At 70.7% G+C, this 53,156-nt stretch carries 61 protein-coding genes, 1 tRNA gene and 1 pseudogene (1 of these 63 running past the window's edge); 21 read left to right on the top strand and 42 right to left on the bottom strand.

Annotated elements, in window-relative coordinates; genetic code table 11:
- From KTR66_RS25130 to KTR66_RS19460, 28 genes and pseudogenes are all read right to left on the bottom strand, one after another.
- Nucleotides 1–886: pseudogene (locus tag KTR66_RS25130) on the bottom strand (hypothetical protein); the annotation flags it as partial.
- Nucleotides 879–1,241, bottom strand: a complete 363-nt coding sequence (locus KTR66_RS19330) for a hypothetical protein (RefSeq protein ID WP_213615471.1) — start codon at nt 1,239–1,241, stop codon at nt 879–881. The pseudogene KTR66_RS25130 and the gene KTR66_RS19330, both read right to left, overlap by 8 nt.
- Nucleotides 1,238–1,642 carry a hypothetical protein gene (locus KTR66_RS19335; protein ID WP_213615473.1) on the bottom strand — a complete coding sequence of 135 codons (405 nt, stop codon included), beginning with the start codon at nt 1,640–1,642 and terminating at the stop codon, nt 1,238–1,240. Before KTR66_RS19335 ends, KTR66_RS19330 begins: the two co-directional genes overlap by 4 nt.
- Nucleotides 1,642–3,072, bottom strand: coding sequence for a hypothetical protein (locus tag KTR66_RS19340; protein ID WP_213615475.1), 1,431 nt, complete (start codon nt 3,070–3,072; stop codon nt 1,642–1,644). Before KTR66_RS19340 ends, KTR66_RS19335 begins: the two co-directional genes overlap by 1 nt.
- Nucleotides 3,069–3,932, bottom strand: coding sequence for a hypothetical protein (locus KTR66_RS19345; protein WP_213615477.1), 864 nt, complete (start codon nt 3,930–3,932; stop codon nt 3,069–3,071). Before KTR66_RS19345 ends, KTR66_RS19340 begins: the two co-directional genes overlap by 4 nt.
- Before the next feature lie 2 nt (nt 3,933–3,934).
- Nucleotides 3,935–5,497, bottom strand: a complete 1,563-nt coding sequence (locus KTR66_RS19350) for a hypothetical protein (RefSeq protein ID WP_213615479.1) — start codon at nt 5,495–5,497, stop codon at nt 3,935–3,937.
- The gene (locus KTR66_RS19355; RefSeq protein WP_213615482.1) at nt 5,494–9,783 is read right to left on the bottom strand and encodes a tape measure protein; all 4,290 of its coding nucleotides are present in this window, start codon (nt 9,781–9,783) and stop codon (nt 5,494–5,496) included. The genes KTR66_RS19350 and KTR66_RS19355 overlap by 4 nt, the downstream gene beginning before the upstream one ends.
- Nucleotide 9,784: 1 nt before the next feature.
- Nucleotides 9,785–10,432: a DUF6441 family protein gene (locus KTR66_RS19360; RefSeq protein ID WP_213615484.1), complete on the bottom strand. Its 648-nt coding sequence runs from the start codon at nt 10,430–10,432 to the stop codon at nt 9,785–9,787.
- Nucleotides 10,433–10,434: 2 nt separating this feature from the next.
- A complete protein-coding gene (locus KTR66_RS19365; RefSeq protein WP_213615486.1) occupies nt 10,435–10,641 on the bottom strand; it encodes a hypothetical protein in 207 nt (68 codons plus the stop codon).
- Nucleotides 10,642–10,652: 11 nt separating this feature from the next.
- On the bottom strand, nt 10,653–11,171 hold the full coding sequence (locus KTR66_RS19370) for a hypothetical protein (protein WP_213615489.1): 519 nt from the start codon (nt 11,169–11,171) through the stop codon (nt 10,653–10,655).
- 12 nt (nt 11,172–11,183) lie between these two features.
- Nucleotides 11,184–12,143: a phage tail tube protein gene (locus KTR66_RS19375; RefSeq protein WP_213615491.1), complete on the bottom strand. Its 960-nt coding sequence runs from the start codon at nt 12,141–12,143 to the stop codon at nt 11,184–11,186.
- Nucleotides 12,144–12,182: 39 nt separating this feature from the next.
- Nucleotides 12,183–12,617 carry a hypothetical protein gene (locus KTR66_RS19380; RefSeq protein ID WP_213615493.1) on the bottom strand — a complete coding sequence of 145 codons (435 nt, stop codon included), beginning with the start codon at nt 12,615–12,617 and terminating at the stop codon, nt 12,183–12,185.
- On the bottom strand, nt 12,614–12,946 hold the full coding sequence (locus tag KTR66_RS19385) for a hypothetical protein (protein WP_213615495.1): 333 nt from the start codon (nt 12,944–12,946) through the stop codon (nt 12,614–12,616). Before KTR66_RS19385 ends, KTR66_RS19380 begins: the two co-directional genes overlap by 4 nt.
- Nucleotides 12,946–13,260, bottom strand: coding sequence for a hypothetical protein (locus tag KTR66_RS19390; protein WP_213615497.1), 315 nt, complete (start codon nt 13,258–13,260; stop codon nt 12,946–12,948). The genes KTR66_RS19385 and KTR66_RS19390 overlap by 1 nt, the downstream gene beginning before the upstream one ends.
- Before the next feature lie 106 nt (nt 13,261–13,366).
- Nucleotides 13,367–15,298 (bottom strand): phage major capsid protein, encoded by a 1,932-nt coding sequence (locus tag KTR66_RS19395; RefSeq protein WP_213615499.1) that lies wholly within the window; start codon nt 15,296–15,298, stop codon nt 13,367–13,369.
- Nucleotides 15,299–15,300: 2 nt separating this feature from the next.
- On the bottom strand, nt 15,301–16,788 hold the full coding sequence (locus tag KTR66_RS19400) for a phage portal protein (RefSeq protein ID WP_213615501.1): 1,488 nt from the start codon (nt 16,786–16,788) through the stop codon (nt 15,301–15,303).
- Nucleotides 16,788–17,342: a hypothetical protein gene (locus KTR66_RS19405; protein WP_213615503.1), complete on the bottom strand. Its 555-nt coding sequence runs from the start codon at nt 17,340–17,342 to the stop codon at nt 16,788–16,790. The genes KTR66_RS19400 and KTR66_RS19405 overlap by 1 nt, the downstream gene beginning before the upstream one ends.
- Before the next feature lie 42 nt (nt 17,343–17,384).
- Nucleotides 17,385–19,457: a phage terminase large subunit family protein gene (locus tag KTR66_RS19410; protein ID WP_213615505.1), complete on the bottom strand. Its 2,073-nt coding sequence runs from the start codon at nt 19,455–19,457 to the stop codon at nt 17,385–17,387.
- Nucleotides 19,432–19,947, bottom strand: coding sequence for a hypothetical protein (locus tag KTR66_RS19415; protein WP_213615507.1), 516 nt, complete (start codon nt 19,945–19,947; stop codon nt 19,432–19,434). The genes KTR66_RS19410 and KTR66_RS19415 overlap by 26 nt, the downstream gene beginning before the upstream one ends.
- A gap of 193 nt (nt 19,948–20,140) precedes the next feature.
- Nucleotides 20,141–20,794, bottom strand: coding sequence for a hypothetical protein (locus tag KTR66_RS19420; protein ID WP_213615509.1), 654 nt, complete (start codon nt 20,792–20,794; stop codon nt 20,141–20,143).
- Entirely contained in the window at nt 20,794–21,633 is an 840-nt protein-coding gene (locus KTR66_RS19425; RefSeq protein ID WP_213615511.1) for a hypothetical protein, read from the bottom strand. The genes KTR66_RS19420 and KTR66_RS19425 overlap by 1 nt, the downstream gene beginning before the upstream one ends.
- A gap of 3 nt (nt 21,634–21,636) precedes the next feature.
- A complete protein-coding gene (locus tag KTR66_RS24890) occupies nt 21,637–21,897 on the bottom strand; it encodes a DUF2312 domain-containing protein (RefSeq protein WP_371819176.1) in 261 nt (86 codons plus the stop codon).
- A gap of 260 nt (nt 21,898–22,157) precedes the next feature.
- On the bottom strand, nt 22,158–23,666 hold the full coding sequence (locus KTR66_RS19435) for a DnaB-like helicase C-terminal domain-containing protein (protein WP_213615515.1): 1,509 nt from the start codon (nt 23,664–23,666) through the stop codon (nt 22,158–22,160).
- A complete protein-coding gene (locus tag KTR66_RS19440; protein WP_213615516.1) occupies nt 23,663–23,935 on the bottom strand; it encodes a hypothetical protein in 273 nt (90 codons plus the stop codon). The genes KTR66_RS19435 and KTR66_RS19440 overlap by 4 nt, the downstream gene beginning before the upstream one ends.
- Nucleotides 23,932–24,093 (bottom strand): hypothetical protein, encoded by a 162-nt coding sequence (locus KTR66_RS19445; RefSeq protein WP_213615518.1) that lies wholly within the window; start codon nt 24,091–24,093, stop codon nt 23,932–23,934. The genes KTR66_RS19440 and KTR66_RS19445 overlap by 4 nt, the downstream gene beginning before the upstream one ends.
- A complete protein-coding gene (locus KTR66_RS19450) occupies nt 24,090–24,254 on the bottom strand; it encodes a hypothetical protein (protein WP_213615521.1) in 165 nt (54 codons plus the stop codon). The genes KTR66_RS19445 and KTR66_RS19450 overlap by 4 nt, the downstream gene beginning before the upstream one ends.
- Entirely contained in the window at nt 24,251–24,511 is a 261-nt protein-coding gene (locus KTR66_RS19455; protein WP_213615523.1) for a hypothetical protein, read from the bottom strand. The genes KTR66_RS19450 and KTR66_RS19455 overlap by 4 nt, the downstream gene beginning before the upstream one ends.
- On the bottom strand, nt 24,508–24,807 hold the full coding sequence (locus tag KTR66_RS19460) for a hypothetical protein (protein ID WP_213615525.1): 300 nt from the start codon (nt 24,805–24,807) through the stop codon (nt 24,508–24,510). The genes KTR66_RS19455 and KTR66_RS19460 overlap by 4 nt, the downstream gene beginning before the upstream one ends.
- Before the next feature lie 55 nt (nt 24,808–24,862).
- Here KTR66_RS19460 and KTR66_RS19465 point away from each other — a divergent pair, with 55 nt between their 5' ends.
- Nucleotides 24,863–25,321 carry a hypothetical protein gene (locus KTR66_RS19465; RefSeq protein ID WP_213615527.1) on the top strand — a complete coding sequence of 153 codons (459 nt, stop codon included), beginning with the start codon at nt 24,863–24,865 and terminating at the stop codon, nt 25,319–25,321.
- An 8-nt stretch (nt 25,322–25,329) separates the two neighbouring features.
- Here the strand turns inward: KTR66_RS19465 and KTR66_RS19470 are convergent, their stop codons facing one another.
- Nucleotides 25,330–25,581, bottom strand: coding sequence for a helix-turn-helix transcriptional regulator (locus KTR66_RS19470; protein WP_213615529.1), 252 nt, complete (start codon nt 25,579–25,581; stop codon nt 25,330–25,332).
- Between KTR66_RS19470 and KTR66_RS19475 the strand changes: the two genes are divergently transcribed.
- Nucleotides 25,580–26,275 (top strand): XRE family transcriptional regulator, encoded by a 696-nt coding sequence (locus tag KTR66_RS19475; protein ID WP_213615531.1) that lies wholly within the window; start codon nt 25,580–25,582, stop codon nt 26,273–26,275. The genes KTR66_RS19470 and KTR66_RS19475 overlap by 2 nt on opposite strands.
- Before the next feature lie 147 nt (nt 26,276–26,422).
- On the opposite strand, the gene KTR66_RS19480 is transcribed toward KTR66_RS19475, so the two are convergent.
- On the bottom strand, nt 26,423–26,941 hold the full coding sequence (locus KTR66_RS19480) for a hypothetical protein (RefSeq protein WP_213615533.1): 519 nt from the start codon (nt 26,939–26,941) through the stop codon (nt 26,423–26,425).
- 162 nt (nt 26,942–27,103) lie between these two features.
- Here KTR66_RS19480 and KTR66_RS19485 point away from each other — a divergent pair, with 162 nt between their 5' ends.
- The 9 genes from KTR66_RS19485 (at nt 27,104) to KTR66_RS19525 (ending at nt 32,155) form a co-directional block, all read left to right on the top strand.
- Nucleotides 27,104–27,292 (top strand): hypothetical protein, encoded by a 189-nt coding sequence (locus KTR66_RS19485; protein WP_213615535.1) that lies wholly within the window; start codon nt 27,104–27,106, stop codon nt 27,290–27,292.
- Entirely contained in the window at nt 27,289–27,519 is a 231-nt protein-coding gene (locus KTR66_RS19490; protein WP_213615537.1) for a hypothetical protein, read from the top strand. Before KTR66_RS19485 ends, KTR66_RS19490 begins: the two co-directional genes overlap by 4 nt.
- Nucleotides 27,519–27,992, top strand: a complete 474-nt coding sequence (locus tag KTR66_RS19495; protein WP_213615539.1) for a hypothetical protein — start codon at nt 27,519–27,521, stop codon at nt 27,990–27,992. Before KTR66_RS19490 ends, KTR66_RS19495 begins: the two co-directional genes overlap by 1 nt.
- Nucleotides 27,989–28,591, top strand: a complete 603-nt coding sequence (locus KTR66_RS19500) for a hydrolase (RefSeq protein WP_213615541.1) — start codon at nt 27,989–27,991, stop codon at nt 28,589–28,591. The genes KTR66_RS19495 and KTR66_RS19500 overlap by 4 nt, the downstream gene beginning before the upstream one ends.
- 82 nt (nt 28,592–28,673) lie before the next feature.
- Nucleotides 28,674–29,771: a hypothetical protein gene (locus KTR66_RS19505; protein WP_213615542.1), complete on the top strand. Its 1,098-nt coding sequence runs from the start codon at nt 28,674–28,676 to the stop codon at nt 29,769–29,771.
- Nucleotides 29,771–29,971 carry a TraR/DksA C4-type zinc finger protein gene (locus KTR66_RS19510; protein ID WP_213615544.1) on the top strand — a complete coding sequence of 67 codons (201 nt, stop codon included), beginning with the start codon at nt 29,771–29,773 and terminating at the stop codon, nt 29,969–29,971. The genes KTR66_RS19505 and KTR66_RS19510 overlap by 1 nt, the downstream gene beginning before the upstream one ends.
- Nucleotides 29,968–30,591, top strand: a complete 624-nt coding sequence (locus KTR66_RS19515) for a hypothetical protein (protein ID WP_213615546.1) — start codon at nt 29,968–29,970, stop codon at nt 30,589–30,591. Before KTR66_RS19510 ends, KTR66_RS19515 begins: the two co-directional genes overlap by 4 nt.
- Entirely contained in the window at nt 30,584–30,943 is a 360-nt protein-coding gene (locus KTR66_RS19520; protein ID WP_213615547.1) for a DUF4326 domain-containing protein, read from the top strand. Before KTR66_RS19515 ends, KTR66_RS19520 begins: the two co-directional genes overlap by 8 nt.
- Nucleotides 30,944–31,129: 186 nt before the next feature.
- On the top strand, nt 31,130–32,155 hold the full coding sequence (locus KTR66_RS19525) for a site-specific integrase (RefSeq protein ID WP_213615548.1): 1,026 nt from the start codon (nt 31,130–31,132) through the stop codon (nt 32,153–32,155).
- A 132-nt stretch (nt 32,156–32,287) separates the two neighbouring features.
- Here KTR66_RS19525 and KTR66_RS19530 read toward each other — a convergent pair.
- The 5 genes from KTR66_RS19530 to rpmI all read right to left on the bottom strand — a co-directional run bounded on the left by KTR66_RS19530 (nt 32,288) and on the right by rpmI (nt 36,633).
- Nucleotides 32,288–32,364 (bottom strand) — tRNA-Met (locus KTR66_RS19530).
- 49 nt (nt 32,365–32,413) lie between these two features.
- Entirely contained in the window at nt 32,414–34,885 is a 2,472-nt protein-coding gene (gene pheT / locus KTR66_RS19535; RefSeq protein WP_213615549.1) for a phenylalanine--tRNA ligase subunit beta, read from the bottom strand.
- Entirely contained in the window at nt 34,885–35,961 is a 1,077-nt protein-coding gene (pheS, locus tag KTR66_RS19540) for a phenylalanine--tRNA ligase subunit alpha (protein WP_213615551.1), read from the bottom strand. Before pheS ends, pheT begins: the two co-directional genes overlap by 1 nt.
- Before the next feature lie 81 nt (nt 35,962–36,042).
- Nucleotides 36,043–36,405 (bottom strand): 50S ribosomal protein L20, encoded by a 363-nt coding sequence (gene rplT / locus KTR66_RS19545; RefSeq protein WP_213615553.1) that lies wholly within the window; start codon nt 36,403–36,405, stop codon nt 36,043–36,045.
- Between the two features lie 21 nt (nt 36,406–36,426).
- Nucleotides 36,427–36,633, bottom strand: a complete 207-nt coding sequence (rpmI, locus tag KTR66_RS19550) for a 50S ribosomal protein L35 (protein WP_213615555.1) — start codon at nt 36,631–36,633, stop codon at nt 36,427–36,429.
- Between the two features lie 182 nt (nt 36,634–36,815).
- Here rpmI and KTR66_RS19555 point away from each other — a divergent pair, with 182 nt between their 5' ends.
- The gene (locus KTR66_RS19555) at nt 36,816–37,157 is read left to right on the top strand and encodes a DUF1937 family protein (RefSeq protein ID WP_213615557.1); all 342 of its coding nucleotides are present in this window, start codon (nt 36,816–36,818) and stop codon (nt 37,155–37,157) included.
- On the opposite strand, the gene KTR66_RS19560 is transcribed toward KTR66_RS19555, so the two are convergent.
- On the bottom strand, nt 37,154–37,855 hold the full coding sequence (locus tag KTR66_RS19560) for a hypothetical protein (RefSeq protein ID WP_213615559.1): 702 nt from the start codon (nt 37,853–37,855) through the stop codon (nt 37,154–37,156). The genes KTR66_RS19555 and KTR66_RS19560 overlap by 4 nt on opposite strands.
- Nucleotides 37,856–37,919: 64 nt before the next feature.
- On the opposite strand from KTR66_RS19560, the gene dapF reads away from it, so the two are divergent.
- The 5 genes from dapF to KTR66_RS19585 all read left to right on the top strand — a co-directional run bounded on the left by dapF (nt 37,920) and on the right by KTR66_RS19585 (nt 42,393).
- Entirely contained in the window at nt 37,920–38,735 is an 816-nt protein-coding gene (dapF, locus tag KTR66_RS19565) for a diaminopimelate epimerase (protein WP_213615561.1), read from the top strand.
- A complete protein-coding gene (locus tag KTR66_RS19570; RefSeq protein WP_249732278.1) occupies nt 38,728–39,909 on the top strand; it encodes a MiaB/RimO family radical SAM methylthiotransferase in 1,182 nt (393 codons plus the stop codon). The genes dapF and KTR66_RS19570 overlap by 8 nt, the downstream gene beginning before the upstream one ends.
- The gene (gene ftsY / locus KTR66_RS19575; RefSeq protein WP_213615564.1) at nt 39,909–41,057 is read left to right on the top strand and encodes a signal recognition particle-docking protein FtsY; all 1,149 of its coding nucleotides are present in this window, start codon (nt 39,909–39,911) and stop codon (nt 41,055–41,057) included. The genes KTR66_RS19570 and ftsY overlap by 1 nt, the downstream gene beginning before the upstream one ends.
- Before the next feature lie 43 nt (nt 41,058–41,100).
- A complete protein-coding gene (locus KTR66_RS19580) occupies nt 41,101–41,556 on the top strand; it encodes a MaoC family dehydratase (RefSeq protein WP_213615566.1) in 456 nt (151 codons plus the stop codon).
- Between the two features lie 75 nt (nt 41,557–41,631).
- The gene (locus tag KTR66_RS19585; RefSeq protein ID WP_213615568.1) at nt 41,632–42,393 is read left to right on the top strand and encodes a hypothetical protein; all 762 of its coding nucleotides are present in this window, start codon (nt 41,632–41,634) and stop codon (nt 42,391–42,393) included.
- 17 nt (nt 42,394–42,410) lie between these two features.
- Here the strand turns inward: KTR66_RS19585 and KTR66_RS19590 are convergent, their stop codons facing one another.
- Nucleotides 42,411–42,959 (bottom strand): hypothetical protein, encoded by a 549-nt coding sequence (locus KTR66_RS19590; RefSeq protein WP_213615570.1) that lies wholly within the window; start codon nt 42,957–42,959, stop codon nt 42,411–42,413.
- A gap of 73 nt (nt 42,960–43,032) precedes the next feature.
- On the bottom strand, nt 43,033–43,968 hold the full coding sequence (locus KTR66_RS19595) for a hypothetical protein (RefSeq protein WP_213615572.1): 936 nt from the start codon (nt 43,966–43,968) through the stop codon (nt 43,033–43,035).
- Nucleotides 43,969–44,097: 129 nt separating this feature from the next.
- On the opposite strand from KTR66_RS19595, the gene KTR66_RS19600 reads away from it, so the two are divergent.
- The gene (locus KTR66_RS19600) at nt 44,098–45,063 is read left to right on the top strand and encodes a tripartite tricarboxylate transporter substrate binding protein (RefSeq protein WP_213615574.1); all 966 of its coding nucleotides are present in this window, start codon (nt 44,098–44,100) and stop codon (nt 45,061–45,063) included.
- Here the strand turns inward: KTR66_RS19600 and KTR66_RS19605 are convergent.
- Nucleotides 45,050–46,330: an alpha/beta fold hydrolase gene (locus tag KTR66_RS19605; RefSeq protein ID WP_213615576.1), complete on the bottom strand. Its 1,281-nt coding sequence runs from the start codon at nt 46,328–46,330 to the stop codon at nt 45,050–45,052. The genes KTR66_RS19600 and KTR66_RS19605 overlap by 14 nt on opposite strands.
- A gap of 97 nt (nt 46,331–46,427) precedes the next feature.
- On the opposite strand from KTR66_RS19605, the gene KTR66_RS19610 reads away from it, so the two are divergent.
- Both KTR66_RS19610 and KTR66_RS19615 read left to right on the top strand, forming a co-directional pair.
- Entirely contained in the window at nt 46,428–47,327 is a 900-nt protein-coding gene (locus tag KTR66_RS19610; RefSeq protein WP_213615578.1) for a polysaccharide deacetylase family protein, read from the top strand.
- Nucleotides 47,328–47,382: 55 nt separating this feature from the next.
- Complete coding sequence (locus KTR66_RS19615; protein WP_213615580.1) at nt 47,383–48,258, top strand: polysaccharide deacetylase family protein; 876 nt, start codon at nt 47,383–47,385, stop codon at nt 48,256–48,258.
- Here the strand turns inward: KTR66_RS19615 and KTR66_RS19620 are convergent, their stop codons facing one another.
- Nucleotides 48,259–48,885: a protocatechuate 3,4-dioxygenase gene (locus KTR66_RS19620; protein ID WP_213615582.1), complete on the bottom strand. Its 627-nt coding sequence runs from the start codon at nt 48,883–48,885 to the stop codon at nt 48,259–48,261. It lies immediately after the preceding gene.
- A gap of 102 nt (nt 48,886–48,987) precedes the next feature.
- Between KTR66_RS19620 and KTR66_RS19625 the strand changes: the two genes are divergently transcribed.
- Entirely contained in the window at nt 48,988–50,151 is a 1,164-nt protein-coding gene (locus tag KTR66_RS19625) for an alpha-hydroxy acid oxidase (protein WP_213615584.1), read from the top strand.
- Between the two features lie 114 nt (nt 50,152–50,265).
- On the opposite strand, the gene KTR66_RS19630 is transcribed toward KTR66_RS19625, so the two are convergent.
- On the bottom strand, nt 50,266–52,350 hold the full coding sequence (locus KTR66_RS19630) for a methyl-accepting chemotaxis protein (RefSeq protein WP_213615586.1): 2,085 nt from the start codon (nt 52,348–52,350) through the stop codon (nt 50,266–50,268).
- Nucleotides 52,351–52,463: 113 nt separating this feature from the next.
- Nucleotides 52,464–53,156, bottom strand: partial view of a tripartite tricarboxylate transporter substrate binding protein gene (locus KTR66_RS19635; protein WP_213615588.1) — the 3' portion only. The gene runs 261 nt beyond the window's last position; only the last 693 of its 954 coding nucleotides appear in the window; its start codon lies beyond the right edge, outside the window; its stop codon occupies nt 52,464–52,466.

The following is a 53,156-nucleotide window of genomic DNA, read 5'->3' on the forward strand; positions in this document are numbered from 1 at the left end:
CGCCGGCCGTATAGGTGCCGGCCGGCGCCGCGCCTCCCACCGCACCGCTTGCGCCCGAACCGCCGCCAGCCCCCGCACCCTCGGCCGAATTGCTGACATTGCCGGCCACCCCACCGATCGCGCCCGCCGCGCCATTCGTCGCGCCGGTTGCGGAGCCACCCGCGCCGAGGAAGCCGGCACCGCCACCGCCGCCGGCCGCGATCGCCAGGCCGCCGCCCGCACCACCGCCGCCGCCGAAGGCATAGAGCAGCGGCGCGCCATTGCTCGCCACCGAGCTAAAGGTGCCAGGCTGCCCCGCCGTGCCGGCCGTGCCGTCGATCGTCGCGCCGCTGCCGCCGGCACCGCCGACACCGACCACGAAATCGAGCACGGCGCCGATCTCGGCCGCCCAATAGATGCGCTCGAGGAAGGCCGGCGAGCCGCCGCCCGCGCCGCCGCTTGTCGACAGGCCGAGCACCTGGCGCGCGCCACCACCACCACCGCCACCACCGCCGACCAGGCGCACCAGCACGGCGCGCGCGCCCGGCGTGATCGTATGGCTCGCGCTCGCCAGGTAGCGCACGCGGTTGACCGATCGCGGAAACCAGCCGCGCGCGCCATCGGCGCCCGTGCCATAGAGGCGCAGCGCGCCAGGCTCCGCGACATCGCCGACCAGCTGCAGCATGCGATCGGCCGAGAGATTGCCGCCGCCCTCGAGGCTATGCCGCGTCTCGATCTTCCGGCCCGTGAGCGCGATGCCATCCACCGAGGCGAGCACCGCCTCGGCATCGGCCACCGCCTGCAGCGCGAGATCTCGCGCCGCCTCGGCCTGATCGCGCGCGCGCCGAGCAGCGGCCGCAACCGCACTGTCACCAAAGGGAGGCGGCTGGATCACATAGCTACTCATCGCTGTTCACCCACTGCGTTGCGGCGATCTCGCCGACCATGATCGGAAACTGCAGCCCGCCCTCGCGGTGCTCGATGCCGTATCGAGCCCGCAAGGCCGTGGGCAGCGCCCGCGATTGCTCGAGACTCAGCGTCACCGTGAATTGCCCGCGCGTGACCGGATCCGCCTGGTTTTCGATGACCAGGCCATTTCCGGCGCCGCTCTGCATGCTGATCTGCCCGCCCGGCCACTCGATGCGCAGCGCGAGCGTGATGCCCGTGAGATCCACCCGCGCGCCCAGCGCATCGGAGATCGTGAAGGTGTAGGGAAGGTTTGCCCCCACCCATACCGGCCAGAGCCACTCGGCCGCGCTCATGCGAGGATCTCGGCGCTGCGGCCCGCCTCGAGCAGGCCCGCCGCTTCCATCTGCTGCAGGCCGGCGGCCGTGCGCGGATCATCGAGATCGATCTCTTGCGCCGCCGCCAGGCGATCGAGCCAGACGCGCACCGCAGGCGAGCTCATGCCGGCCTGCGTAATCGCCAGCTCCTCCTCGGCCGTGAGCCGATCGCGGAACTGCAGCACCGTGAGCACGCGCAGCTGCGGCGGCGCCACAACCACCGCCGCAGGCTCCCATGCGGCACCTGTCCAGCGCCCGCCGATCTGAGTCTCGGCCTCGGCCTCGCGCTTGGTGAAACCGATTGGCGCCGGCCAATCCGCCTCAGCCACAACGATGTTTGCCACGCGGCCATCCGCATCGAGCAGCGCATATCGCCCCATCACAAGATCCCCCAAATATCCAAACGCCCAGCGCCGCCCGCGCCACTGACTGCGCCCGTGCGCGTGCCGCCGCCACCGCCGCCCGGCTGCGCGCCAGCCGTGCCGCTGGTGGTATCACCGCAAGCGCCGCCCGCGCCGCCAAAGACGGAGCCGCCAGCCGCTCGCAGCGTGCCGGCACTGTCACACGAGCCGCCGCCGCCGCCGCCGTAGAGCGATGCACCACCAGGGGCGCCGCCCGTAGCGGCGCCCGCGCCGCCATAGGCGCTAGGCGCGCCTGGCCCACTGCCACCGAACCCGCTGTTAGCCGGAACTCCGACCATGCTCGGCGCGCCGCCGCCAGAGTCGCCGAACGTGCCCGCACTGAGCGCGCCGCCGCCAGCGCCGCCGCCGCTTAGGTTGCCGCCGCCACCACCGAACGCAGTGACCAGCGAGCCGAGAGAGGTATTCCCGCCCGTGGCCCCATTGGTAAGCGCCGCAGAAACAGACGCACCGCCCGCGCCAATCGTCACGGATTGCGATGCCCCCAGCGCCGCCGCCGGCAGATGGAACGGCACGCAGGCCCCGCCACCGCCGCCAAAGGTTGCCGTGCCGCTATCCGACTTGCGGCCGCTGCCACCCGCCCCCCAGGCCAGGCCAGCGAATTGCGTGTATCCCGGCGGTGTCGTGAAGGTGCCCGAAGCGTCAAACCGCCGCCGGAACGCGCGAAGCACCAGAGACACAAAGCCCGCGCCCGTGCAGAGCACCAGCCGCGCCTCCCCCGGATACATCACAAAGCTCGCGAGCCCATCGATCAGCTCGGCACCATTCGGATCGAGCGTAATGTCGCCCGTGCCGTTGTTCACGATGTAGCAATGCCAGCCATTGCCCAGCGTGGCCGCTGCCGCAAACGTCTGCGTGAAACTGCCCGTCAGATCGAGATAGGTTCCCCGCGCCGCCGTTCCGAGAGCCGTGTTTGTTGAGCGTGCATCACGCAAGAGAGCGGGAAGCGCGGCAGGCTGCCCGGCGAGAAACACATTCCAGGCCGCGAATGTGCCGCTCCCCGTAATCTGCGAGACGCTCACCGTAAGCGCGCCGGTTGTCGCGTTGTAGGCCGTTACCGTCCCATCCATGAAGGCCGAGGCACTATTCGCCAGGCGAACCGGCATGCCGATCACGAAGTTTTTTCCGGCCTGCACCGTGAGCACCTGCGAACCCACGCCAATAGAAAGCGAGGTTGTTGAGCTCGCTTGCGTAGCGGCGCCGCCGATCGCATTGCCAGCCGCCAGGATGGCCGCCTGCGTAGCGGCATCGAGAACCGTGATGCCCTCGCCCAGCATCGGCAGAAGCCAGTTGCGAAAGCCTCCATCCCGCATATCCCGCGCGCCCGTCGCGTCGTCAGAATACGCGATGCCACTCCCGCCCCACGCGGGCGGAAAGATAACCTGCGTCATAAAACCTCCTCGAGCTCGAATGCCATGTCTTGCCGCTGGTAGACTGAGAAACTCAGCGGCCCCGGCGGCTTTAACCGCGCGAGCATGCACTCGCGCACCCAATGCAGCGGCTCACCCGGAAACGGCAGCCAGAGCATCGGCTCGGCCACATCCTGCCGGCGCTGCATCTCGAAGGCCCAAGCCATCGCCTCATCTCGCGGCAGATGCGGGATCTCAGCCGAGACGATGCGCGGCGCGGCGCGCCGGTCGAAATACTGCCCGCCACCGATCGCCTCGATCATCTCACTGCGCGAACGGATGCCCGACTTGTAGCCGTATCGCGGATTTCTGCTCGGCTGCCAGCCGCGCGCCGCTTCAAGCAACCCTAGCTCAACATAACCGCTCGGGTTGCTGGCATCTGCCAGCTCGAGCAGGAAGGCGCGGCAGAGGATCGGCGCCGCGAGCCAGATTGGCCGCGTCCAGGTGTAGCCCTCGAGATCCTCGGCTGCATACGCACCTGTCCACCAGCGATCATCCTCCCACTCGAGCGAAGGCCAAGGAAACAGAACCGGCCAAACATCATCCCAGCCGGTATCAGCCAGCGTCACAGACCGCGCCGCATCCGCATAGAGCCGCAACCGATAGCGCGCCGTGACCGAGAGATTATGCCGGACCAAGGCGAATAGCTGCACAATGCGATCGCGCGGGAAGGTGCCCACAATCTGCGTTGCCGCGAGGCCGAGCGATGCCGACCGCGCCACGCGAGCCAGCGGCAGCACCCCCGCATTACTTGCCGGCCAATCTGCTTGCCACTCGCCGCCGCTCCAGGCGATTTCCGGCGTCCAGCGCGGCCAGCCGAAAACCACGTTTTGCTGAGTCATGCCTACCCCCAGAGATCCAGCGTCAACACATCAGGCCGCCCCCAGCCATCCGCCCCCATTTCAATCCCCGTGACCACCATGAGGCGGCCGGAGGCGTAGCCATAGCGGTGCGTTGCAACGCTCACGATTGCGCCGAGATCGATCGCCGCGAGCATGTCTGGCCGCGTCACCACGCGCACCCGCAAGCGATCTCTGCGCGAGGCAAACATCACCAGCCGGCGCGCCGCCTCGGCCTGCGCATCGGCCTCGGAAACCAGCAGGCTCTCGAATGCCAGATCATTCGCCTGCAAGTGCTTGGACTTCACCGCCGCATTTTCGGCCACCGCGTTGCGCACCGGCTCTCGCAGGAACGCGGCCCGCGCATCGGAAACACCGAGCGCCAGCGCGTCGCGCTCTAGCGGTGTCCAGATGCGGCCATAGCTCAACGTGACGCGCCAGGCCGGCACACCGCGCCCCGCATCGTTAGTCGGCATGCGCTCGAGGCTTACAATATCGGCCGTGGCCGGCCCGCTTGCACTGCCGCGATCGAGGATCGCCAAAGTTGCAACGGGAGAGCCGGCCGGCACCTCGAGCCGCCGCATGCGCAGGCGGCCAAGGCGATCGAAGCCGACCCAGGCGCCAACTCCGGCCGCGACCTGCTCCATTGCCGAGATAAAGCTGCCCTCACCGTTAGTCCAAACGCCAACTTGGCCCGGCGCCGCCAGATCGAGCGCCGCGACATCGGCCGCCACCATATCGCCCGAGAGGATCCCGGCCGCCGCCGCCATTCGGCTGAGCACCTGCGCCGCCGTGCGATCGGCTGCCGCCGCGCCCTCGTCAACGTCTGCTGTTACCTGCAGCGTCGGCGAGGAGCCCAGGCGAATTAGCCCACCCGCCAACCATGCCCGCGCCTGACCAGCGGCAGGCGAGACGGCCTGCAGCTCAGCGAGTGAGGCGTAGGGCGCGCCATTCGCGATTGCGATGCCACCCTCGAACATCGTTGCCGCCGAAATCGGCCCATCATTCACCTGCCAGATCTGAGCCGGCGCGTTGACCAGCACCGGCGAGACGCCCAACACCCGCCCCCATAACCGAGGCTTGCGCCGCCCCTTGATTGTGTCGGCCGTGCCCTCCACACCGCTCGCGCCGATGTTTGTTCCCGCATACGTCGCCTCTTGCACCGGCTTATCGAGCTCGAAGATCCGATCACGGATCCGAAAGGCGATCCGCAGCTCGGAGAATGTCGGCTGCTCAATGGTGCCCCGCAGCAGCACCGTGAATGCCCCGTAGGCTTGGTGCGCCTCTCCAACGCGCAGCGTTAGATTGCGGCCGTCAAAACCGAAATCCGCCAAGCCATCGAGCGCGCCGTCAGGATTGGCTAGTCGCAACTCGCCGAAGCCCTGCTCGATCCGGCCGCCCGTTGTGCCGCTCGCGAATGCCGTGCGCCGCAGCGTCGGATTCTCGAGAATGCGGCCATCGTAGAAACCCGGCGCACCTGGCCCCGCCCAGCCCTGCGTGGCATAGCGCAGCACGCGCTCAGCACCGAGCGCGGCATCATATCCAGTGATTTCGGCAAGGAGGATCATGCGGCGCTTTCCAGGCGCACCGCACCCTCGAGAGAGGCAAGCAACCTCGCAACCCGCGCCGTGAGCTCGATCTGCTGCTCACCCGCCGTCACCCGAACACTGTTGCCGCTGCGGAGCTCGGCCACCACCTCGCGCAGCAGCTTGGCGAGATCGCTCGATGATGCGCCTTGCACCGCACCCTGCGGGCGCGGTGCGGTTTCGCGCACCCAGTTATCCCACTCAGGACTCAGGCCCGGCGCGATCCCACTTCCGGCCTCATACTCGCGCACCAGCGCCGCAAAGCGCATCGCGTCCTCGATGTTCTGCGCCCGCTCGATGTTCCGATCGAGCGCGCCATAGAACAGGCCCGCATATTCCGCTGTTGCCGTGCCAAAGACGCGACTCCCCTCTGATAGGTAGTCATTCAAGCTCAGCCGGCCGCCCGTAAACTTTTCTTGCGCCAGCGCGAGGCGCTGCTGCCCCGTGAGCGGCGAGTATTGCCCGAGATATGCCGCATCCACCTCGGCGCGAAGCCGGCTTATCGTATCCATGGCGGCGCGTGACATGGCCGCCGCGTTGTCGTTTGCCGCTTTCGCTGCCGCGATCTGCGCCTGGTTGTATTCCTCGAGCACCTCAAAGCCGCGCGCGATCGCCGCCGCCCGCTGCCGCTCTGCCTCGGCGGCTGCCGCGCTCGCCTCGCGCAGGCTGATCATCTCACTCGCCAAGCCCGCCGCCGCATCGTCCACACCCGAGAAGCGTGACACCAGATCCTGCAGCGTGGCCGTATCCAGATCATCGAGCACACCGCGCGCGCGCGCGTTGTAAAGCTCATCAGGATTCCGGCCGGCCGCCCGATAGAAATCGGCCGTTGAATTGTAATCCACCCGAAGCCCGCGCAACTGGTTGATGTAGCTCTTGCCCTGCGCCTCCAGCAGCGCGGCATCGAACTCTGCTTGAATGCCGGCCCGATACCGCTCCTCGGCCCGCCCCATGGCCGCCGTGAGATCATCGGTTGCACGGCCGAGCGATCCCACGACGCGGATCGTCGCCTCATAATTCTCGCGGACGGCGCGCAGCCCTTCGCCGTATCGGTCCTGCGCGACCGTCACATCGAGCAAAGGCGCGAGAGCGCGCTCTAGCTCTGCGCCGCGCTTTTCGCTGAGCTTGGCCGTCTCTAACCCGAGCTCAGCCGCTTTCGCGATCGCCGCATCATAGGGCTGCACCAAGCCGCGCAGGCTCTCCGCAAACTCGGTTGTTTTCTCTGCCGCGCCGCTCAGCGCCTTATAGGCACCCTCGAAAAACTCGAGATTTTTGCTCAGCGCCTCGAGGCTATCGCCGCTTGCGGCCGCGATGCCGGCATAAGGCCCGGAGAGCACGCCCTGGCCGCGAAACTCCGCGAGCACCATGCGCGCGGCCGCTTCCGAAAGCTGCTTCGCGCCGTCTGCATTGTTGGCAAACTGCGCTTTCTGCCCGTTCACATCGAGGTAAAGGCGCGCGTTCGTCGTGCCGACCGCAATATCGCCGCCGATCCTGGCACCGCCCAGCCGATCGCCGATCTCGCGCGCGAGATTGGCGATCCCCTGAGCTGCGCCGCTCGAATTGTCCCGGTTTGCCTGAGAAAACCGCCTGCCGCCCAGCCCCTCGAAAGTCTCGGCGCCGCTGTTGAGGTTGATGCGCGCGAGCTGGCCCTGGCCGGAAGGCTTCGCACCAGGCGCCAGCGCGCCCGCGATCGCCAGCACCGCACCCACCCCGAGGCCGATCGGCCCAAGCGCGCCCAACGCCGGCAGGAGGCCCGCAGCGGCGCCCAGCATGCCGAGGCCCGTGACCGTGCTGACGGCGCCACCAGCGGCGCCCAGCGCGCCGCCGAGGCCGCCCTTTTGGATCCCCGAGTAAATCCCGAACGCGCCGCCACCGATCGCCGCCAGCGGCCCGAGCGCGCTCGCCACCGTGAGGCCCGGCGAGGCGCCGGCCGCCATGACCGCGCCCGGCGTGGCCGGCCCGAAGGCGCCGCCCATGCCGCCGAGCGCGGCGCTTGTGGCATCGGCCAGGCCGCTCGGCGCGATCAGGGAGGCATTCAGGATCCCATCAACGCCACTGAAACCCGTGTTGACGCCCAAGCCGCCCGGAAAGAAGGAACCGAGGCCGCCTGGCGCCGTGAGGCCGTTATAGGCCGTGCGCAGCGTTGAGAAGCTGCTCACCTCCCCGGCGCCCAGGCCGCCACCAGCTGCAGCACCAGGCGCAGGCGCCGCCGCCTGCGCCGAGCCGCCGAACAAGCCGCCGAGGTTCAAGCCGCCCGCGCTGCCGGAGAGGCCGCCGAGGCCGAGGCTCGAGACGATCGGCGCCACGATCGGCCGGATGATGGCCTGCGCCGCAATGGTGGCAAACGTGCTGATCGCGCCGCGCTTGAAGCTCTCCATCAGGCCGGCGAAGCCCTTGCCCGTGCCCTCGAAAGCCCGCGCGAAGGCATCGCCGAAAAAGCCCGTGATGCGATCCGTGGTGCGCGTGTTGTCTTGTTCAATCCGGCGCGCGGCCTCGGTTGCCGCGCGCACGGCCGGATCGGCGGCCGCCACTGCGCGGTTGTAAGTCTCCTGCGTGATCGCGCCTTGATCGAGCAGCGTGCGCAGCACCGAAAGCTGCTCGGCATAACGCTCGGCCTCGGTGCGCACGGAGGCCGTAACCGTCTCGCCCTCGCGCATGAGCGCCTGCCGGTCGCGCTCCATATCGGCCACGATCCGGCCGACCGCCGCCACCTCCTCATCCGTGGCAACGCGGCCGCGCTCGGCCTCCTGCAGGTTGCGGATCTCCTCGGCGAGCCGGCGATTCTCGGCCGCGCGCTGGCGCGTGGCCTCGGCGTCATCGAAATTGCCCTGCAGGCGGTTGCGCTCGATGACGGCCAGGCGCTCGGCATGCTCGCGCCGCAGATCCTGCTCGCTCCGATTGCGCTCGCGCAGCGCCTGGCCGGCGGCCGTGGTTTCGGCCCGCGTGGCCGCCTCGCGCCTGGCGCGCGCCGTGGCCTCCTCGGCCTGGCGCACCTCATCCGCCTCGCGCTCGGCATTGGCGCGCCGCTCGCGCGCCTCGGCCAGCACACGATCCTCGGCCGCCAGGCGCTCGCGCAGCTCGGCCAGGCGCTCCTCCGGCGAGCGCGTGGCGCCGGCCGTCTCCTGCAAACCTCGGCCGATGGTGCCACGGCGCGGCGGCTGCTGCGGCCCCACCGCCTCGCCGCTCAGCGCCCCGATCTCGGCCTCGAGGCGCGCGCGCCGGGCCTCGGCCGCCTGCTCATCCCGCGCCGCCTGCTCGGCCGCGCTGCGTGGCGTGATGGCCGCCCCGGCGCCGGAAACCACCCCGGCCGCCGCACGCGCCGCCGCCGCGATCCCCTGCGAGAGGCCGAGCGCGCGATCGAGCTTGCCGACAAAATCCACCATGGCGGCGCCCAGGATCCCGAAGGCCTGGCCCATGGTCGGCGTGAGCTCGGAAAACTGCCGGTTGATCTGCTCGCCCGCGCGAAGCAGCGCCTGAAACACGCGATCGGAGGTGAGCTGCCCCTCGGTGCCCATCTGCCGCAGCTGGCCGATCGAGACGCCCAGCTCGCGCGCCAGCGCCTCGGCGAGCGTGGGCATATTCTCGAGGATCGAGCGCAGCTCATCCCCCTGCAGCTTGCCGGAGGCGAGCGCCTGGCCGAGCTGCTGCACACCTGCCGCGCTCTCCTGGCCGGAGGCGCCCGCGATCATGCCGGCCTGCTGAATCGTGCGCGTGAGCTGCAGCACCTCGGCATTTGTCGCGCCGATCGAGCGCGCCGCCACCGAGAAGCGCACGAAGGCGCCGGCCGTCTCGCCGATCGCCGCGCCCGTCTGCTGCGAAAGCGAGACGAGCTCGCCATAGACGGATTGCGCGGCGCCGATGCTGCCCGTGGCCGCCCGCAGCTTGTTGATCGTGACTGTGTATTCGTCGCCGAGCTTGGCGATCGAGACGCCCGCCGCCACGGCGCCCGCGCCGAGCGCGGCCATGGCGGCCGCCGGCGAGCTCAGCGCGGAGCCGAGCTGGCCGAGGCTGCTCGCCGCACCATCGGCCGCCGCGCCGAGCAGGCCGAGCTCGCCGCGCATGCCGCGCATGGCGTCCACATTCTTGCGCAGCGCCTGCTCGGCCCGCTCGGCGCCATTGGCGAGAGCCGGCTGCGCTTTCAGCAGCGCGTCATAGGCCCGGCCGGCGGCCGCGCTCTCGGTTGCGGCCGCGCGCAGATCCCGAATGACCTGATCGGCGCCCTCGGTTGAGAGGCGCAGCGTCCATCGATTGTTTTGACTGCCCGACATATCAGCCCCTCAACCCTGCGGCCGCGCGATCGATGATCCCCGGCAGACGGCGCGCCCATGCGGCCGCGATCGGACGCGGCGCCAGGCGCTGCGCGAGCCGCACCTGCGGCACCAGCCAGAACGCCACCACGGCCCGCGCACGGCCGCGCGCCTGCTGCCGCGAGGTGGCGCCTCGAGCTCGGCCGCCGCGCGTGAGCCGCGCCGCCGGCAGCACCAGGCACGGCCGGCCGCCGATCACCGCGAGCTCGAGTTTCTGCAGAAACCGCGCCTCGGCCTGGCGCGGCGAAAGCTTCTCACCCCAGCGGCCGCGCGGCACGGCATCCGTAGGAATGGCGAGATATTTGCCGCCCTTGGCCGTGATCGTCGCGCCCTCCGAAAAGGCGCGGATGATGTCGGCCGCGTTGCGATTGGCGACGATCTCCGAGGCCGCGCGCGGCGAATAGGCCGGAGGCCTGGGAAAGGTGCTTTGCCTGATCGCATTGCCGAGCCGCTGGCCGAGGCCGGCCGAGCGGACCATCGCGCGGAGATCCTGCTGCGCCCCCTTGCCCGCCGCATCCATGGCGGCCGTGATCGCGCGCGCCGCGAGCCGAGAGCGTGAGCGCAGCCATTCCGGCGGATCCACCCCCTCGATTCTCGCGAGCACGCGCATGATCAGGCCTCTTGTTGCTGCGGATCCTGCTCTGCCGAGGCCTGGCGCTTCGCCTGGCCTGCGGCGATCCCGCGCGCGGACTGCGCGATCAGGAATGCGGCAGCGCGCCCATCGACACCGAAGGCCCCGGCGAGCGCCAGAGCCGCGCCGGCATCGACAGACGCGCCGCCCATGTCATGCCTCACCGAGGCCTCTACGGCCTCGAGCACGGCCGCGCCCTCTAGGGATTGAGGAGCGTTTCGGATGACGGGGCAGGCGCCGCATCGGCCGCCGGAGCCGGCGCCGCAGCCGGCGCAGTATCGATCGCCGCCGCCCCATCGCCAGGCGAGGAGATCTCGGAGCCGTTTCCCTCCGCGAGCAGCGGCGCCACCGTGCCATCATAGGCCGTGCGGAAGGCCGGCCCGGCGATCGGATGCGCGGCGAAGGCATCGAGCGCCTCCGGCGTGATGTGCAGCGCCTGGCCCTCCTCATCCGTCACGCCTTCCCAGGCCATGATCTGCCCGGCCAGAGCGCGCACCTTGGCGAGCGCGAAGGCGCCCTCGAGGCGCGCCACCTCGAGATCCGAGAGCTGGCGCGTCTCATCGCCCTCATTCACGGCGAGCTTGAGCGCCGAATAGGCGCGCCAGGCCTCATATTCCACGGCGCGGAGAATGGCCGTATCGAGCGGCGGCACCTTGACGCGCACGCCGCCGCCGATCTCGAGCCAGCGCGGCTCCGGTTTCAGGTTCAGTTTCAGCATCTTGAGGCCCTTTCAGTAAGCCGCGGTTTGATTCAGCAGCGTGACCCGGAACATGCAGGCCGCCGTGCTGTCGAAGGACGCCAGGCCGCGCACCGGCAGATCGATCCCCATCGGCCCCTCGAGGCGCGGCCCGATCGGCGCCAGCGTCACGCGCGGCAGCTCGAGCGTGAGCGACCGCTGCGCGTTGATCTGCAGCTGATAGGCGAGCGAGCAGGGAGTGCCGGCGATCGCATCCGTGAGGATCGCCGCATTGGCGGCCGTGAGGCGCACCGTGCCCTCGAATTGCGCCGAGGTTTCGGCCCAATCGATGCCCTCGATCCGGCGATCATTGCGGATCGCCTTCACCGCCTCCATCCCATTGGAGAAGGTGAGCGTGCCCTGCATGAAGGCCGGCAGCGCGGCACCGTTGCGCGACACCGAGCCCTGAAAGCGGTTGAACCGCTCAAAGGTGGCCGTGGTCGGCGTGCCAGGCGCCGAGGTGAGATTCGGCGTGTGCGCCAGCGCCATGAGGCCGAAGGTGGCATCGGCCACGCCGCTCTGCTGGATCGGCACGCTCAGCGTATTGGCGCGGACGCCGAGATAACCCTCATTCGCGCCCGCGATGTCGGAATACACCTTCTCGATCGCCACGCTCGGCAGCGCGTTGGAGCCGGAGCGAAAAACATGCGTGAGATTCGTGGTGCCCGTCGTCGTCGGCGAGCCGAGCAGCATGCGCAGCCAATGGCCGATATTGGTGAGATCCAGCGGCACCACGGCCTCGCCCGTAATGTCGATGAAATCGCGATACGGATCGAGCGGATCCCGCGTCGTGGCTGCGCTCGAAAGCACCACGTCCTGCGCCAGATTCTCATTCGGCGCGAGCGTGAAGCTCTTGACCGGAAGCCGGCGATAATTGCCGGTCGGCTTCACGCCCTCGGTTGCCTCGATCTGCTGGAAAATCGAGACGTTTTTACCCTGACCACCAACAGGCATGGCGGTTTTCTCCTCTTGTGAGTGTGGAAGGAAGGACGCTCAGCCCGCCGGGCTTGGCGCCACGAAATGCAGGCGCACCGGCACCGAGAGCGCGAAAACCGGCGGTTGCTGGCCGCCCGTCTCGAGCGCCGGCACGGCCACCACCTCGGCCTCCGGCGCGCCAACCTCGGCCCAATCCACCGCGCCGCCGAGCGTCGGATCGGCCACCAGGCGCGCGGCGAACAGCTCGGCCGCATCATCGCGGATCGTGCCGCTATCGGCCTCGATCGTGACCGGCGCGAGCCAGGCGATCTCATATTGCAGCGGCGAGAGCAGCGCCTCGGCCGCCTCGCAAGACCCATCATGCACCGTCACCAGCGCGAAGCCGGCCGGGATCTCGAGCGGCAGGCCGCCATGCCGCTGCACCGAATGGCCCGGCATGCCGGCGGCAAGGGAGGTGCGCAGCGCCTGCAGCGCCGCCTCGCGCTTGGTCATTTCACCGTCACCCGCCAGAAGCCGCCATGCTCCTCGAGCTGCACATCGAGGATCTCGCGGCTGCCATGCCATGGCATCGCCACGGCCGCGCCGATGCCCAGCTGCAGGCGCGCGCCCTTGGCCGGCGCCGGCACCTCGGCCACCCGCACCAGCCACACCGAGCCGGCCTGGCGCACCACATGCGCGCCGGTATCGATCAGCGGCGCCGGCAGCTCACGGATCACCGAGCACGGCACCGAGCCGCCGCCGGCCGGCAGATAGCGCGCGGCCTCGGCGAAATCCTCCTCGCCGAACATGCCGGCGAGATCTGCGGCCGACTCAACGGCCATCAGACGCCGAGCCTCGCCTGGCCGTCATCCGCGCCGCCCTCGGCGCCCGCCTCGGCCTCGCCCGTGGCGCCGGCCTGGCCGGCCTCGGCGCCGACCTGGCCGGAGCTGGCACCCGCCCCGGAGCCGCCCGTGGCGCCCGTCTGGCCGGCCTCCGGCTCCTCCTCCGGCGTGACCTCCTCACCCGGCAGCGCATCCCGCGCGCGGCCGCCGGAGAGCAGCAGCAGGCGATCCTCGGCCGAAACCTCGAGCACGCGGCCCTGCCGCAGATGCACGCCCGCGAGCAGGCATGCGGAGAGAATGGCGATCCTGCGCATGGCGGATCCTTTCGATTGTTTGGAAGGGAAGGGAGGCGGCCTGGCGCACCCCCCGATGCGCCAGGCCCTTTGATGAGCAGCCAGGCGCGAGCGCCCGGCCGGCTCATCAGGCGGTGAGCGCGTCCAACATCGCCGAGAAGGACTGCTGACGGCGCACGCCGACATCCGTCGTCTGGTAGTTGTGAACGCGGATCACGCGGCTGGCGGCCTGCGTGATGTTGTCGGTGAGGATCTCGAGCGCCCCCCACTCGCCGATGACCAGATCGCGCCAGTTGCCGAAGAAGATGGCCGAGCAGATGCCGCTCGCCGTGCCCTTGGTCAGGTTGGACGACACCTGATTGGAAACCCCGGCGCGATACCCGTTCATGGTCCCGAAGCCGGACTGATCGGCGCGATCGCTCCCAGGCATGCCACCCCACACGAAAACCGGCTGGCCGGCGACGATCGGCTGACGCTTGAGGCGGCCGCGCACCCGGCTATTGGTCAGGTAGCCCAGCGCCTCGATCGCGGCATTCTGATTCGCCACCTGCGTTTCGAGATCCACCACGTTATCCCAGGTGGGCACCGCGCCATTGGTGCCGCCGGCCACGGAGCCGATGCCGGCCGTGGCCGCAATGCCCGTGGGCTGGTTGCCCGCGCCCGTGCCATGCAGCGCGGCGAGATCCACCGCCAGGCCGACCACCGCCGCGAGATCCATGCGCACCAGCGCCTCGACATCGAGCGAGCTCTGCAGGAGAAGCTCGCGCGTGAAATCCTGGATCGCATGCACCGTGCGCGGAGTGAGCGCGAGCTGCGCCATCACCGAGTCGCTCTCGGTTGCGGCCGCGCCCTGCGCCACCCAGGAGGCCGAGGCGGCGCCCGTCTGACGCGGGATCGCCACGTTGCCGACCAGGCCGGAAAGCATGGTGGCGCCCATGGCGCGGACCATCATCGAGTTGCGCAGCAGATCGATGAAGTTGGTGGCAAGCACGTCCGTCTGCACCACCGCACCGCCGGCCGCGATGCTGGCCGTGGTGAGATCGCGCTGCATCCGGCCGCCGCCGGCCAGGATGCGGCCGTTGTGCTCGCGCAGGCCCACCGGAGCCATCATCACCTCATACGGCAGCACCAGGCCGCCGCGCATCTGCGCGCCCGTCTTGCGCATGCCATCGGCGGCAGCGGCCGAGGCCTCCACCTCGAACGGCGCCAGGCTCGGATTGTTCTCGGCGCGCGCGAGGATCATGCGCGCGAGGCTGAACTGCCGCGCCTCCTTGGCCGAGAGGCCGATCTCGGTCGGCGGCGCGCCGAGCGGCCGGCTCTGGCCCTGGCGCTGCTCGAGCAGCAGGCCCCGGAACTGCTCGATGGTGAGGCCCTTGCGGATCGCGTCGGCCGCCTGGTCCGTCGCATTGGCGATCGCCGCGAGATCATAGATCTCGGCGATGCGCTTCTGCGCGGCCTGGTTGATTTCGTCCTGCGTCGGCGCGCGCATCTGCGCCTCGTTCTGATCGGCCATGCGGCCCTCCTGTTTCGGTTGTGCGGGAAGTTTCGGCGGCTCGGCCTCGCGACCCACCCCGACCGTTGCATCGGCCGGAAGGCTCACCAGGCTCACCTCGAGCGGACGCCAGCGCGTGGCCCGATAGGTGCTCACGCCCTCGGCTTCGCTTTCCAGGCGAAGCTCGAGGAGCTCGTAACCCACCGAGACATTTGCGCGGATGCCGTCCGCCACGTCTTGCATCACCTCCTCGGCGCGCGCGCTTTTCCCAAAGCGCACGATTGCGCGGGCCTTCCGGTCCCCGCCGAGAGTGACACTCTCAACAACGCCCACCTGATCGCGCGCGTTGTGATCCATCAGGAGCGGCGCGGTGCCACCGCGCAGCCACCCATCATCCATTTCCCCCGGCGCATGGCCGAGGATCTCGATGCCCCACCAGCGTTGCACCGGCTGCTCGCTCGAGAAGGCGAGCTCGACCGTGCGCGCCTCCATATTGAGCGAGGCCCGCTCGAAAACCGCCGCGCGGGATCCGCGCCGCTCAACGCCCTGCGGCAATGCACCAGGCATGCTCAACTCCCCTGATCGATGATGTTGAAGGTTGAAGAGGGGGCCGCCGGCTGGCCGAGCCCCTCCATCATGGCTTGCTCGGCGCGCAGCTTGGCGACCGTATCGGCGAAATCCCCGCCGCGCTCTGCAACGAGATCCGTGCGCGCGGCGATGCCCAGCCCCACGGCCTCGCGCATGGCGTTCACCTCTTTCAGCGGATCCACCCATTGCCAGCCGCGCGCCGTGAAGCTCGGCCGGTTGAATCGATCGAACTTGCCAGGCGGCAGGCTGAGCGCGCCCGTGATCAGCGCCTCACGCAGCCAAGGCGCGAAGATCGGCTCACAGAGCGAGCCAATCATCCAGGCCTGCAGCGTGCGGTATTCCTCGCGATCCTCGAGCGTGACGCCGCGCAGCGCCGAATAGCTGAGCTTCGCGGCATCATTCGCGAATGCGGGATAGGACAGGCCGGAGCCGGAGGCCGCCGAGCGCAGGATGGCGCCGACGAAATCCGCAAAGGCTTGCGTCGGATGCTGCGGATCGAAGCTCTGGAAATCCACGCCTTTCGGCAGGAGCTCAAAGGTGCCGGCCTCGGCCTTCTGCACCAGGCGCCCATCGGCCGCGAGCTCGCCGTCTGGCTCCTCATCCGAATCGATCCGATAGAATCCCATCTTGCCGGCCGAGACGCGCGCGGCCGCGAGCTCGGCCTCCGAATAGCCGTCCAGCATGGCGAGCGCGCGAATGGCCGTATCGAGCCAAGGCACGCCGCGCACCTGATCGGCCCATTCCGAGAGAAACAGGTGCCGGATGTCATCGGCCGGCAGGCGCTGATAGCGGCGGCCGCCGGCCGTATAGCAATCATCGCCCTCGAGCGTGGTGCGCAGGTGATACGCCACCGGCCGCCCGAACTCATCCCGCTCAACGCCACTCCGCACCGTATGGCCGGCCGGCAGGCGCCAGCCGCCGATCGCGCCCTGCGCGCACATCAGATCCTCATCGAGCAGCGCCACATCGAGGATCTGCAGCGCCAGGCCGAAGCGGTTGAAGCGCGAGCCGCGCACGATCCGCACCAGCGCCTCGCCGTCGCGCGCCACCTGGCCGATCACCGAGCGGCAGACATCGGCGAAACTGAGCTTGCCCGTCACATCGCAGGAGCCGACCTTGGCCCATTCCTGCCAGGCCGCCTCAATCCGCCGGTTTGCATCCTCATCCGGCCGGCCGCCGCGCTCCATCTGCACTTGCATCTGCAGCACGAAGCCCGAGGCGCCGATGACGTTGCGGCGCAGCGTCTTGAGGAAGCCCTTGGAAAACCCGTCATTCTGCGCCAGGTGCCGCGACCTGGCGCGCAGCACCTTGAGCGCCTGCCGGATCTCGCGATTTGGCGCGGCGGCCGCGCCGCTCGGCAGATCCTCGAGCAGGCGAGACGGCGCGGCGCCCAGGAAGGCGCGGCGCCCGCCGCCATGGCCGGCCTGCGGCGCGGTGAGCACGCGCCAGGCATCGCGAAGCCGGCCCATCACGCGCGCACCATGCGCGTGATCACCTGGCGCGGCCGGCCGAGGCCGTTTGCCTTAGCCTCGCGCGCGGCCTCGGCCTTGTAATAGTCGCGCCATTTCAGGAGCTCGCCGATCGGCATCCGTTTCAGCTCCCGATCGCCGAGCTTGTAACTCTCCTGATCTTTCGTCGCCTTGCCCTCGAGCATGGCCTCGAGCGCGGCGAGCACGCGCGCCGCATGGCCGCGCAGATCCCCCGTGACCGTGGCCGGATCCGGCCGCAGCTGCAGCGGCGCGCGCCAGATCTCCTCGCGCACCCCGCCGAGGCTCGCCTGGCCGATCAGCGTGCAGGCCAGGCCCTGCGCCGGCACCGCGAGCGCGGCCGTCTGCACCGCCGCCGCCGTGGCGAGGAAGCCGGCGCCATCGGCCGCAGCGCCGAATTGCAGATTGACCCCGGCGCCGATGACGCGCCAGGAAACCGCCCAGCCGGCGGCCGGCGGATAGTCGGCCGACTCCCAGCGGAAACGCCAGGTATCGCCCGCCGTCAGCAGCGCAGGCGGAGCATCGAGCGCAGGCATGCGGCATCCCCTCAGATCGCGGCCTTGCGGCCGCCAGGTTGTTCAAAAGCGAGCGCCAGCTCGCGGAGCTTTCCACCAGCGCGAGCGGCCAGGGATCGGCGGCGCCGGAGGCGGCGCAGGCCGCGCCGGCTCCGGCCGCACCATGCGCGGCTCCGGCACCACCTGGCCGAGCTCCTCGCCCTCGGCCGGCGCCTCGAGATCCGCGCCCGGCTCATCCTGCGGCGCGTCCACATCGAGCGCCGGCTGCAGCGCCTGGCGCGATGGCACATGCCGCTCGAGCTCGGCCTCGAGCTGCTGCCACCGCTCATCACCCCAGCGATCGACACCGAGCAGCGCGGCGGCCGCGCGCGCATAGACGCGGCAATCCAGCGCCTCATTGCGATCTCTGATCGGCGCCCATTCGTGCCGATAGACGCCATGGCGCACCTTCACGCGCCGCAGCTCCTCGGCCACCAGCTGCCGGCAGATCTCCTCGCCCGCCAGGTGCTGCGGCAGGCTCACATAGCCGGCCGGCGGCTCCTCGCCGCTCTCTTGCGTCGGCCTCTCGAGCTTTAGCTGCCCGTAAAACTCGCCTTTGAGGTAGCTACTGCCGACAATCCAAGGCTTGAGAGCGCCAACGCGCTTCCCGTTGCGCTTCACGTCCACCTTGCCGCCCGGCACGATCGCCTGCGGCACGCCATCGCGGCCTTTCACCGCGATCACGCGGCGAGATCCCATCTTGCGGACGAAGGCATAGACCTCGGCCGTTGTGGTGCCATCGCCCGAATCGATCGCCGCCTGGCTGATCGGCAGCGCGCCGCCGGAGGCGCTCGGATAGACCGTCTCGAGCACGCTCGCGAGCTGTTCCCAGGTGCCCCAGGCGAAAGGCGAGCCCGCAATAATGATGTGATCGACAAGCCAGGAGCGGCGGCGCCGCCCCCATGCCCATACAAACACCTCGAGGCGCCCCGGCGAGCGTTGCACGTCAACGCCCGCCGTGAGCAGCAGGCCGCCCGCCGGCACCACGCCCGGCGCCCACTCCTCGCGGCGATCGTAAAGCCGCTGCCATTCCGGCGCCTCACCCGCCACGCGCCAGGCGCGGCCGATCTTCTGCTGCGTGAAGGTGCGCAACCCCTCGGGATCGTCCTGCACCTCATCCCATTCGGCCGCGAGATCCGCCCAGCTGAGCGTCGGCGAATACAGCGCGTTGATGGCGTAGCCCGCATGCAGCTCGAGCAGCTCCGGCCGCTCATGGACCCAGCGACCGGCCGCGATCATGGCCGGCTTGTGCTGCTGCTCGATCTCGGCGCCGCAGCCCGTGCAGTGCAGCACCGCCTCGGCCGGCCGGCCTTTCGGCCAGCGCAGCGCCTCCCATTCCATCGGCTGCAGGTGCTCGCAATGCGGGCAAGGCACATGGAAGCGCCCCCGGCTGCTCTGCTCATAGGCCGATGTGACGCGGCAGGTTCCCTCCTCGGCCGGCGTGCTGATCTTCACGATCTTTTCGCGGCCGGCATAGGCGATCGCGCGTGCCTCGAGCTGGCGCACCGGATCGCCGCGCCCGTCTGCGTCTAGCGGGTAATCGCTCACCTCCTCCATGAGCAGCACGCGCGCGGAGCGCATCTGCAAGTTGGCCGAGCTATTGGCCGTGAGCAGCTGCAGATAGCCCCCCGAGAAGCTCTTGAATGTGGCCGTGCTCTCCTGATCGGAGCGGCTCACCACCTCGCCCACACGCGCCCGCAGAATCGGCGTTGATGTGATCAGCGGATCGAGCTTGAGGCGGTTATAGCCGCGCATCATCTCGATTGAAGGCAGCATGACCAGGCACGGCGCAGGCGTCTCGGCCATCACCTGGCCCAGCATGTTCAGCGCCGCCTCGGATCCGCCGACCTGCGCCGACTTCACGAAGGTTACACGCCGCGCCGGATGCGTAAGGCTGAGCACCTCCATGATCTCTTGCAGGAACGGCGCCCGCGCCGTGCGCCACCTGCCAGGCCAAGGCGAGCCGCTCTCAGCGGCCACGATCCGCTCGGCCTCGGCCCATTCGTGAACACTGCGCGGCGGCACCACATGGCAGGCGGCCGCCACCGCGCGCAGCAGCTCGAGCTCTATCTCATCCGGCAGAGCGTCGAGCGGCATCCTCCAAAAACTCCCCGTTGATCGCGCCCATGGCGGCCCGCTGCTCCTCGGCCAGGCGCTCGGCGATCGCCGCCGGATCCGTCATCTTGGCGAGCTCGATCGCGACATCGCCCCACCGCTCGCCCAGGCGAGCCAGCGCGCGCGCGAAAACCTGCTCAGCGGCGATCCGCACGGCCGAGCGGCGCACATACTCGCCGCGCAGCGTGCCCAGCTTGATCTCGGCGAGCTCGGCCTCGGCCGCCTCGCGCCGCGCCCGCTGCTCGGCGTAGCTCGGCCCGGCCTGCGGCGCCGAGGCCGCCGGCTGCTCATCCTCGATCGCGGCGCCGATCAGCTGGTCGGCCAGAATGAAGTTGATGCGGCCATCGGGCAGCAGCGCCGGCTCGGCGAGGCGGCCCTGCCGGATGAGCTTGGACACATAGGCCCGCGAGCACCCGCGATGCTCGGCATACTCGGCCTTTGTGCCGACGCTCGGTTTACCAGCGGCGCCCATGGTGAACCTCGATGAACCTCTCGGATGAACCGCCCGACTAGAAAACTCGAGCGCCTCTGCGTGCCGCATAGCGCCAGGCGCCAGGAGGACCCGCGCGGCTGGCGCCGAGGCCCGAAATGCAAAGCGCCCGCCGAGGTTTCCCCCGGCAGGCGCAATCGTGGCGGCCCCATCTAGTCAAGCTCAGTTGCGCACGTCAACGCGCCTCGAGCCATGGTGCGGCCGGAGCTGCAGGCGAAAGCGCGTGAAACTTGGTTACTCGCGGCTCGCGCTGCAGCACGAAGGCGAGCAGCCGCAGCGCCTGGTGCCAGGCGGCATATTCCTCGCGCGCCGCGAGAATCGCCGAGGCGCTCGGCTGATAGTCCACGCGGCACACCCCGAAGCGCCGCCCCTTGTCCAGCCATTCCACCGCCGGCCGCCCCTCGCGGTTGAGGATCGGAATCGGCCGAGGCACCTCATCCACCATCGCATCCGGCCTCGAGGCCGTGGCCGCGTTCTGGATGACCAGGCGCGAGCGCGGCAGGCCCGCCACCCGATCGCTCAGCTGCATCACGGCCCGATGAATCACCTCGGCGTCAGGATCGAGCGCGCCCGCATCGCGGCCCTGCCGATCCACCCGCACGCCCAGCGCCTGGATCCGCGCCACGGCCGCGCAACCGCACACCGAGACGTAAGATCCCGCCACGCCATCGAGCGCCGCCTCGGCCTCATACAGCCCGGCCCCTCGATCGATCACCACATCGGCCCGCTGATCGCGATACACCCACACCAAGAGGCGCTCGATGTCGATCGGCTGGCGCTGCGGCGCCGGCCGCAGGCTCGCCGCCTGGCGCGTGCCGAGCGCCCCCATCAGGCCGCCCGCGCTTTGCGCTGCGGCGCCGGCCCCTGATACCCGCTCTCTTTCCATTTCTGCACCTCGAGCTCGAAATCGGTTGCCGCCTCGCCGATCGGCGGAAGGCTCGCGCCAGGCGATCCCGCCTCGAGCTCCCGCATGATCGCCTTTCCGAAATAGCCGAGCGTTGAGATCTTCTCGGCCTTGAAGCCTGCCCAGCTGCTCACCTGGCGCACCACATGCCGGATCAGCTCAGGCGAGGCGCCTGCCTCGAGCCATTCGCGCACCGGCCGCCGCTCCACCCTCGAGGCATCGAGGCCCGCGATCGTCACCAGCTCGGCGCCCAGCTGCTGCCAGGTTTCCTCGCGCGATACTGAGTTACTTTCAGTCTTACTGAGAGAGCTACTACTGCCCGGAAACCCAGCCGCCGAGGTTTCCGTGGGTTTCCGTGGCGCGGCGATCGGCATGAGGAGCTCGCCCTGCCGGCGCCTGGCCGCCGCCTGCTCTGGCGTCTCATCACGGCGCGGCCGCCCGCCTTTTGCGCCGTTTCGCCGCGCGGCCAGCACGCGGGCCTCGGCCTCGCGCAGCAGCGGCGCCACCAGGCTCTCGCCCTCCTCGGCGAGCAGCCCCTCGGCGATCAGCAAACCGAGCAGCGGCCCCACCTCGGAAACCTCGGCGGAAACCAAAAGCGAAACCCGGCGCGGATCCCGAAAAGGCAACGCGCCCTCGAAACCAGGCCGCAGCATGGCGTGCGCCAGGTGCAGCCAGAGAGCTTGCGCAGCGAGCGGCAGAGTGCGCAGGCGCGGATCCTCATGCAGCAGGCCGATGATCTTGGAGCAGGTGCAGCGGCGCGCCATGGTTTAGCTTTCGGTTTCTTGGGTTTCGGTGCCGGCCAGCGCGCGGCGATAGAGCGCGAGGAGATCGTCTTGCTGCTCGAGCTCGGCCGGCGAGATCTTGCGCTCGCGGATGAGGCGCCGGAGCACCTTCACATCAAAGCCGGCCGATTTGGCTTCGCTGAACACGTCCTTGATGTCGCCGCCGAGATCCTTGCGCTCCTGCTCGAGGCGCTCGATCCGATCGACAATCGAGCGGAGCCGATCGGCCGCGATGCCGCCGGCCACGGCCTCGCGCTCGGCCTGCTGCGGCGCAACGCCCGTGGCCTCCTCGAGATCCCGCTGCGGTTGCCCTGCGGCCTTCTCGCGCAGCGCCTGGCCCTTCACCACCTGCAGCGCCTCGCGCACCTCCTCAACCGGCCGCAGCGGCCCGCCGCCGATGCTCACCTGGCAACCATCCGGCGCGGCCGCCGCCAGGTGCTGCAGCACCTGCTCGCGGAACCCGCCCGGCTTCCCCTTGCCTTGCGCCCCCATGCTTTCCCCCTCTGCTATTCCGGCAGGCCCGGCACCGCCGGCTCCCCATCCGCCACATCATTGCGAAACCACGTTGCCGGCCCATCCCAGCGCAGCCGCACCGGCCCGACCGGCCCTTGGCGTTGCTTGGCGATGATGATCTCGGCGCGGCCCTCGGCCGCCTGCAGGCGCTGCGTCCATTCGGCGAGCTTGTCTGCGTGCTGCTCGGCGCTCTGCTTCCCGTCGCGCTGCGGCTCAGCGGCGAGCAGGTAATAGTGCTCGCGATACAGGAAAAGCACCGTATCGGCCTCCTGCTCGATCTCGCCAGAGTCGCGCAGATCCGAGAGCACCGGCCGCTTATCCGGCCGCTGCTCCACGCCGCGCGAGAGCTGCGAGAGCAGCACCACCGGCACCTCGAGCTCGCGCGCCAGCTCCTTGAAGGCGCGCGCCATCTCGGAAACCTCCTGCACGCGATTCTTGAAGCCCATGGCCCGCTCGCTCGGCCGGATCCGGCCGAGGTAATCCACCATGACGCCATCGAGGCCGCCGGCCCGCTTCATGGCGCGGGCCTTGGCGCGGATGCTCGCCACCGTCTGCATCGGCGAATCATCCCACTCGATCGGCAGCTGGCCGAGCCGGCGCACCGCCGCAGCGATCCGATGCGCCTCCGGCCCGCCCGCGTGATGCGAGCACCAGGCGCCGCTCTCAGGATCGTGATACCCGCCGCGCAAGACGGCCGTGAGCGGCTCGCCCGAGACCGCCGCCACGGCGCGCGCCATGACCTGGCCGGCGCCCATTTCGGCCGAGGCATAGAGCCACCGATGCCCAGCTGCTGCGCTGCGCGTGGTGATGCCGAGCGAGGCCGCCGTCTTGCCCATGCCAGGCCGGCCGGCGAGGAGGATGAGCTGGCCCGGCATGAACCCGCCGAGCATCCGATCGAGGCCGGCATAACCGGAGGTGATGCCGGCGAGGCCGCCCTGCCGCTCGGCCGCCGCCACGAAACCGGCCATCACCTCGGCCGCCACCGTGCTCGAGCCGCGCAGCTCCTGGCCGGCGTTGCCATCGCGCGAGAGGCCGGCGAGCTCGCCATCCAGCGCGGCGAGAATGTCACCGCCGGCGAGCTCGCCACCCTCAACGCCGCGCGCCCGCTCGATCGCGAGATCGCAGGCCTCGATCACCTGGCGCCGCAACCAGCAATCGCGGATCACGGCCGCATATTCGGCCACGCCCACCATCGAGACGAAGGCGCCGAGCAGCTGCGCCAGGTAGGCATCGCCGCCGACCTCGGCGAGCGCGCCGGAATTGGCGAACTCCTGGCGCATCGTCACCGCATCGGCCAGGCGGCCGGAATCGATGCGGCGCATCATCGCGTTGAAGATGAGGCCGTGGATGGCGTCGGCGAAATGGTGCGGCTCGAGGAAGGCGATCCGATCGGCCACCTTGTTGTTCCGCAGGAGAGCGCCGAGCACGGCCTGCTCGGCCTCGAGATTGGCCGGCGGCAGGCGCAGCGCCTCCGGCTTGATGTGGCCGAGAGCGGCGCTCACGCGCGACCCGCCCGCACGTTGTTCTGCGTCACCTGCTCATGCAGGCCGCAACCGATCAGCGCCTCGATGCGCGCCATGTTCTCGGCCACCGAGCCCTCGAGAAGGCCCTGCGCATGCGCGCCGGCCACCATCTTGCCGAGCACCACGGCCACGGCGCCGATCGCGCCCTGCGCCCCATGCGCACACACCAGCGGCACCACCGCCAGCGCGGCCGCCTGCTCGGCGTGCGCGATCGGCGCCCGCAGCCGCTCGGCCTCCTCCCGCTTCATGGCTCGCGCTCCTCCTCGAGCTGCTGCGCCGGCTCGGCGCGGTATGGCTGAAACCAGGGATCCTCGGAGGTATCCGGCAGCGGCTCATTGCGGTTCCGCCAGGTGAGCCAGGCGCAGCCGGCGACAATCGCGCAGATCGTGAAACCGAGGAGCGTCATGGCGCGCCGCGCCGCCGCAGCGCCTCCTCGAGCAGCCGCTCGGCCCAATGCCCCCGGCAAAGCGAGAAGCTGACCAAACCCAAGCAAAGCCCCGGCCACGGCTGCCGGATGAGGCCAAAGCCGACCCACCCGAACACGACTTGAAGCGAGCCGAGGATCATGCCGAGCGGATCTCGCGCCGACTGCGCACCAGCTCCATAACAACCTCCTCAATTCCGGGATCTGCGGCCATGAGCTCAACCAGTTGCGCCACCTGCGGCGCGCACTGGCCGGCAAGCCAATTCTCGGCCGTGCGCGGCGTGGTGCCGGTCAGTGCCGCGAGGCGCTTTGGCGCGTGCTTCAATTCGCCGTAGCGGGCGCGGAGCGCCTCACAGATGACGCCACCCACCACGGAACGATGATCGAGCGTGTCAATCACTTTTGTTCCCCAACTTTTTCGGTGGTGATTTCCCCAGGACATTCGCGAGCTCCATGGCCGAGATTGCGGACATGGAGAGGTTCACCGGAGTTGATGGTTTCAGTGTTCAAGGCGCGGTCGGCTGCAACCGGCCGCGCCTTTTCTTCATGGCCGCCGCATCGCATCGAAGCCCGCTGCAGCACCCCAACGACGATGCCGGCCACGGCCTGGCGCATCTGCTCGGCGAGGCGGCTTTCGGCGACCCTGGCCGCGATCTCGGCCCGCAGGCCGGCAAAGCCCATCGCATGATCAGCCATGGAAACCCCCGGCAGATGTGGCAACCTGGCGCGCCGCCAGAGGAGGGCGGCCGCAATGGATCCTGTTTGGGTGGTGCTGGCGCTGCTGGTTGGCGCGTTTCTCTTTCTCGGCGCCCTGAAACGCACCCCGCGCGACGATCAGCGCCGAATCCCCTACACGCCGGATCGGCGAAACCCCGCGATCCCGCCCGAGGCTCCTGCGCCGCCGCCCCGCCAGCGCCCCGACATCTTCGACCTGCGACAGCCGGCAACCATCCGCATCCTCTACATCGACGCCGAGGACGAAGAGACGGAGCGGCAGGTGGACGTGAAGAGCTTCACCATCCAAGGCGGCCCTACCGGCCAGCCAACTCACCTGCGCGGCCGTTGCCACCTGCGCCAGGCCAGCCGCGCATTTGCGCTTCGGCGCATCGAAGAAGCCTTCGACATGCGCGACGGAGCGGAGATCCCAGACGTGGGCGCGTGGCTTTTGGCTCAACCATCCCGCCGCCGGCCACGCGATCTGGACCTTTAGGCCCGCCATCACGCGGCCGCCTGCGGCTCAGCCTCGCTGGGGGCCGCGCCCTGGGGCGGCACCTGCGCCATCACGGCCGGGAACAGGTCATTCGGCAGGACGGCGCCCTGCGTCTCGCGCACGATGGCGGCCAGAAGGCTCGCCTCCGGCGCGGTTTCGCCACGGCACAGGCGACCGATGGTGGAGGCGTGAACCCCCACCCGCGCCGCGAAGGCGAAGCGCGTGATGCCGTTCTGCTTGAGGTAATCGGAGAGCGTCATGAGCGTATTGCACCACAAGCAAAATCCCAAGGGAAGGGGTTTTGCATTTGACGCTCTGGCTTTTTTTGCATTGAGCGCCGACCTTCGGCCTATGGGCAGGCCTAGGACATCCCCGAAAGCCAAGGCAGGGAGGCCGTTCACGCGGCTTACGGTCCTGCGCGATGCCGCGCGCCTGAACCAGGAAGAACTAGCCGCAAAGGCCGAGTGCTCAGCCTCGCAAGTGTCCCGCTACGAGTCCGGGGCGCAGCCGATCTTCGCCACGAAGTTTCTTGCGATCATGCGAGCCCTTGGCGTTACCGATCCGGCCGATATCCTGACCGAGCAAACCTACGCGCGCATGTGCGGCACAGTCGGAGCGGGGGCAGTGGTCTTCCCGCTTGACGATGACGGGGAGTTGCTACCAGCCCCGCCAGGCATGACCGATGCGGTTGCCGTCCGCGTCACCGGCACCTCAATGATGCCAGCCTATCGCCCAGGCGATGTGCTGTTCTGCGAAGCGCGGCCGGTGGACCGCAAGGACATCCTGCACGAGGATTGCGTGGTCGAGACGATGGACGGACAGCGCCTGGTGAAGAAGGTGCTGCCGGGCGGCGCGCCCGACACGGTGCGCCTGTTCAGCTACGAGACTATGGACTCCGGCGAGGATATCCAGCTCCGCACCGCCGCCGTGGTGCGCTGGGTGCAGAGGAGATAGCGCATGGCAAAACCACCCGAGCAAAAGCCCGGCAACCGCACCATCACCCAGCAGCCGACGCGGGATTCCTCTGTCTCGATCAACTCGATCGGCCGCCCGCCCGGCACTAATCCACCCATCGACACAACAACCCGCAGCAAGGGCAAGTCAGAAGGGCCAGCGCGCGGCGACGAGGGCGGCAAAGGCACCTGACGGCACCGCCGCCAGAAGCACCAGCTGCGAAGCCAGTGCCGCGCGCCGCACGGGCGCCATGCAGCGCTCATTGGCCTCCCACACATCGCTCTGGCCCCAAGCCAACAGCACCATGGCATCCCCGGCCTCACTGGCCCGCAGCGCGTGCGTGTCAGACCACACCGGGCGCGCCCCATATGGCGTGGCGGCCCTCGGCCGCATGCCCCACATGGCGATGACGCCCGCCAGGACGAACATTCCGCCCAGAACGGCCGCGCCCAGGGCCAGATAGCCTGGAATCGCCACGCGCCCCAGCAGCGCGGCGCCCACCGCGCCTGCGGCGGCGACGGCCAGCGTGATGGATTGGGCAAACACCGCCGCGAGCTTGCGGTCGAGCGAATCCCACGCGGCCCAGCCGGACTGCGCCTGCGCCAGCGCCAGGCGCAAAACCTCCGCGCCGACTTCCTTCTTCATCCCGCCTGCGGCTTCATCCACCATCTCATCCTCCGTTGAGGCATCGCCAGCCTACACGCTGGCATCGTGAAGCCGCGACCATAGCCAAGATTTTGCACGTAACGCAATAACGCCCTTGCGGGTATTTTGCACCTCATGCATTAATCGCCCCATCGCCGCATCCTGCGGCGCTGGAGCGAGCCCATGCACGATTTCCGCGTCACCCTGCGCCACGGGCGCGAAGCAACCCACGTTCAGCGATTGAGCGCGCCCAACCGCGCCGAGGCCATCCGCCTTGCGCGCCTGGAGGCGGTCGAAATGTCGGGCGGCGAGCCGCCAGGCTGGCGCGTCGAGAGCTGTGAAGCCCTGCCCTCGGCCCGGCGGGCGGCATGATGCTGGATCTTGCCCAACCGGCGGCACATACGCCGCCCCCTGCGCCCCCACCGCCGCGCCGCCGCTGCGCGGAGTGCCCCGCCATCCAGCTGCAGCCGCACGCCGCCCCCGGCGGCAGCTCGCGCACCGCACGTTGCAGTGAGGCCGGCGTCGGCCGGCTGATCGCCTGGCACCACCAGGCCGCCGACCGCGCGCCGCACTGGTGTCCGCGCGAGGCGCGCGCCTGATGCTCAAGCATGCCGACCTGGCCGCAGCGGCGCACCCCGCCGGCCTCCCGCTGCTCGAGCTGCTGCGCCGCCTGCTCGCGAGCCCGCCCGTCAATCTGCCCGCCCTCGATGTCCTGATCGACTGCGCCGAGGATGGCGCCAGGCGCGCCGAGGCTGAGGCCGATGCCGCGACCTTCCACACCGCCGAGCAGCGCGGCGAGCGCGGCTTGCGGATCTCCCATAGCCGCCGCGCCGAGGCTTACTGGCATACGGCGCGGCTCGCTCGCTCGGCCCGCGCGATCTTCGCCGAGGAGCCGCTCACGCGCATCGAGCGCGCGATCAGCGCGGAGCCGGCCCGCGAGCTGCTGCGCCTCTTGCCGGCCAGGCCGGCGGATCTGCGGCTGCTGCGCGTCGGCGTGTCGGCGATCAATCCCGCGCTGCGCGTGATCGACGCCCTGATCACGGCCGCCGAGCTCGAGGAGCGCGGCGCATGAGCGAAGCCCCCACCACCTCGGCCGCGCCGAGCCGCATGCCACCCGCTCACGGCGCATGGATGCAGATGCACTCCGGCTTTTGCGTGGATCTGCTCGAGCCCGACCTGGCCGAGCTCACCCTGCGCGATCTCGCCACCTGCCTCTCGCGCCTGCCGCGCTTCCTCGGCCACACGCGCGGCGGCCCGATCTACAGCGTGGCGCAGCATTGCGTGCTCATGGCGCAGATGATGGCCGAGGAGCCGCTGCCGCTGCGCCGTGCCGTGCTGCTGCATGACGCGCACGAGGCGATGATCGGAGACATCATCAGCCCCGTGAAAAAGCTCCTCGGCCCCGCGTTGGTTGACGTGGTTGAGCGCCCGATCATCGCGGCCATTCATGCGCGTTTCGGCCTGGCCGAGGAGCTGATCGGCCATCCCGCGATCAAGCGCGCGGATCTGCAGATGCTGGCCGCCGAGAAGCGGGATCTGCTCGCGCCCAGCGCCTGGCCCTGGCCGGATCTGCCGAGCTGCGATCACGTCCCGCAGATCACGCCCTGGCAGCCGGCGGATGCGTATTGGCGCTTCCTGAATGCCACCCTGCAGCTCGGCATCGATCAATGACCGTGCTGCGCGCTGCCGGCGAGCTGCTGGCGTTCCTCCTCCTCATCCTCGGCCCCCTTTTCCTTGCGGAGATCTTTCTCTGATGACGATCAAGAACCTGGCCGACCTGTCGGCCGAGGCGCTGCGCGGCGCCGTCACCATGGGCAACACCATCTCGAGCTGGCTTGACCAGCTCGAGCTCGAGCTCGAGGCCGAGCCGGCAAGCGGCAAGACGCGCCTTGCCCTGGCGCAGCTCGGCCACCGCCTCGACGATCACCTCGAGCTTGCCGAGCTGCTGCTCGAGCGCGCCGAACCTGGCGCGCGCACGCCGCCAGCGCCGCCCCCCGCCAGCACAACTTTCGGCATCTTCTCTGAGCTTGCGCGCCGATGGCAGGAGCGACCCACCCCAACAACCGCCGAGGCGCGCGGCGAAGGCCTCGCCGAGGCCGTGGCCGCCGACCTGGCCGAGCGGCCGAGCTCGAGCACCTGGCCGGCGCCGCCCAGCGCCTGGAACCAATGGCGCCGCGCGCTGCTCGCCGAGCTCTATCCCACGCGCATGCCCCTCGCCGAGATCCGCGAGCGCCTGGCCGCGCTGCCAGGCGAGCCGATGCCGAACGCGGACGCGGTGCGGGCCTATGCGATCCAATGCCTGCGCCTCAAGCGCGAAGGCCGCGAGATCCCGCAGGGCCTGGCGCCGCTCACCGCCGCCGAGGCGCCGGCCGCGCTCGATGAGGCCGGCCGCACCTACACGCCCGAGCGCGAGGCCCTGCTGCGCCGCCTTTACCCGACCACCATGAGCATGCGCGAGATCTCTGAGCGCCTGGCCGCGCTGCCGGGCCCCGAGATCCGCTCGCCCGAGGCGGTGCGCAAAAAGGCCGAGAAGCTCGGCCTGCTGCGCCTTTTCCAGCCGATCCCGGCCGAGTTTCTGCAGGCGCCGGAGGATGCCGCGGATTGCGGCGGATCCGGGCCAGAGGCCGCCCCGGCCGAGGATCCCACGGCCGGCGCCGCGCCGATCGCCGAGCGCACCTGGCGCACCGATTGGCCGTTTCCCGAGGAGGATCTGCCGGAGGCGCGCGACATGATCCGCGCCGGCCGTGGCGCCTTGGATCTCGCCGAGGAGTTTGGCTGGAACCTGGCCGAGGCGCAGGCATGGGCAGAGCAGACCCGGCAGCAGCTCGCCCTCGAGAAGGACGCCGCGTGATGCCCGATCAGATGGACCGCGCCGCCGAGATCTCGGAAACCTGGCGCCAGGATGCGATCGAGGCCGCGCGGCCGCGCGGCGCCGGCTCGCTCGAGTGCAGCGATTGCGGCGAGGAGATCTCGCCGAAGCGCCGCCAGGCCCTGCCCAGCGCCACCCGCTGCCTCGCCTGCCAATCCCGCCAGGAGGCCCGCCGGAAATGAGCGATCGCGATAACGCTCCCGACGCGGTTGAGCAGCTCGCCGAGCAACACATGCGCCGTGCCAGTTGGGGCGCGGCCGGTTATCTCGATGCCGCCCGCAACACCACGCGCGAGGCGATGTTTCACCAGCGAACGGCCGCGATGCTGCGCGCACTTTCGGCCGAGTGCGCCGCCGCACATGCTGCGGCCGAGGATGCCAAGCGCGAGGCTTTTGCGGAGGCGGCGCAGCACATCGAGCCGGCGTCGATCGCCCGCGAGGATCTGGCAGGCATGGCGCTACTCAACGCGGCGGTTTCGCTGCGCGCGCTCAGCACACAGACCTCGCAACCTGCTCGGCAGCATGGCAAGACGGCCGCGCAGATCCTCGCCGCCCCGCGCGGCGCCGTCTTCATCTGGCCGGCGCCGTTCAGTCTCAGCTACGCTCAGCACCTGGCGCGCCACCTCGGCCGGCCTGATCTGCAGATCCTGCCGCTCGGCGTGCTCCTCGAGCCGCACCGCCTGCAGAGCCTGAGCATGTCGCCGCGCGAGCTCATCCTCGATCATGCGTGCGCGCAGCACATGAGCGATCAGCATTGGCGCAACCTCGAGCACCTGCAGGCCAGGAGGCGCCGGCATGGTTAGGCCCATCCGCATGCGCCTCTCCCGCGCGCCAGGCTTCAACCTGCAGGCCGCCAGCCAGGCCGCCAACGGCCTGCCGGCGCGCAGCGTGGCGCGGCCTGGCCCATTCGGAAACCCTTGGACCGTGGCCGGCGCCCGCGCGGCAGGCTATCGCGGCACCGAGGCCGAGCTGCGCGCCATGTGCGCCGCCATGTTCCGCAAAGGTGAGCCAGGCGGCCGGCCGGCGCTCAACGGCCTGCAGCCGCGCCTCGGCGAGCTGCGCGGCCGCAACCTGGCGTGTTGGGGCCCGTTGCCGGCGCCAGATGAGCCCGATTGCTGCCATGCCGCCATCCTGCTCGAGCTCGCCAATGCCTGACACCGCCGCTCTCCCCCAGCTGCTCACCCTCGAGGATCTCGCCGAGCAGCTCCATTGCAGCGCGAAAACCGTGCGCCGCCGCCTGGCCGATGCCATGCAGGCGGATCCGGGCCTGCGCGTGGTGCGCCGAGGCCGAACCCTGCTATTCACGCCCGCTCAAGCGAAAAGGCTGATCGAGGCCCTAGAATGGCGATCCACCTCCGAAAGCGCGGCAAGACCTGGCACGCGCGCGGCACCATCCGCATTGGCCGTGAAACCGTCACCCTGCGCGAAATCAGCACAGGCGCGCATTCGCGAGCTGACGCAGAGGCATGGATCGCCGCAGAAACGGCGCGGATCCGAGAGGCCCATCTTGCAGGCCCTGCCGGGCGGGCGCGCGCCCTAACCGTCGCCGAGTGCATCCTGGCCTATCTGACCAGGCCAGAGCCCATCCACGCCCTCGATCGGCCGCGCCTGCGCGCCCTGAGCGATCGGATCGGCCACCACCAGCTCGAGAGCCTGGCCGAGGCCTGGCGCGAATGGCAGGCGGCCCATCCGGCCCATTCGGCCGGCACCGCAACCCGCTATCGCGCCCTGCTGCTCGCCGCGATCCGCCACACCTGCGCGGCGGCCGAACTGCCGGCGCCGAGCCTGGCGCCGATCGGCGGCAAGCGCGAGGAGCGCCTGGTGCTCCTCACCGAGCCGGAGCGCGCGGCCCTGCTGCGCAGCTATAACCCGCACGCCGCATGCCCCGTGCTGCTGATGGCCTATGCCGGCCTGCGCACCCAGGAGGCTTTGCAGCTCGATTGGCGCGAGGTGGATTTCGCAACGGAAACCCTGCGAATCGGCGCAGCTCGAGCCAAGAGCGGCCGCGCGCGCGCCGTGCCCATGCACCCGCGCGTAATCCTGCTTTTGTGGGGAATGTGGCACGCAGCCGGCAAGCCGCATCGCGGCGCCGTCTTTCACTCGAGCCGAGGCGCGCCCTACGCCGACACCGTTGAGATCGGCGGAAACCCGCTGAGCCGCGCGCACGCCACGGCCTGCAAAGCCGCCGGAATCAAAGGCTTCCGGCCGCACGATTGGCGCCACGATTGGGCGGCCCGCATGGTGATGGCCGGCGTGGATCTTTACACCCTGATGAGGATCGGCGGCTGGCAGAGCCTCGCCATGGTTGAGCGATATGCGGCCGTCTCGGCCGAGCACCTGCGCGCGGCGATTCGCCGAATCGCCTGACCTGGCCGGCTTGCCCAATCCTTGCCCAATCTTTGCGGGAAAACATGGGCAAAACCGGCCATTCCTGGCCGGATCTGTCCCGACCTGGCGCCCGCCGATCAGCGGAAAACCTCAAGTTTCTCTAGGGAAAGATGGTAGCGGCGAGCGGACTTGAACCGCTGACCCCGGCATTATGAGTGCCGTGCTCTAACCAGCTGAGCTACGCCGCCAACGCGGGGGGAGGTAACCGTCCCCCCGGAAACTGTCAACCGAAGCGCGTCACCCGCGCAACGTGGCCCCCGTCGCCTTCGTCACGGCGGCCACGATCTTGGCCGCGGCGGCCTCGATCTCGGCATCCGTCAGCGTGCGCTCGCGCGGCTGGAGCGTCACCTGGATGGCGAGGCTCACCTTGCCCTCCGGCAGGCGATCGCCCGCGTAGCGGTCGAAGAGCGTGACGTCGGTGATCAGCGCGCGTTCGGCGCCTGCGGCCGCGCGTGTCAGCTTTTCGGCCGGCACATGCGCATCCACGAGGAAGGCGAAGTCACGCCGCACCGGCTGGAAGGCCGAGAGGTCGGGCGCGGATTTCCGGCGGCGCTTGGGCTCGGGGATCGCGTCGAGGAAGACCTCGAAGGCGACGCTGTCCTTCGGCAGGTCGAGTGCGGCGCAAAGGCGAGGATGCAGCTGGCCGAACTGCGCCAGCACCACCTTCGGCCCCTGGCGCAGCACGCCGGACCGGCCCGGGTGGTAGTAGCCGGGCGCATCGGCCGTGACCTGCAGGGCAGCCATGGGGACGGCGAGGGCTTCCAGCACCGCCAGCGCATCGCCCTTGGCGTCCAGCGCCTCCACCGGGCGCGCGGGGGCGGCCCAATTGGCGGGCGTGGCGCCGCTGCGCAGGCCGCAGGCGATGGCGAGCTGGCCCGCGGGCGTCGTGTCGCGATAGCCGCCGCCGAGTTCGCAGAGCGCCACATCGGCAAACCCGCGCGCAGCGTTCTGCGCCGCCGCCAAAGCGAGCGAGGCGATCGGCGTGGGGCGCATCTGGTCGAGGTCGGAGGCGATGGGGTTTTCGAGGCGCAGCGCCTCGGGCGTGTCGCCGAAGAGCCCCGCGATGCGGTGCTCGATGAAGCCGTAGGTCACCGCCTCCTGCAGGCCGCGCGCGGCCATGACGCGGCGGGCGAGGGCCGCACGCACCTGCTTCGCGTCCAGGGCCGGCAGCGGCACGGGCGAGGCGACGGGGAGCGAGACGGAGGGCACGGCATCCAGCCCGCCGAGGCGCAGCACTTCCTCGACGAGGTCGCATTCCGCTTCCACGGCGGCGCAGCCCTCGGCGGCGATGCGGGCGCGTTCGGCGTCCAGCGTCGGGTCCTGGTCGAGGTGGATGGCGGCCGCGATGTCGTTGCGCCAGGGCGGCACCGCGACCGTCACCTGCGTGTCATCGCGCTCGGTGGCGGTGAAGCCCAGCGCCTCCAGCCGTTCCACCGCGAGGTCGGGCGGGACGGCCAGGCCGCCGAGGCCGGCCAGGCGCTCGAAGCGCAGCGTCGCGGTGCGCTGCCAGGCGGGGGCGTGCCCGGCCTCGCTGACCGTGCTCGCCTCGCCGCCGCAGAGCTCCATGATCATGGCCGTCGCGGCATCCAGCGCCGCGGGCAGCAGGGACTGGTCCAGGCCGCGTTCGAAGCGGGCGCGGGCATCGGTGAAGACATTGTGGCGCCGGCCGCTGAGCGCCACGCGCACGGGGTCAAACAGCGCGCATTCGATGAAGCATTCGGTGGTGGTTTCGTCGCAGCCGGAAGGCTCGCCGCCGATGATGCCGCCCAGCGCCTCGGGGCCCTCGGCATCGGCGATGACGCCGTCCTCCTCGGTGAGCGCATAGGTCTTGCCGTTCAGCGCATGCAGTTCCTCGCCGGCGCGGGCCATGCGCATGGCGAGCGTCTTGCCCTTCACCTTGGCGACGTCGAAGACGTGCAAAGGCCGGCCCAGCGCGAAGGTGAACCAGTTGGTCACATCCACCAGCGCCGAGATGGGCCGCAGGCCGATGGCGGTGAGCCGGTCCTGCAGCCATTGCGGGGAGGGGCCGTTCTTCACGCCACGGACCGCGCGGCCCAGCACCCAGGTGCAGGCGCGCGGATCCTCGATGCGCCAGGTGAGCGGCGTCTCGTAGGCGGGGGTGATGGCGGGCGCGGACCAGGGCTTGAGGCGACCGAGGCCGGCGGCCGCAAGGTCGCGCGCCACGCCGCGCACGCTGAGCGCATCGCCGCGATTGGGCGTGACCTTGATCTCGATGATCGGGTCATCCAGACCCGCATAATCCACGTAGCGCGCACCGAGCGGCGCGTCCTCCGGCAGGTCCACGATGCCGGAATGGTCCTCGCCCAGGCCCATCTCGCGGGCGGAGAGCATCATCGCCTCGCTCTTCACGCCGCGGATCTCGCCGGCCTTGAGCGTGATGCCGGTGCCGGGGATGAAGGCGCCCGGAAGTGCGGCGACGCCCATCATGCCGGTGCGCGCATTGGGCGCGCCGCAGACGACGGAAAGCTCACGCCCATCGCCCACATCCACGCGCAGCGCGCGCAGGCGGTCGGCATTGGGGTGCTGCACGGCCTCGATCACGCGGGCGATGCGGAAATGCGCGAGCGCCGCGGCGCGATCCTCGATGCCTTCGACCTCGATGCCGATGGCGGAGAGGGTGGTGGAGATTTCGTCCAGCGTCGCGCTGGTTTCGAGGTGCTCACGCAACCAGGACAGAGGGAACTTCATCACACGCCCTCCTGCAGCGAGGCCGGAGCCAGCGGGTTCGTGCCGTAGTGGCTCAGCCAGCGCGTATCGCCCTCGAAGAAGGGGCGCAGGTCGGCCATGCCGTGCTTCAGCATGGTGATGCGCTCGATGCCCATGCCGAAGGCGAAGCCCTGCCACTCGCGCGCATCCAGGCCGCAATTGGCCAGTACGCGGGGATGCACCATGCCGCTGCCCAGGATCTCCAGCCAATCCGTGCCGGCGCCGAGCTCGCCCGTCTTCCGGTTCCAGCCGATATCCACCTCCATCGAGGGCTCGGTGAAGGGGAAGTAGCTGCTGCGGAAGCGCACGGGCAGGTCCGCGATGCCGAAGAAGCTGCGCAGGAAATCCGTGAGGCAGCCCTTGAGATGGCCCAGCGTGATGCCGCGATCGATCACCAGGCCCTCGACCTGGTGGAACATGGGCGAATGCGTCGCGTCATGGTCGGCGCGATAGGTGCGGCCGGGCGCGATGACGCGGATCGGCGGGGCCTGGCCGATCATGGTGCGGATCTGCAAGGGGCTCGTCTGCGTCCGGAGAACCGTGCGCCGGCCGTCGATCATCCCCGGCAGGTAGAAGGTGTCCTGGTCCTGCCGCGCGGGGTGATGGTCGGGGATGTTCAGCGCGGCGAAATTGTACCAGTCGCCCTCGATGTCGGGGCCTTCCACCACCTTGAAGCCCATGGCGCCGAAGATCGCCGTCAGCTCCTCGATGGTGCGGGAGATGGGGTGGATGCCGCCGGTTCCGCCGGGCGCGAAGGGGCGCGGCGGCAGGGACATGTCCTGCGTCTCGGCGGCGAGCTTCGCGTCCAGCGCGGCCGCTTCCAGCACCGCCTTGCGCGCCTCGATGGCGGCTTCGAGCTGCAGCTTCAGCGCGTTCACCGCCGCACCGCGTTCCTTGCGGCTCTCGGGGGGCATGGCGCCCAGGCCCTTGAGCAGCGCGGTCAGCGCGCCGGACTTGCCCAGGACGGCGACGCGCACGGCGTCGAGCGCGCGCAGATCGCCGGCTGCGGCGAGGTCGGCTTCGGTGCTGGCGGCCAGCGCCGCGAGATCATCCGACATGAAGACACCCTTGCTTGAACGAAAAAGGGGCCGCGAACGCTCGCGCGCCGCGGCCCCTGAAACCTCGTCGTCCGACCGCGATCAGGCGGTGGGGCGGGCGGCCTTGGCCTTCTCGACGATGGCGGCGAAGGCCGCCGGCTCGTCATAGGCCAGCGCGGCGAGGACCTTGCGGTCCATCTCGATGCCGGCGGCCTTGATGCCCGCGATGAACTGGGAATAGGTCATCCCATGCTCACGCGTGGCGGCGTTGATGCGCTGGATCCACAGGCCGCGGAAATCGCGCTTCTTGTTGCGGCGGTCGCGATAGGCGTACTGGAGCGCCTTCTCGACGCGCTGCAGGGCCGCGCGATAGGTGGTGGAGCTGCGCCCCACATAGCCCTTGGCGAGGTCCAGGACCTTCTTGTGGCGGGCATGGGCGGTGACGCCGCGCTTGACACGAGCCATATCTCTTCTCCTTCGCGCGCTTTACCGGGGAAGCCCGTAGGGCAGCCAGGTCATCACCGTCTTGGCATCCTGCGGTTCGAGAACCTGGGAGCCGCGGTTCTGCCGCTTGGCCTTCTGGCTGCGCGCGGAGAGGCAGTGGCGCTTCTTGCCGGGGCCGGCCATGACCTTGCCGGTGGCCGTGATCTTGAAGCGCTTCTTGGCGCTCGAGGTCGTCTTCATCTTGGACATTCGGGCCCTCCTGTCGGTGGGTTGGGGCTGCCCCAGGCTCTCGCACCATGCGAGGGAGGCAAGCATTCCCGCTCGCCGGGCTGTCCAACGGCCGCGGCAAGGGAGGCGGGTCTTTAGCGGTCGGCGCGGAGGAAGTCCAGGGGCGCTGGACCTGGGGCGGCCCGCATGGCAGCAGCCCTGCCATGTGGATCATGCTGGCCGGACCCTACAGCACGGGCAATGCCGATGCCGAGACGCGCGCGGCGCGGCTGGCCGCGCTGAACGCGGCGGCGCTGGCCGTGCTGCGGCTCGGCCATGTGCCGGTGATCGGGGTGAACATGGCGCTGCCGGTGATCGCGGCGGCCGGGGGCACGCCGGACGCCTACGAGGAGGTGATGATGCCGCTCAGCCTGGCGCTGGCCGAGCGCTGTGATGCCTGCCTGCGGCTGGGCGGCCCCTCGGCGGGCGCGGATGCGGAGGTGGCGCGGTTCCGCGCGGCGGGGAAGCCGGTGTTCTTCGCGCTCGAGGAAGTTCCGGGCGGCTAAGGCGCCCGGGCGGCGTCCATGGGGGCGGCGATGGGCGGCAGGGCCGGGGGCGCGGCGGCCGGCTCGCTCGGGGCCTCCGGCCTGGCGGCCTCGGCTGGCGGGGTCGCGGGTGGCAGCGTCTCGGCCACGGGGGCGGGTGGTGCGGCCGCGGTTCCCGCGGCGGGCTCCGCCGCGCGGGGCGCCGCGGGGCGGCGCTGGCCTGTGCGGGCCGGGGGATCGGCCTGGGGCGCGGTGTAGTCCGGCACCACACGCGCCTGGTTGCCCGCAATCACCAGCACGGCGGTGCCGAGCGCGATGGGCACCTGGTCCCGCTGGGTCACGGAAATCAGTTCGCCATCGCTGTTCTTGCGGATGATGTATTCCACCGCGTCGGTGTTGGCCGTGGCGCGCTCGGCCGTGGTGCCGACCAGGCTGCCCAGCAGCGCGCCGCCCACCGCGCCCAGGGCGGTGCTGACGGAATTGCCGGCCGCCGCCGCGCCGCCGATGGCGCCGCCCGCGGCCGCGCCGGCGGTGGCGCCGGTTTCACCGCCTGCCGCGATGGCGACGCGGCGCGAGCCGACGATGACGCCCTGCTGCACGGGGTTCGCCTGCTGCACGGCGCGCGCGGCATATTCATTGGCCGAGTAGCTGCTGCCGCAGGCGGTGAGCGCGCCAAGCGCCAGCAGGGCGGCGAGGCGGGGGAGGGGGGAGGAGGTCATGCGGCAGGGACATAGGCCCCCGCACCCCTTCGCGCCAAGTCTCGGCATGGCCTATATGCGGGGGATGCAAGTCCCCTTCCTCAAGATGCATGGCCTGGGCAATGACTTCGTCATCCTCGACGGGCGCGGAGAGTCGCGCGCCCTGCCGGCCGACACCATCCGCTGGGTGGGGGACCGGCATCGCGGCGTGGGCTTCGACCAGCTGATCACGTTGGAGCCCGCGGCCGACGCGGATGTCTTTTTCCGCTTCCACAATTCGGACGGAACCGAGGCCGGCGCCTGCGGCAATGGCACGCGCTGCGCGGCCTCGCTCATCCTCGGCGAGACGGGTCGCTCCAGCATCTCGATCCGCACCATCGCGGGGCTGCTGGGGGCCGAGCGCCTGGCCGATGGCACGGTGCGCGTGGATATGGGCCCGCCGCGCCTGGGCTGGGCCGATGTGCCGCTGGCGCGCGAGATGGACACGCTGCATGTGCCCATGGAAGCCGATGGCGTGAGCGATGCGGCCTGCTGCTCCATGGGCAACCCGCATGCGAATTTCTTCGTGGAAGACCTCGATGCCCTGGACGTGTTCCGCATCGGGCCGGAGCTGGAGCATCACCCGCTGCTGCCCGAGCGCGCCAATATCGGCTTCGTGCAGGTGCTGGCGCGGGACCATATCCGCCTCGTCGTCTGGGAGCGGGGCGCGGGCTATACGCTGGCTTGCGGGTCGGGCGCCTGTGCGGCGCTGGTGAATGCGCGGCGGCGGGGCCTGGTCGAGGCGCGCTGCACCGTCTCGCTGCCCGGTGGCGATCTGGTGATCGAGCAGCGCGCGGATGGCCATGTGCTGATGAGCGGGCCGGTCGCGACCGCGTTCAAGGGTGAGCTCACTCTTGGCTGAGACAATCACCTTTGGCTGCCGGCTGAACCTGGCCGAGAGCGAGACCATGCGTGGCCTGGCGGCGCGGGCGGGCTATGCCGATGCGCTGATCGTCAACACCTGCGCCGTCACGGGCGAGGCGGAATCCCAGGCGCGGCAGGCGATCCGCCGTGCCGCGCGGGAGAACCCGGGCCGGCCCATCCTGGTGACGGGCTGCGCCGCGCAGATCGCGCCCGAGCGCTGGGCCGATCTGCCCGGTGTCACGCGCGTCATCGGCAATGGCGCGAAGCTCGACCCCGCCGCCTGGGCCGCACCGGTGGCCGCGATCGAGCGCGCGGCGCCGATGGGCATCGCGGCGGGCGGCGGCACGCGCGGCTTCCTGGCCGTGCAGCAGGGGTGTGATCATGCCTGCACCTTCTGCATCATCCCGCAGGGGCGGGGGCCGGCGCGGGCGCTCTCCATCGCGGAGGCCGTCGCGGCGGCGCGAGACCTCGCCACGCGCCATGCGGAGATCGTGCTGACCGGCGTGGACCTGGCGAGCCACCCCGCATTGCCCGCGCTGATCCGCGCCATCCTGCGCGAAGTGCCGGAATTGCCGCGGCTGCGGCTTTCCTCGCTCGACCCGGCCGCGCTGGGCGAGGATTTCTGGCGCGTCTTCGCCGAGGAGGCGCGGTTGATGCCGCATCTGCATCTCTCGGCGCAGCATGGGCATGACCTGATCCTGAAGCGCATGAAGCGGCGGCACAGCCGCGCCGACCTGCTGCGACTTTCCGCCCGCGCCCGCGCTCTGCGTCCGGATGCGGCGCTGGGGGCGGACCTCATCGCCGGCTTCCCGACCGAGACGGAGGAGCATCTGGCCGCGATGCTGGAACTGGTGGCGGAGGCGCAGCTCGCCTTCCTGCATGTCTTTCCCTATTCGGCCCGCGCCGGCACGCCCGCCGCGCGCATGCCGCAAATCCCGATGGATGTGCGGCGTGAGCGCGCGGCGCGGCTGCGTGCGGCGGGCGAAGCCGAGCGCGCGCGCTTCCTCGCCGGCCGCGTGGGCCAGGTGGAGCACAGCCTGATGGAGGCCGATGGCATGGGCCATACGGAGCATTTCGCGCCGATCCGCGTGGTGGGTGCGGCGCGCGGCAGTCTGATCCGCGCGCGCGTCACGGGCCAGGATGGCCGCATGCTGCTGGCGGAGGCCGCCTGATGGCGCTGCGTGACCTTTGGGGCAAGCTGACGGGCAAGGCGCCCACGGAACAACCGGCCGCGCCAGCCGCTGCGCCGGTGGAGGCGCCGCCCGCGCCCGAGACGCCGCCCCCGGCGCCTGAGCCCGTCGTTGAGCCGACGCCCGTCGAAGCCCCGCCGACGGAAATCCCGCCCCCTGTCGAGGCGCGCGCGCCGGAGCCTGAACCCGCGCCGGAGCCCGCGCCCACGCTCGGCTTCTTCGGGCGGCTCAAGGCGGGCCTTGCGCGCTCCACCGCCAAGCTCACCGATGCGATCGGCAGTGTCTTCACCAAGCGCAAGCTGGACGACGCCGCGCTGGAGGAGCTGGAGGAGACGCTGATCGCCGCCGATCTGGGCGTGAGCGCTTCGGGCCGCATCGTCGAGAGCTTCCGCCGCACGCGCTTCGGCCGCGAGGTGACGCCGGAGGAGGTGAAGGCGGCATTGGCGGAAGAGATCGCCGCCATCCTGACCCCCGTCGCGCAGCCGCTCGTCGTCACGCGCGGACATGCGCCGCATGTCGTGCTGGTGGTGGGCGTGAACGGCACCGGCAAGACGACGACCATCGCGAAGCTTGCCGAGCAGTATCGCGCCGAAGGGCTGAAGGTCTGGATGGTGGCGGGCGACACCTTCCGCGCCGCCGCCGTGGAGCAATTGCAGATCTGGGGCGAGCGCACCGGCGCGCATGTCGTGGCCCCGGCCAAGCCCGGCGCGGATGCCGCGGGCCTTGCCTTCGACGCGCTGCGCGATGCGCGCGCGGCGGGTGCGGATGTGCTGCTGGTGGACACCGCCGGGCGCCTGCACAACAAGTCTGCGCTGATGGAGGAGCTGCGCAAGGTGGTGCGCGTGCTCAAGCGCGACGACGCGACCATCCCGCATGACACGCTGCTCGTGCTCGATGCCACCACCGGCCAGAACGCGGTGAGCCAGGTGCGCGTCTTCAAGGAGATGGTGGATGTGACGGGCCTCGTCGTCACCAAGCTCGACGGCTCGGCCAAGGGTGGCGTGGTGGTGGCGCTGGCGCAGGAATTCGCGCTGCCGGTGCATGCGGTGGGCGTGGGCGAGAAGGCGGCCGATCTGCGCCCCTTCGAGGCGCGGGATTTCGCGCGCTCCCTGGTGGGGCTGGACGAGTAGCCGGCACCTGCCCAAGCTTGCCGCCCGAAACAGGGAGGCAAGCATGCTCGAAATCGAAACCCCCGCCGACATGGCGCAATGGGTCGGCAAGAAGCTCGGCACCAGCGAGTGGTACACGGTGGACCAGCGCACCATCGACCTCTTCGCCGAGGCGACGGGCGACCACCAGTGGATCCATATCGACACCGAGCGCGCGGCGCGCGAATTGCCGGGCGGCAAGACCATCGCGCACGGGTTTCTCACGCTCTCGCTGCTGCCGCGGCTCTCGCCGCTGGTCTATCGCATCAAGAAGCGCTCGCGCGCGCTGAACTACGGCAGCAACAAGGTGCGCTTCACGGCGATGGTGCCGTCAGGCTCCCGTGTGCGGCTGCATCTGACGCTCAAGGCCTGCGAGCCGATCCCGGGCGGCGTGCGGCTGACGATGGAGAATGAGATGGAGGTGGAGGGGAACACCCGCCCCTGCCTCGTGGCCGAGACGCTGAGCCAGGTCTACGACTGAGCCCGCGGGTGCGGCGCTTGACCTGAGGCGAGGGAAACATATGAAAAGCGGGATCAGCTGAACCGGGGTCCCAGAATGACGCTTCTGTCGCGCCGCCATGCACTGCTTGGCGCCCTCCTCGCCGGCGCCGGCTGCGCGCCCAGCTTCCGGGCGCAGATCCCGGGTGTCCGCAGCGCGGAGCGCCTGCTGGGCGAGGGCCCCGTGGTGCTGGGCCCTGAGGAGGGACTGGTCGCCGGCGTGGCGATCGCGGCCTTCAGCCTGGAGGTCGCCGCCGGCCTGAACCTCTCGCTCGGCCGCATCCTCCAGACGCGCTTCATCCTGGCCGATGCCGCCGAGCAGCAGGTTTCGATCCCCATCCGGCCCCCGCTCGAGGACACGGAGGAGGTCGAAGAGGCCGGCGTGGTGTTCTGGATCACGCCCTTCGCGATGAGGCTGCCCGCCGGCCGGCACCGGCTGATCGGCCATGCGCGGCAGGTCGCGCAGCCGACGCCGACCGGCTGGATGTTCTTTCAGGCCGAGGCGCCGCTCACGATCGATGTCAGGGCCGGGGAGGCCGCCAATATCGGCGGCATCGGGCAACTCGCCCAGAATATGGTCTTCGTCGACCGCGCGGCGCGCGATGCGGCCTGCGCCCCGGCCTTGCGCAACGACAGGACCGTCTATGGCCCCCTCTGCGAGCGCTGGGAGGTGCCCTTCCTGCGCCACGACATGGCGCGCGACCGCGCCCGGATCCTGGCGCGCTTCCCGGCGCTCGCCGCGCTCAGCCTGGTGGACCGGCCGCTGGCGCCCACCCCCCAATGGCCGCTCTGGCCGGATGTGCTGCTGCGCCGGGCCTGAGTGGGGGGCGCGCCGCGCTATTCGGGGTTGTTGCCCGCCTGCGGCGCCCGGCTGCGCAGCGTATCCAACACCTCCGTTCCGTCCGGGGTAACCCGGAAGAGCCCGGTCCTGGACGGTTCACCGAGCGGGACGTGGCGCGGGACGTTGGTCTCGACCTCGAAGGCGCCGGTGCGGTTGCCGAAGATGTTGGTGGTGACGCCGAACTGCCGGAGCGCGACGATCTCCCGATAGGGGATGCGGAAAGAGACGACGTAGCCACGCGTCTCGCCGGTCCAGGTGGCGCCGATCAGCGACCGCTCGGTCACGGCGACCACCCCCATCACCGGATCATTGCGGGCGCCGAGCAGCAGCGCCTGGCCGAGCGTGGGCTGGAGCCGCAGGTTCCACCAACTGGCTGCCGTGGAGAATTCCAGCGCCCCGTCCTCCGGCGTCAGCAGCGGCTGCAGGCGGGACATGCCATCCCGCGTCGCGGCGGGCCCGAAATAGGCCGAGCAGCCGGTCAGCAGCAGGGCCGCGAGGGGGAGGGTGGCGCGCAGGGCGGCGCGCCGGGTCGGGACAGTGATCATGAACACAAATTAACATGAACTGCGCGCCGTTCAACCTGCGGCGCGCGGCGTCCCTGCCCCCTGTGCAGGGCGTCTAGCGAAAGCCCTGCGTGAAGCTCGTCGTGCCCGTCGGGAAGCCCGAGGCCGGTGCCGAGGGGAAGCTGGGCGTGCGGGCCGGGCCGGCGATGGGCGGCAGCGAGCTCGGCGCGCCGGGCAGCGGGTTCGGGCTCGGCACGACGAGCCCATAGCCGGGCAGGGGCTGGTTCGCGGTGATGACGGGCAGCGGCGGGGCCGGGCTGGGGCTGGCCGCCTGGATGGGGGGCAGGCTGCCCGGCAGTTCCTGGCGGGTGATGACCGGCAGCGGCGGGGCTGGTTGCGCGGCCTGGGGCGCCTCGATGGCGGGCGCGGCGGCGGCGGGCGCGGCCTGCGGCGCCACCGCCGTGTTCTCCAGGCGCGGCAGCAGCACCAGCTCCGAATTGTCAGGCGGCGGCAGGCGGCGGGGCGGGGATGCGGCCGCCACGAGGCTCTGCCCGGGCGGCGGCGCGAAGAGCGGCCGCGTCGTCATCGGCGTCACGGCCGGGAGGATATTGGCATCGGCCGGCTGCCAGGAGGCGGGGGCGGGCGCCTCCCGCTCCATCGGCGGCAGGTTGGCGGCGAAGCCGAGCGCCGGGCCGGTGCTGGTGGTCTCGGGCGCCGGGGCGGCGCGGCGGCCGCGCGTGGCGCGGGTGGGGGCGGGCGGCGGCGCGGCGGCCACCACGGGCGGCGGGGGCAGGTTGTTCGGCGCGATGCAGCGGAAATCCAGGCGGTAATCGCTGGAGCCCACCTGGCTGTTGGTCATCACGAAGAGGCGCCCATGCTCGCCGCAGAAGCTCTGCGCCTGGGCCAGGCCGTCATGCACCGCGGCCACGCCGCTGACATTGGCGCGGGCGAGCACGAAGGCGTCACCGCCCGTGGGCTCGATGCCCGTGGTCTGGCCTGCGCAGGCGGCCAGCAGGGCGGCGGGCAGGCTCAGGAAAAGGGGCCGTCTCATCGCATACGTCTCATGCCGTTCCACACCGTCTTAGCCCGGCCGTGGCGCCGCCGCCAATTCGGCCGCGCGGGGACCGATTCCCGTGGGCGCCGCGCATGCTATAGCGGGCGCAACTGGAGGACCAAGACCATGCGCCGTCGCAGCCTGTTCGCCGCCCCGCTTCTCGCCGCCCCCGCTCTCGTCCATGCGCAGGAGGCCTGGCCCACGCGGCCCGTGACGATGCTCGTCCCCTGGGCGCCGGGTGGCTCGAATGACGTGGTGGCGCGGCTCTTCTCGCCGCAATTCGAGGGACGCATGGGCCAGCCCTTCCTGGTGGACAACCGGCCGGGCGGTGGCGGCTCCGTCGGCATGGGGGCGGCGATGCGCGCGCGGCCGGATGGGCAGCTGCTCTTCGTCTCCTCCGCCTCCAACCATGTGTTCCATCCGCTCATCTCGGGCGAGCTGAACTACGATGTGCGCGAGGCCTTCCACGGCATGGCGATGTGGGTGGACGTGCCCAATGTCATCGCGGTCCATCCCTCGCTGCCGGTGCGCACCGTGCCGGAACTGATCGCGCATATCCGGGGCATGCGGGGCGGCATGAGCTTCGGCTCCTCGGGCGTCGGCTCCTCCAACCACCTGGCGGGTGAGCTGTTCCGCATGCGCACGGGGCTCGACATGACGCATGTGCCCTATCGCGGCGGCGGGCCGGTGCTGAGCGACCTGATCGCGGGCACCATCCAGCTCGGCTTCATGAACCTGCCGACCGTGATCCCGCCGGCCGAGGCCGGGCGCATCCGCATCATCGCCGTCTGCACGGCCGAGCGCGTGGCGCTGCGCCCCGACCTGCCGACGGTGAGCGAGGGCGGCGTGCCGGACTACGCCGTGCGCTCCTGGACCGGGCTTTTCGCGCCGCGCGGGACGGCCCCGCACATCATCCAGCGCATGTCCGCCACCTCTAAGGAGGTGCTGGAGACGCCGGCCATGCAGGCCCGCCTGCGCGACCTGGGCAGCGAGGCGATTTGGATGGATGCGCCGACGACGGACCGCTTCGTGCGCGAGGAATATGCGCGCTGGGCGCCGATCATCCGCGCTGCGGGCATCAAGATCGAGTGAGGTCGTTCCCCCCCAACGCCGCGAGCAGGTGGTCCGTGAAGAGGGCCGGGTTCTCGGCGAAGGGGAAATGGCCGATGCCGGGCATCATGGCGAAGCTGGCACCCTTGATCTTCGCCGCCGTCTCGGCCGAATGCTCGGCCGTGCAGGAATAATCATATTCGCCGGTGAGCATGGTGAGCGGGCAGCGCGTCGTGTCGATGCGGTGCACGCGGTCCCGCGCATCCCAGTCGCCCGAGTAGAAATGGATGTCGCCGGGGAAGGTGCCGCAGCCGCCCTGGCTGTAGTGCCACCAGATCTCGGCGGCGCATTCGGCCGGCGATTGCGGCGCCATGAGGCCCTCGATCCATTCGGGCGTGAAGATCGCGGCGTTCACACGCGGATGGTCCGGGAAGGGCGTGCGACGGCCCTCGATATGCTCCGAGGATTCGCAGGCGATGATGTGGGCGAAGCGCTCCGGCGCGCGCAACGCGATCTCGAGGCAGATCTCGCCGGACATGGAGGCACCGAGCAGCACGGGGTTCTCGGTGAAGCCCCAGGCCTCGCGGAAGCCGAGGATGAGCTCGGCATAGAGATCGGTGGTGAGGCGCCAGGCGCCGGGCTCCACGATGGCGGGCGAGCGGCCATGGCCCGGCAGGTCGAAGGTGGTGAGCGCATAGCCGGCTTCGGCGAGGCGCGGCTCGCTCATCAGGCGGTGGAACTGGCGGCTGTCGGAGCCCGCGGTGTGCATGCCGAGGATGGGGCGGCCCGTGCCGCTGCTCTCGCCATAGAGCACGTAGTCGCGGCCCTGGGCGCGCACCGTGACGTAGCGGCCCTGGGCCGGCGGGCAGGGCGTGGGCGTGCCGAGCCGCGGGCGGAGCGAGGCGGGGGCGGGGCCGGCCTCGCCGCGCGCGAGCCAGCGGCCGATGTCGAGCACGCGGCGGATGAGGTGCACATGCTGCGCCCAGGCGAGCTGGTCGCCCTCGGCCGTGAAATCCGCCACGCGCATGCGCATCGCCAGCAGGTTCTGGTGGTGGCGCGCCGGGATGGGCTGCAGGAAGCGGCCCCAGCTCGCGGCGCTGGCGGCGAAAATGGTGGGCGCCTCTGCGCCTTCGGAGAGCGTCACCTGGCCGTCGCGGACATCGAGCGTGATGGCGCGGCCGGGCTGGACCACGGCGAAGCGGCCCTCGGCGCCGGGCAGGCGGTGGCGCAGCGTGCCGTCCATGTCGCAGGCCGCCTGCCAGGCCGCGAGCGCGCCCTCGGCGCCGAGCCAATTCCAACCGCGATCCATGCTGTCCTCCCTGTTCTTGCCGGCATGTTCGGCGGCGATGCGCGCGGCGGCAACACCCCGCTTGAAAGGGGGGGCGCGGCGCGCGAGCATCCGGGCCATGAAGCTTCCCGCACACAACCGCTACGCCCATAGCGCGATCCCGAACCGCCCGGTCTATGACTGGCCGGGAGGCAAGCGCTTGGCACTCCTCGTCGTGAACAATATCGAGCATTTCGCCTTCCGCGCCGGCCTGGGTTCGGACAGCACGAGCCTCAGCCCGGTGCAGAACCAGCGCAGCTATGCCTGGCGCGACTATGGCAACCGCGTGGGGCTGTGGAACATGCTCGACACGCTGGATGAGCTGGGGATTCCGGCCGCGCACAACATCAATTCCGCCGCACTCGAAGCCTGCCCCGAGATCGGCCCCGCGCTGCGGGCGCGCGGCGATGAGTTCGTGGGCCACGGCCGCAGCAATTCGGAGCGGCAGGACATCCTCTGGGAGGAGGATGAGCGCCGGCTGATCGAGGAGAGCCGCGACGTGCTGGCCCGCCATGCCGGCGTGGCGCCGAAGGGCTGGCTCGGCCCCTATATCGCGCAGAGTGCGGTGACGCCCGATCTGCTGCAGGAGGCGGGCTTCACCTATGTCATGGACTGGCCGGCGGATGACCAGCCCTTCTGGATGAAGACGCGCGGTGGGCGGATTCTCTCCGTGCCCTATTCGGTGGAGCTGAATGACAGCCCGGCGCTGATCGCCCGCCAGCACAGCGCGCGCGAATTCGCCGAGATGATCACCGACCAGTTCGATGAGATGCTGCGCCTCTCCGAAAAGCGGCCGCTGGTGTGCAGCATCGTGCTGCATCCCTTCATCCTGGGGCAGCCGCATCGCCTCAGGCCGCTGCGCCAGGCGCTCCGGCATGTGATGGCGCATCAGGACCAGCTCTGGGTCACGCGGCCGGGTGAGCTGGCGGAATATGTGGCGGGGCTGCCGGCAGGGGTTGTTCCTGGGAGCGACGCATGAGCTGCGCCGCCGATTCACGCCTCCGGGCATCCGCCCTCCGGCGATCGGAGGCGTGATGCGCGATTTCGAAGGCTATGGCCGCAACCCGCCCGACCCGCGCTGGCCGAATGGCGCGAAGCTCGCGCTCAACTTCGTCATCAACCACGAGGAGGGCGGCGAGGAGAGCTTCCCGGATGGCGATCCGCGCAGCGAGAATGCGCTGACCGAGGGCAGCACGGCGCCGGTGAAGGGCCGCGACCTGGCCGCCGAGAGCATGTTCCAATATGGCAGCCGCGTGGGCTTCTGGCGGCTGCATCGCCTTTTCACCGAGCGCGGCCTGCCCTGCACCGTCTTCGCCGTGGCGCGCGCGCTGGAGCGCACCCCGCAGGCCGCCGCCGCCATGCGCGAGGCGGGTTGGGACGTGGATGGCCACGGTCTGCGCTGGGAGATGCATATCGGCATGGAGGAGGCGGAGGAGCGCGCGCGCATCGCCGAGGCCACCGCCATCATCACGCGGATGATCGGCACGCCGCCTCTCGGTTGGTACACGCGTTACGCGCCCAGCCTGCACACGCGCCGCCTGCTGGCCGAGGCGGGCTACCTCTATGACAGCGACGCCTATGATGACGAGCTGCCCTATTGGCGCGACCTGCGCGGCACGCCGCGCCTCGTTGTCCCGTATAACCTCGCCCATAACGACGTGCGCTTTCAGCGCACGGCGCTGACGACGGGTGAGGAGTTCTTCCAGTACATCAAGGGCGCGGTGGAAGTGCTGCTGTCAGAGCCGACGGGGCGCATGCTGAGCGTGGGGCTGCACAACCGCATCATCGCGCATCCGGGGCGGGCGGCCGGCCTCGCGAAGCTGCTGGACTGGGTGGCCACGCAGCCGCAGGTCTGGGTGTGCCGGCGGGGCGAGATCGCGCGGCACTGGATCGCCAACCACGCGCCCTGATCAGCCCAGGATGATGTCGCGCTCCGCCAGCAGCGCGCCGGGTTCGATCCGCTCGGCCGGCTGGGGGCGGAGCAGCACCATCTCCCGCGCCGCGGGCGGCAGGCGGTTGAACAGCCCGTCCCGCGCATTGCCGGGCTCGCCCTCGACATAGAGCTGCGTGACCAGCTCCGCCCGGCCGGGTGCCGCGACCAGCACATGGATATGCGGCGTGCGGCCCGGATAGGGGGCGGGGCGGATGGTGCGGAAGGCGAAGCGGCCATCGGCGCCGGCGACCAGCCGCCCGCGGCCCTGGAAGCCCGCATCGCGCATCGCCTCGCGGTCGCGCGGGTGGCGGTAGATGCCGAGCGCGTCGCATTGCCAGATCTCGATGCGCGCGCCGGAAAGCGGCGTGCCGTCCAGCGCCAGCAGGCGGCCCTGCAGATGCATCACGGTGCCTTGCGCCTGCGCGGCCTCGCCCGTCACGCGCACCAGATCGGCATCGGCGTCCCCGGTCCAGTCCGTCGGGTAGAAGGGGCCGGTGGTCTGGCGCGGCGTGGCGCCGGGGGCCTGGGCCGCGGCGCAGGCGGGCAGGGCGAGCAGGGGAAGCGCCAGGTGGCGCCGGCCGATGAGGGGTGTCGCGGTTCGCATGTGCCTTGCTCGCCCGGTTGGCGGCGCGAAGTCCAATCTCGAATTGCAACCGCGCGCGGCCTGATTTGGCGCGTGGCGCGCATGCCGTTACAAAAACGGCCCATGAGCTCCCGCATCGCCCAACGCGCCCTGTGCCTCGATGATTTCGAGGTGATGTCCCGCCGCCATCTGCCGCGCCCCATCTTCGGCTATGTGGCCGGCGCCACCGAGCGCAACGCGGCGCTGGCCGACAGCGCGCGGGCCTTCACCGAATACGGCTTCGTGCCGCGCGTGCTGCGGGATGTGTCGAAGCGCAGCACCAAGGCCACGATCTTCAACCGCGAATGGGCCGCGCCCTTCGGCATCGCGCCCATGGGGCTTTCGGCACTCGCCGCCTATCGCGGCGACATCGTGCTGACCGAGGCCGCGAAGGCGGCCAATGTGCCGATGATCCTCTCCGGCTCCTCGCTGATCCGGATGGAGGAGGTGATCGCGGCCAATCCGGACACCTGGTTCCAGGCCTATCTGCCGGGCGATGCGACGCGCGTGGAGGCGCTGGTGGACCGCGTGGCGGCGGCGGGCTTCGGCACGCTGCTGCTGACGGTGGACACGGCCGTGCTGCCCAACCGCGAGAACAATGTGCGCAACGGCTTCTCCACGCCGCTGCGGCCTTCGCTGCGGTTGGCGCTGGACGGCATCACGCACCCGATGTGGTCGCTGAACACCTTCCTCAAGACGTGGCGCCTGCATGGCATGCCGCATTTCGAGAACAGCTTCGCCGAGCGCGGCGCGCCCATCCTGGCCAGCAATGTGCTGCGCGACTTCACCGCGCGGGACCACCTGAACTGGGAGCATTTGGCGCTGATCCGCCGGCGCTGGCCGGGCTGGCTGATCGTGAAGGGCGTGATGCATCCCGAGGATGCGGCGCGCGCCGCGGCCGAGGGTGCCGATGGCGTCATCGTCAGCAATCATGGCGGGCGGCAGCTGGATGGCACCTCCGCGCCGCTGCGCGTGCTGCCGGAGATCAGGGCGGCGGCGCCGAACATCACCGTGATGCTGGATGGCGGCATCCGGCGCGGGACGGATGTGATGAAGGCGCTGGCGCTGGGGGCGGATTTCGTCTTCGTCGGCCGGCCCATGCTGCATGCGGCGGCTGTCGCGGGGCGCGAGGGCGTGGACCGCGCGATTTCGCTGCTGCTGGGCGAGCTGGAGCGCAACATGGCGCTGCTCGGCGTGAACAGCCTCGCCGAGTTGACGCCGGAGTGCCTGATCCGCGTGGGCGGCTGAGGAAGGCGACACGGGCCTCCGGCGGCTGGGGCCGAAAGGCCCCAGACCCCAGGACTTCGGGCATTTCTTAAATGCAATGCGGGCGGCTGCGCGTGGCCGCCCTTGCCCCCCGCGTCACGCCGCCTTCACCTCCGCCAGGAAGCGGCCCAGCTCTGCCTGGGTGGAGGCCGCGTGGCGCGACAATTCGCCCGCCGCCTCATGCACCTGGCCCGCCGCGCGGCCGGTGGCGCCGGCCAGGTCATTCACCGTCGCTATGCTGTCGCTCACCGCCCGCGTGCTGGAGGCCACCTCCTGCACATGGCCGCTGATGGCGCGCGTCGCCCCCTCCTGCCGCTCGACCGAGGCGGCGATGGCGGAGGTGATCTCGCTCACCTCGCCCACCGTGCCGGCGATGCCGCGGATTGCCGCGACCGCGTCGCCCGTCGCGGCCTGGATCTGGCCGATCTGCGAGGCGATCTCCTCCGTGGCGCGGGCCGTCTGCTCCGCCAGCATCTTCACCTCGTTGGCGACGACGGCGAAGCCCTTGCCCGCCTCGCCCGCCCGCGCCGCCTCGATGGTCGCATTGAGGGCCAGCAGGTTGGTCTGCGAGGCGATCTGCCGGATCAGCGTCACCACCTCGGTGATGCGGTTCGCGCCGGCGGCCAGTTCGCGCACCACGCCATCGGTGCGGTGGCTTTCGGCAACCGCGGCTTCCACCACGCTGCGGGATTGGGTGACCTGGCGCGTGATCTCGCCGATGGAGGCCGTCAGCTCCTCAGCGCCGGCGGCCACGCTCTCGATGCCGCCGCGGCTGCTCTCGGCCGCGCGGGCGATGGCGCCGGCCTGCGCCTCGCTCTGCTCCGCCGTGCCGGTCATGGCGGCCGCATTGGCCTCCAGCTCGGTCGCGGCGGCGGCCAGCGCGCCCACCAGCTCACCGACCCGTGCCTCGAAGCCGTCGGTCGCGCGGCTCAGCGCTTCGGCCCGGGCGAGGCGGGCGGCCTGGGCCGCCGCCTGTTCGGCCGCCAGGCGCTCGCCCTCGATCAGGCCATCCTTGAAGCTCTGCACGGCGCGGGCGATGGCGCCGATCTCGTTCGCGCGGTCGCGGTCGGGGATCTCGACCGTGAGATCGCGCGCGGCGAGGCGCTCCATCGCGCCGGTGGCGCGGGCGAGCGGGCGGAGCACCAGGCGCTGCGTGGCGACGAGGCCGCCGGCGGCGAGCAGCAGCGCCAGCACCAGAAGGGCGATGCCGCCGGAAAGGCCCCAGGCGGCGCGGACGTTGCTGGCGCGCGCATGTTCGACCATCGCCTCGAAGGCGGCGTTGGGCAGGGTGTTCACGCTCGCCAACCCTGCGACCTGCGGATCGCGGAAGGCGGCCTGCTCCACCTCGGCGCGCTGGCCGCGCAGCAGGGCCGGCGTCAGGGCGTCGCGCTGGGCCGCCAGCGGGCCGGTGATCATCGGCGTCGCGGTCGTCATCGCCTCGCGCAGGGGGGCGGGCAGGAAGGCGGCCGCCTGCTGCAGTTGCGCCCAGCCGGCATCCACCTGGCCCTGGGCGCGCAGCGCGGCCCGCGCCTCCTCCGGCGTCCAGCCACGGCCGGCGCTGATGGCCGATGACATGGCGAGCGCCACATCGCCCACGGCGCTGCGCACCATCCAGCCGGCGCGCCGCATGGCGATCAGCTGATCCACCACGGGATCCTTGCCGAGCGCGATGTCCTCGACCGCCGCGGTGATGGCGAGCAGCGCATTGACTTGGCCCAGGCTGCCCTCGCCCCAGCGGCGCGAGAGATCCTGCGCGCGCTGGTCACGCGGCAGGCGAAGCCCGGCATCCACGGCCTGGCGCAGCTCCTGGACTGCGCTGCGCCCGCGCTCCAGGCGCTCTGCCTCCGCCGTGAGGCCCGAGGCGCGCAGCGCGGCGATGGCGCTGGTGGTCGCGGCCTCCGCCTCAGCGCGGCGCGGGCGGATGCGCGTGCCCTCCGGATCGGGGGCGGGGCCGGCCAGCGCGGTCAGGGTCTCGCCACGCTCGAGCCGCAGGGCGGCCGCGGCGCGGAACAGCTCCCGCCCGGCCTCGGCCATCTGCACGATGCGGCCCGCCTCGGTGTGGCGGTTCCAGGCGCGCAGGCTGAGCTCCGTGGCGAAGCCGAGGGTCAGGAGCGCAAGAAGGCCCATCACGGCACCCAGCAGGGTGCGGATGGAGAGGCCTTCCAGCGTGCGGCGAAACATGGGGAGCTCCGGTCGAATCCAGTTCGCCGGAGCCTAACGGCAGGGGGGTTACCCCGGGGTGAATCCGCGCCAAGCGTCGCCTGAGGGCGGGCGCTGCCTCCCGGGCGGGGGCCTCACTCCCGCCAGGGATGCTGGTCCCACAGCGCCTGGTAGTTGCGCCGCAGGGCCGTGAGTTCTGCCAGGTATTCGGGCGGTGCCAGGAAGCGCAGCGGCAGGTTCTGCTGCGCCGCGGCGGCCTGGAAATCGCTGTCGGCCACGGTGCGCTGGACGGAGAGCGCCAAGCGCGCCTGCACCTCGGGCGGCAGGCCGGCGGGGGCGGCCATGCCGCGCATGGAGCCCTCCACCACGTCGAAGCCGAGTTCGCGCAGCGTCGGCACCTCGGCCAGCGGCGCCCAGCGGGTGGCGCCCATCTGGGCCAGCGGCTTCAGCACGCCCTGGCGCATCTCGGCGATGCCTTCCGCCACATTCATCACCGCCACGGGGATCGCGCGGGACATGAGGTTCTGCTTCACCTGGGCCGAGCCGCCGAAGGGCACATGCAGGAAGCGCGCGCCGGATTTCCGCTCCAGCGCCAGCATGGCGAGGTGATCGTCCGAACCCACGCCGGTCGTGCCATAGCCGATGGTCTCGGGCTGGGCGCGGGCGGCGGCCAGCAGGGCGGCGAAGTCGTTGATCGGCGAATCGGCGCGGACCCAGATGCCGCCCGGATCATCCACGATGTTGCCGATGAGCGTGAAATCCTCGAGCCGGAAGCGCGTGCGGCGCTCGATCGGCAGGGTCACGATATGCGGCGTGTTGATGAAGCC

The sequence above is a fragment of the Roseococcus sp. SDR genome, assembly GCF_019083995.1.
GTDB lineage: Bacteria > Pseudomonadota > Alphaproteobacteria > Acetobacterales > Acetobacteraceae > Roseococcus.

Coding starts and splice junctions, on each gene's coding strand:
- KTR66_RS19330 (WP_213615471.1), bottom strand. CDS start 1,241: ATGAGCGCGGCCGAGTGGCTCTGGCCGGTATGGGTGGGGGCAAACCTT.
- KTR66_RS19335 (WP_213615473.1), bottom strand. CDS start 1,642: ATGGGGCGATATGCGCTGCTCGATGCGGATGGCCGCGTGGCAAACATC.
- KTR66_RS19340 (WP_213615475.1), bottom strand. CDS start 3,072: ATGACGCAGGTTATCTTTCCGCCCGCGTGGGGCGGGAGTGGCATCGCG.
- KTR66_RS19345 (WP_213615477.1), bottom strand. CDS start 3,932: ATGACTCAGCAAAACGTGGTTTTCGGCTGGCCGCGCTGGACGCCGGAA.
- KTR66_RS19350 (WP_213615479.1), bottom strand. CDS start 5,497: ATGATCCTCCTTGCCGAAATCACTGGATATGATGCCGCGCTCGGTGCT.
- KTR66_RS19355 (WP_213615482.1), bottom strand. CDS start 9,783: ATGTCGGGCAGTCAAAACAATCGATGGACGCTGCGCCTCTCAACCGAG.
- KTR66_RS19360 (WP_213615484.1), bottom strand. CDS start 10,432: ATGCGCGTGCTCGCGAGAATCGAGGGGGTGGATCCGCCGGAATGGCTG.
- KTR66_RS19370 (WP_213615489.1), bottom strand. CDS start 11,171: ATGCTGAAACTGAACCTGAAACCGGAGCCGCGCTGGCTCGAGATCGGC.
- KTR66_RS19375 (WP_213615491.1), bottom strand. CDS start 12,143: ATGCCTGTTGGTGGTCAGGGTAAAAACGTCTCGATTTTCCAGCAGATC.
- KTR66_RS19380 (WP_213615493.1), bottom strand. CDS start 12,617: ATGACCAAGCGCGAGGCGGCGCTGCAGGCGCTGCGCACCTCCCTTGCC.
- KTR66_RS19385 (WP_213615495.1), bottom strand. CDS start 12,946: ATGGCCGTTGAGTCGGCCGCAGATCTCGCCGGCATGTTCGGCGAGGAG.
- KTR66_RS19390 (WP_213615497.1), bottom strand. CDS start 13,260: ATGCGCAGGATCGCCATTCTCTCCGCATGCCTGCTCGCGGGCGTGCAT.
- KTR66_RS19395 (WP_213615499.1), bottom strand. CDS start 15,298: ATGCCTGGTGCATTGCCGCAGGGCGTTGAGCGGCGCGGATCCCGCGCG.
- KTR66_RS19400 (WP_213615501.1), bottom strand. CDS start 16,788: ATGGGCCGGCTTCGCGATGCCTGGCGCGTGCTCACCGCGCCGCAGGCC.
- KTR66_RS19405 (WP_213615503.1), bottom strand. CDS start 17,342: ATGCCTGCGCTCGATGCTCCGCCTGCGCTGCTGACGGCGGGCGATACC.
- KTR66_RS19410 (WP_213615505.1), bottom strand. CDS start 19,457: ATGCCGCTCGACGCTCTGCCGGATGAGATAGAGCTCGAGCTGCTGCGC.
- KTR66_RS19415 (WP_213615507.1), bottom strand. CDS start 19,947: ATGGGCGCCGCTGGTAAACCGAGCGTCGGCACAAAGGCCGAGTATGCC.
- KTR66_RS19420 (WP_213615509.1), bottom strand. CDS start 20,794: ATGGGGGCGCTCGGCACGCGCCAGGCGGCGAGCCTGCGGCCGGCGCCG.
- KTR66_RS19425 (WP_213615511.1), bottom strand. CDS start 21,633: ATGGCGCGCCGCTGCACCTGCTCCAAGATCATCGGCCTGCTGCATGAG.
- KTR66_RS19440 (WP_213615516.1), bottom strand. CDS start 23,935: ATGAAGCGGGAGGAGGCCGAGCGGCTGCGGGCGCCGATCGCGCACGCC.
- KTR66_RS19445 (WP_213615518.1), bottom strand. CDS start 24,093: ATGACGCTCCTCGGTTTCACGATCTGCGCGATTGTCGCCGGCTGCGCC.
- KTR66_RS19450 (WP_213615521.1), bottom strand. CDS start 24,254: ATGATCCTCGGCTCGCTTCAAGTCGTGTTCGGGTGGGTCGGCTTTGGC.
- KTR66_RS19460 (WP_213615525.1), bottom strand. CDS start 24,807: ATGGCTGATCATGCGATGGGCTTTGCCGGCCTGCGGGCCGAGATCGCG.
- KTR66_RS19465 (WP_213615527.1), top strand. CDS start 24,863: ATGGATCCTGTTTGGGTGGTGCTGGCGCTGCTGGTTGGCGCGTTTCTC.
- KTR66_RS19475 (WP_213615531.1), top strand. CDS start 25,580: ATGAGCGTATTGCACCACAAGCAAAATCCCAAGGGAAGGGGTTTTGCA.
- KTR66_RS19470 (WP_213615529.1), bottom strand. CDS start 25,581: ATGACGCTCTCCGATTACCTCAAGCAGAACGGCATCACGCGCTTCGCC.
- KTR66_RS19485 (WP_213615535.1), top strand. CDS start 27,104: ATGCACGATTTCCGCGTCACCCTGCGCCACGGGCGCGAAGCAACCCAC.
- KTR66_RS19490 (WP_213615537.1), top strand. CDS start 27,289: ATGATGCTGGATCTTGCCCAACCGGCGGCACATACGCCGCCCCCTGCG.
- KTR66_RS19495 (WP_213615539.1), top strand. CDS start 27,519: ATGCTCAAGCATGCCGACCTGGCCGCAGCGGCGCACCCCGCCGGCCTC.
- KTR66_RS19500 (WP_213615541.1), top strand. CDS start 27,989: ATGAGCGAAGCCCCCACCACCTCGGCCGCGCCGAGCCGCATGCCACCC.
- KTR66_RS19505 (WP_213615542.1), top strand. CDS start 28,674: ATGACGATCAAGAACCTGGCCGACCTGTCGGCCGAGGCGCTGCGCGGC.
- KTR66_RS19510 (WP_213615544.1), top strand. CDS start 29,771: ATGCCCGATCAGATGGACCGCGCCGCCGAGATCTCGGAAACCTGGCGC.
- KTR66_RS19515 (WP_213615546.1), top strand. CDS start 29,968: ATGAGCGATCGCGATAACGCTCCCGACGCGGTTGAGCAGCTCGCCGAG.
- KTR66_RS19520 (WP_213615547.1), top strand. CDS start 30,584: ATGGTTAGGCCCATCCGCATGCGCCTCTCCCGCGCGCCAGGCTTCAAC.
- KTR66_RS19525 (WP_213615548.1), top strand. CDS start 31,130: ATGGCGATCCACCTCCGAAAGCGCGGCAAGACCTGGCACGCGCGCGGC.
- pheT (WP_213615549.1), bottom strand. CDS start 34,885: ATGAAGTTCCCTCTGTCCTGGTTGCGTGAGCACCTCGAAACCAGCGCG.
- pheS (WP_213615551.1), bottom strand. CDS start 35,961: ATGTCGGATGATCTCGCGGCGCTGGCCGCCAGCACCGAAGCCGACCTC.
- rplT (WP_213615553.1), bottom strand. CDS start 36,405: ATGGCTCGTGTCAAGCGCGGCGTCACCGCCCATGCCCGCCACAAGAAG.
- rpmI (WP_213615555.1), bottom strand. CDS start 36,633: ATGTCCAAGATGAAGACGACCTCGAGCGCCAAGAAGCGCTTCAAGATC.
- KTR66_RS19555 (WP_213615557.1), top strand. CDS start 36,816: ATGTGGATCATGCTGGCCGGACCCTACAGCACGGGCAATGCCGATGCC.
- KTR66_RS19560 (WP_213615559.1), bottom strand. CDS start 37,855: ATGACCTCCTCCCCCCTCCCCCGCCTCGCCGCCCTGCTGGCGCTTGGC.
- dapF (WP_213615561.1), top strand. CDS start 37,920: ATGCAAGTCCCCTTCCTCAAGATGCATGGCCTGGGCAATGACTTCGTC.
- ftsY (WP_213615564.1), top strand. CDS start 39,909: ATGGCGCTGCGTGACCTTTGGGGCAAGCTGACGGGCAAGGCGCCCACG.
- KTR66_RS19580 (WP_213615566.1), top strand. CDS start 41,101: ATGCTCGAAATCGAAACCCCCGCCGACATGGCGCAATGGGTCGGCAAG.
- KTR66_RS19585 (WP_213615568.1), top strand. CDS start 41,632: ATGACGCTTCTGTCGCGCCGCCATGCACTGCTTGGCGCCCTCCTCGCC.
- KTR66_RS19590 (WP_213615570.1), bottom strand. CDS start 42,959: ATGATCACTGTCCCGACCCGGCGCGCCGCCCTGCGCGCCACCCTCCCC.
- KTR66_RS19595 (WP_213615572.1), bottom strand. CDS start 43,968: ATGAGACGGCCCCTTTTCCTGAGCCTGCCCGCCGCCCTGCTGGCCGCC.
- KTR66_RS19600 (WP_213615574.1), top strand. CDS start 44,098: ATGCGCCGTCGCAGCCTGTTCGCCGCCCCGCTTCTCGCCGCCCCCGCT.
- KTR66_RS19605 (WP_213615576.1), bottom strand. CDS start 46,330: ATGGATCGCGGTTGGAATTGGCTCGGCGCCGAGGGCGCGCTCGCGGCC.
- KTR66_RS19610 (WP_213615578.1), top strand. CDS start 46,428: ATGAAGCTTCCCGCACACAACCGCTACGCCCATAGCGCGATCCCGAAC.
- KTR66_RS19615 (WP_213615580.1), top strand. CDS start 47,383: ATGCGCGATTTCGAAGGCTATGGCCGCAACCCGCCCGACCCGCGCTGG.
- KTR66_RS19620 (WP_213615582.1), bottom strand. CDS start 48,885: ATGCGAACCGCGACACCCCTCATCGGCCGGCGCCACCTGGCGCTTCCC.
- KTR66_RS19625 (WP_213615584.1), top strand. CDS start 48,988: ATGAGCTCCCGCATCGCCCAACGCGCCCTGTGCCTCGATGATTTCGAG.
- KTR66_RS19630 (WP_213615586.1), bottom strand. CDS start 52,350: ATGTTTCGCCGCACGCTGGAAGGCCTCTCCATCCGCACCCTGCTGGGT.